Annotated in this window: 48 protein-coding genes (1 of these 48 running past the window's edge); 24 read left to right on the forward strand and 24 right to left on the reverse strand. The window is 72.0% G+C overall.

Annotation, left to right across the window (positions count from 1 at the left end):
• Positions 1–1,693: extracellular catalytic domain type 1 short-chain-length polyhydroxyalkanoate depolymerase (locus tag Aph01nite_RS41450; protein WP_239161737.1), on the reverse strand; the 1,693-nt coding region annotated here is incomplete at its 3' end.
• A gap of 137 nt (positions 1,694–1,830) precedes the next feature.
• Positions 1,831–2,868 carry a LacI family DNA-binding transcriptional regulator gene (locus tag Aph01nite_RS16215; protein WP_239161738.1) on the reverse strand — a complete coding sequence of 346 codons (1,038 nt, stop codon included), beginning with the start codon at positions 2,866–2,868 and terminating at the stop codon, positions 1,831–1,833.
• A 124-nt stretch (positions 2,869–2,992) separates the two neighbouring features.
• Between Aph01nite_RS16215 and Aph01nite_RS16220 the strand changes: the two genes are divergently transcribed.
• From Aph01nite_RS16220 to Aph01nite_RS16230, 3 genes are read left to right on the forward strand one after another with little or no spacing between them, the layout of a single operon-like run.
• Positions 2,993–4,237 carry an ROK family transcriptional regulator gene (locus Aph01nite_RS16220; RefSeq protein ID WP_204041715.1) on the forward strand — a complete coding sequence of 415 codons (1,245 nt, stop codon included), beginning with the start codon at positions 2,993–2,995 and terminating at the stop codon, positions 4,235–4,237.
• Positions 4,234–5,493: a family 4 glycosyl hydrolase gene (locus Aph01nite_RS16225; protein WP_204041716.1), complete on the forward strand. Its 1,260-nt coding sequence runs from the start codon at positions 4,234–4,236 to the stop codon at positions 5,491–5,493. The genes Aph01nite_RS16220 and Aph01nite_RS16225 overlap by 4 nt, the downstream gene beginning before the upstream one ends.
• On the forward strand, positions 5,490–6,470 hold the full coding sequence (locus Aph01nite_RS16230) for an N-acetylglucosamine kinase (RefSeq protein ID WP_204041717.1): 981 nt from the start codon (positions 5,490–5,492) through the stop codon (positions 6,468–6,470). Before Aph01nite_RS16225 ends, Aph01nite_RS16230 begins: the two co-directional genes overlap by 4 nt.
• A gap of 91 nt (positions 6,471–6,561) precedes the next feature.
• Here the strand turns inward: Aph01nite_RS16230 and Aph01nite_RS16235 are convergent, their stop codons facing one another.
• Complete coding sequence (locus Aph01nite_RS16235; protein WP_204041718.1) at positions 6,562–7,008, reverse strand: Lrp/AsnC family transcriptional regulator; 447 nt, start codon at positions 7,006–7,008, stop codon at positions 6,562–6,564.
• Between the two features lie 147 nt (positions 7,009–7,155).
• Positions 7,156–7,773, reverse strand: a complete 618-nt coding sequence (locus Aph01nite_RS16240; RefSeq protein ID WP_204041719.1) for a hypothetical protein — start codon at positions 7,771–7,773, stop codon at positions 7,156–7,158.
• 130 nt (positions 7,774–7,903) lie between these two features.
• Between Aph01nite_RS16240 and Aph01nite_RS16245 the strand changes: the two genes are divergently transcribed.
• Complete coding sequence (locus tag Aph01nite_RS16245) at positions 7,904–8,818, forward strand: NAD(P)H-binding protein (RefSeq protein WP_204041720.1); 915 nt, start codon at positions 7,904–7,906, stop codon at positions 8,816–8,818.
• Between the two features lie 58 nt (positions 8,819–8,876).
• Here the strand turns inward: Aph01nite_RS16245 and Aph01nite_RS42150 are convergent, their stop codons facing one another.
• The gene (locus Aph01nite_RS42150) at positions 8,877–10,451 is read right to left on the reverse strand and encodes a fibronectin type III domain-containing protein (RefSeq protein ID WP_275419241.1); all 1,575 of its coding nucleotides are present in this window, start codon (positions 10,449–10,451) and stop codon (positions 8,877–8,879) included.
• Between the two features lie 304 nt (positions 10,452–10,755).
• Between Aph01nite_RS42150 and Aph01nite_RS16255 the strand changes: the two genes are divergently transcribed.
• Both Aph01nite_RS16255 and Aph01nite_RS16260 read left to right on the forward strand, forming a co-directional pair.
• The gene (locus Aph01nite_RS16255; RefSeq protein WP_204041722.1) at positions 10,756–12,168 is read left to right on the forward strand and encodes an RICIN domain-containing protein; all 1,413 of its coding nucleotides are present in this window, start codon (positions 10,756–10,758) and stop codon (positions 12,166–12,168) included.
• Between the two features lie 210 nt (positions 12,169–12,378).
• The gene (locus tag Aph01nite_RS16260; RefSeq protein ID WP_204041723.1) at positions 12,379–13,629 is read left to right on the forward strand and encodes an MFS transporter; all 1,251 of its coding nucleotides are present in this window, start codon (positions 12,379–12,381) and stop codon (positions 13,627–13,629) included.
• Positions 13,630–13,772: 143 nt separating this feature from the next.
• Here the strand turns inward: Aph01nite_RS16260 and Aph01nite_RS16265 are convergent, their stop codons facing one another.
• The gene (locus Aph01nite_RS16265) at positions 13,773–14,876 is read right to left on the reverse strand and encodes a hypothetical protein (protein WP_204041724.1); all 1,104 of its coding nucleotides are present in this window, start codon (positions 14,874–14,876) and stop codon (positions 13,773–13,775) included.
• Positions 14,877–15,338: 462 nt separating this feature from the next.
• Between Aph01nite_RS16265 and Aph01nite_RS16270 the strand changes: the two genes are divergently transcribed.
• Positions 15,339–16,526: an MFS transporter gene (locus Aph01nite_RS16270; protein ID WP_204041725.1), complete on the forward strand. Its 1,188-nt coding sequence runs from the start codon at positions 15,339–15,341 to the stop codon at positions 16,524–16,526.
• A 6-nt stretch (positions 16,527–16,532) separates the two neighbouring features.
• On the opposite strand, the gene Aph01nite_RS16275 is transcribed toward Aph01nite_RS16270, so the two are convergent.
• On the reverse strand, positions 16,533–17,567 hold the full coding sequence (locus Aph01nite_RS16275) for a cobalamin-independent methionine synthase II family protein (RefSeq protein ID WP_204041726.1): 1,035 nt from the start codon (positions 17,565–17,567) through the stop codon (positions 16,533–16,535).
• Positions 17,568–17,718: 151 nt separating this feature from the next.
• Here Aph01nite_RS16275 and Aph01nite_RS16280 point away from each other — a divergent pair, with 151 nt between their 5' ends.
• The 5 genes from Aph01nite_RS16280 to Aph01nite_RS16300 all read left to right on the forward strand — a co-directional run bounded on the left by Aph01nite_RS16280 (position 17,719) and on the right by Aph01nite_RS16300 (position 22,085).
• Complete coding sequence (locus tag Aph01nite_RS16280) at positions 17,719–17,856, forward strand: hypothetical protein (protein WP_204041727.1); 138 nt, start codon at positions 17,719–17,721, stop codon at positions 17,854–17,856.
• A 136-nt stretch (positions 17,857–17,992) separates the two neighbouring features.
• A complete protein-coding gene (locus Aph01nite_RS16285) occupies positions 17,993–18,589 on the forward strand; it encodes an LGFP repeat-containing protein (RefSeq protein ID WP_204041728.1) in 597 nt (198 codons plus the stop codon).
• Positions 18,590–18,622: 33 nt separating this feature from the next.
• Complete coding sequence (locus Aph01nite_RS16290) at positions 18,623–19,210, forward strand: LGFP repeat-containing protein (RefSeq protein WP_204041729.1); 588 nt, start codon at positions 18,623–18,625, stop codon at positions 19,208–19,210.
• Positions 19,211–19,308: 98 nt separating this feature from the next.
• Entirely contained in the window at positions 19,309–20,853 is a 1,545-nt protein-coding gene (locus Aph01nite_RS16295) for a S8 family peptidase (RefSeq protein WP_204041730.1), read from the forward strand.
• A 14-nt stretch (positions 20,854–20,867) separates the two neighbouring features.
• A complete protein-coding gene (locus tag Aph01nite_RS16300) occupies positions 20,868–22,085 on the forward strand; it encodes an alpha/beta fold hydrolase (protein WP_204041731.1) in 1,218 nt (405 codons plus the stop codon).
• 7 nt (positions 22,086–22,092) lie between these two features.
• On the opposite strand, the gene Aph01nite_RS16305 is transcribed toward Aph01nite_RS16300, so the two are convergent.
• Entirely contained in the window at positions 22,093–26,067 is a 3,975-nt protein-coding gene (locus Aph01nite_RS16305; RefSeq protein ID WP_204041732.1) for a CHAT domain-containing protein, read from the reverse strand.
• A gap of 143 nt (positions 26,068–26,210) precedes the next feature.
• Between Aph01nite_RS16305 and Aph01nite_RS16310 the strand changes: the two genes are divergently transcribed.
• From Aph01nite_RS16310 to xynA, 6 genes are all read left to right on the forward strand, one after another.
• Entirely contained in the window at positions 26,211–26,900 is a 690-nt protein-coding gene (locus Aph01nite_RS16310; RefSeq protein WP_204041733.1) for a hypothetical protein, read from the forward strand.
• A 125-nt stretch (positions 26,901–27,025) separates the two neighbouring features.
• Positions 27,026–27,592: a DUF1707 SHOCT-like domain-containing protein gene (locus tag Aph01nite_RS16315; protein ID WP_204041734.1), complete on the forward strand. Its 567-nt coding sequence runs from the start codon at positions 27,026–27,028 to the stop codon at positions 27,590–27,592.
• A gap of 189 nt (positions 27,593–27,781) precedes the next feature.
• Positions 27,782–28,585, forward strand: a complete 804-nt coding sequence (locus Aph01nite_RS16320) for an SDR family oxidoreductase (RefSeq protein WP_204041735.1) — start codon at positions 27,782–27,784, stop codon at positions 28,583–28,585.
• A gap of 50 nt (positions 28,586–28,635) precedes the next feature.
• On the forward strand, positions 28,636–29,538 hold the full coding sequence (locus tag Aph01nite_RS16325) for an aldo/keto reductase (RefSeq protein ID WP_275419242.1): 903 nt from the start codon (positions 28,636–28,638) through the stop codon (positions 29,536–29,538).
• A 15-nt stretch (positions 29,539–29,553) separates the two neighbouring features.
• Positions 29,554–30,627 carry a Gfo/Idh/MocA family protein gene (locus tag Aph01nite_RS16330; protein ID WP_204041737.1) on the forward strand — a complete coding sequence of 358 codons (1,074 nt, stop codon included), beginning with the start codon at positions 29,554–29,556 and terminating at the stop codon, positions 30,625–30,627.
• A gap of 388 nt (positions 30,628–31,015) precedes the next feature.
• Positions 31,016–32,026, forward strand: a complete 1,011-nt coding sequence (xynA, locus tag Aph01nite_RS16335) for an endo-1,4-beta-xylanase XynA (protein WP_204041738.1) — start codon at positions 31,016–31,018, stop codon at positions 32,024–32,026.
• A 78-nt stretch (positions 32,027–32,104) separates the two neighbouring features.
• Here xynA and Aph01nite_RS16340 read toward each other — a convergent pair whose 3' ends face one another.
• The 13 genes from Aph01nite_RS16340 to Aph01nite_RS16400 form a co-directional block, all read right to left on the reverse strand.
• The gene (locus tag Aph01nite_RS16340; protein ID WP_204041739.1) at positions 32,105–32,401 is read right to left on the reverse strand and encodes a hypothetical protein; all 297 of its coding nucleotides are present in this window, start codon (positions 32,399–32,401) and stop codon (positions 32,105–32,107) included.
• Positions 32,402–32,808: 407 nt separating this feature from the next.
• On the reverse strand, positions 32,809–33,147 hold the full coding sequence (locus Aph01nite_RS16345) for a histone-like nucleoid-structuring protein Lsr2 (RefSeq protein ID WP_204041740.1): 339 nt from the start codon (positions 33,145–33,147) through the stop codon (positions 32,809–32,811).
• 164 nt (positions 33,148–33,311) lie between these two features.
• A complete protein-coding gene (locus Aph01nite_RS16350) occupies positions 33,312–34,379 on the reverse strand; it encodes a serine hydrolase domain-containing protein (protein WP_204041741.1) in 1,068 nt (355 codons plus the stop codon).
• Between the two features lie 6 nt (positions 34,380–34,385).
• Positions 34,386–35,285, reverse strand: coding sequence for an N-acetylmuramic acid 6-phosphate etherase (gene murQ, locus Aph01nite_RS16355; RefSeq protein ID WP_204041742.1), 900 nt, complete (start codon positions 35,283–35,285; stop codon positions 34,386–34,388).
• Positions 35,282–36,157, reverse strand: a complete 876-nt coding sequence (locus Aph01nite_RS16360; RefSeq protein ID WP_204041743.1) for a GNAT family N-acetyltransferase — start codon at positions 36,155–36,157, stop codon at positions 35,282–35,284. The genes murQ and Aph01nite_RS16360 overlap by 4 nt, the downstream gene beginning before the upstream one ends.
• Positions 36,154–37,161: an ABC transporter ATP-binding protein gene (locus tag Aph01nite_RS16365; protein WP_204041744.1), complete on the reverse strand. Its 1,008-nt coding sequence runs from the start codon at positions 37,159–37,161 to the stop codon at positions 36,154–36,156. The genes Aph01nite_RS16360 and Aph01nite_RS16365 overlap by 4 nt, the downstream gene beginning before the upstream one ends.
• The gene (locus Aph01nite_RS16370; protein WP_204041745.1) at positions 37,158–38,168 is read right to left on the reverse strand and encodes an ABC transporter ATP-binding protein; all 1,011 of its coding nucleotides are present in this window, start codon (positions 38,166–38,168) and stop codon (positions 37,158–37,160) included. Before Aph01nite_RS16370 ends, Aph01nite_RS16365 begins: the two co-directional genes overlap by 4 nt.
• A 5-nt stretch (positions 38,169–38,173) precedes the next feature.
• Positions 38,174–39,079: an ABC transporter permease gene (locus Aph01nite_RS16375; RefSeq protein ID WP_204041746.1), complete on the reverse strand. Its 906-nt coding sequence runs from the start codon at positions 39,077–39,079 to the stop codon at positions 38,174–38,176.
• Complete coding sequence (locus tag Aph01nite_RS16380) at positions 39,076–40,080, reverse strand: ABC transporter permease (RefSeq protein WP_204041747.1); 1,005 nt, start codon at positions 40,078–40,080, stop codon at positions 39,076–39,078. The genes Aph01nite_RS16375 and Aph01nite_RS16380 overlap by 4 nt, the downstream gene beginning before the upstream one ends.
• Positions 40,077–41,858: an ABC transporter substrate-binding protein gene (locus Aph01nite_RS16385; RefSeq protein ID WP_204041748.1), complete on the reverse strand. Its 1,782-nt coding sequence runs from the start codon at positions 41,856–41,858 to the stop codon at positions 40,077–40,079. The genes Aph01nite_RS16380 and Aph01nite_RS16385 overlap by 4 nt, the downstream gene beginning before the upstream one ends.
• 110 nt (positions 41,859–41,968) lie before the next feature.
• Positions 41,969–42,847, reverse strand: coding sequence for a MurR/RpiR family transcriptional regulator (locus Aph01nite_RS16390; protein ID WP_204041749.1), 879 nt, complete (start codon positions 42,845–42,847; stop codon positions 41,969–41,971).
• 50 nt (positions 42,848–42,897) lie between these two features.
• Entirely contained in the window at positions 42,898–44,370 is a 1,473-nt protein-coding gene (locus Aph01nite_RS16395) for a glycoside hydrolase family 3 protein (RefSeq protein ID WP_307836780.1), read from the reverse strand.
• On the reverse strand, positions 44,360–45,289 hold the full coding sequence (locus tag Aph01nite_RS16400) for an N-acetylglucosamine kinase (protein WP_239161739.1): 930 nt from the start codon (positions 45,287–45,289) through the stop codon (positions 44,360–44,362). The genes Aph01nite_RS16395 and Aph01nite_RS16400 overlap by 11 nt, the downstream gene beginning before the upstream one ends.
• 116 nt (positions 45,290–45,405) lie before the next feature.
• On the opposite strand from Aph01nite_RS16400, the gene Aph01nite_RS42155 reads away from it, so the two are divergent.
• A complete protein-coding gene (locus Aph01nite_RS42155) occupies positions 45,406–47,607 on the forward strand; it encodes a hypothetical protein (protein ID WP_204041750.1) in 2,202 nt (733 codons plus the stop codon).
• Positions 47,608–47,747: 140 nt separating this feature from the next.
• Positions 47,748–48,167, forward strand: coding sequence for a hypothetical protein (locus tag Aph01nite_RS16410; protein ID WP_204041751.1), 420 nt, complete (start codon positions 47,748–47,750; stop codon positions 48,165–48,167).
• A gap of 68 nt (positions 48,168–48,235) precedes the next feature.
• On the opposite strand, the gene Aph01nite_RS16415 is transcribed toward Aph01nite_RS16410, so the two are convergent.
• Both Aph01nite_RS16415 and Aph01nite_RS16420 read right to left on the reverse strand, forming a co-directional pair.
• Positions 48,236–48,658 (reverse strand): MaoC family dehydratase, encoded by a 423-nt coding sequence (locus Aph01nite_RS16415; RefSeq protein ID WP_204041752.1) that lies wholly within the window; start codon positions 48,656–48,658, stop codon positions 48,236–48,238.
• Positions 48,655–49,890, reverse strand: coding sequence for an MFS transporter (locus tag Aph01nite_RS16420; protein WP_204041753.1), 1,236 nt, complete (start codon positions 49,888–49,890; stop codon positions 48,655–48,657). The genes Aph01nite_RS16415 and Aph01nite_RS16420 overlap by 4 nt, the downstream gene beginning before the upstream one ends.
• Positions 49,891–50,102: 212 nt before the next feature.
• On the opposite strand from Aph01nite_RS16420, the gene Aph01nite_RS42160 reads away from it, so the two are divergent.
• Positions 50,103–53,573, forward strand: coding sequence for an ATP-binding protein (locus Aph01nite_RS42160; protein WP_204041754.1), 3,471 nt, complete (start codon positions 50,103–50,105; stop codon positions 53,571–53,573).
• Between the two features lies 1 nt (position 53,574).
• Here the strand turns inward: Aph01nite_RS42160 and Aph01nite_RS16430 are convergent, their stop codons facing one another.
• Positions 53,575–54,690: an LLM class flavin-dependent oxidoreductase gene (locus Aph01nite_RS16430; RefSeq protein ID WP_204041755.1), complete on the reverse strand. Its 1,116-nt coding sequence runs from the start codon at positions 54,688–54,690 to the stop codon at positions 53,575–53,577.
• A 131-nt stretch (positions 54,691–54,821) separates the two neighbouring features.
• Here Aph01nite_RS16430 and Aph01nite_RS16435 point away from each other — a divergent pair, with 131 nt between their 5' ends.
• The 3 genes in view from Aph01nite_RS16435 to Aph01nite_RS16445 are tightly spaced (at most 34 nt apart) and all read left to right on the forward strand, a layout consistent with a single transcriptional unit that may run on beyond the window.
• Positions 54,822–55,391 (forward strand): OsmC family protein, encoded by a 570-nt coding sequence (locus Aph01nite_RS16435; RefSeq protein WP_204041756.1) that lies wholly within the window; start codon positions 54,822–54,824, stop codon positions 55,389–55,391.
• Between the two features lie 24 nt (positions 55,392–55,415).
• The gene (locus tag Aph01nite_RS16440; RefSeq protein WP_204041757.1) at positions 55,416–56,726 is read left to right on the forward strand and encodes an NAD(P)-binding domain-containing protein; all 1,311 of its coding nucleotides are present in this window, start codon (positions 55,416–55,418) and stop codon (positions 56,724–56,726) included.
• A gap of 34 nt (positions 56,727–56,760) precedes the next feature.
• A protein-coding gene (locus Aph01nite_RS16445; RefSeq protein ID WP_204041758.1) for an NAD(P)/FAD-dependent oxidoreductase crosses the window boundary here: on the forward strand, positions 56,761–57,671 show its 5' portion. 274 nt of this gene lie beyond the right edge of the window; only the first 911 of its 1,185 coding nucleotides appear in the window; it begins with the start codon at positions 56,761–56,763; its stop codon lies beyond the right edge, outside the window.

The raw sequence follows: 57,671 nt of genomic DNA on the forward strand, positions 1-57,671 counted from the left end.
GGGTGTTCCAGGAACCGGTGACGGTGTGGCCGGCCGGAAGCGTGAACGTGATCGTCCAGGAGGTGATCGCGGACGTGCCCGCCGTCACCGTGACCGGCTGAATCACGTACCCGTTGCCCCACGTGGTCTGCGTGGTGGCCACGACGGTGCAGGCGCCGCCGGTCCCGCCGCCAGTGGTGGTGAAGGTCACCAGCGAGGAGTTGCCCGACAGGTTCCCGGCTCCGTCGCGGGCCCGGACGTAGACCTGGTACTGCGTGTTCGCGGTCAGACCGGTCAGCGTGATCGAGTTGGTGGTCGGCGAACCGAGCAGCGGGTCCGTGGTGCCCTGCTCGCGGTAGACGTTGTAGCCGGCCAGGCCGGAGCCGCCGCTGTCGGTGGACGCGGTCCAGGTCAGCGTCGCGCCGGAGGAGGTGACGCCGGAGGCGGTAGGCGTACCGGGCGTGGTCGGAGGCGTCGTGTCGGTGCCGCCGCCGGTCTGGGTGGTGAAGGTCACCAGCTGCGAGTTGCCGGACAGGTTCCCGGCTCCGTCGCGGGCCCGGACGTAGACCTGGTACTGGGTGTTGGCGGTCAGACCGGTCAGGGTGATCGAGTTGGTCGAGGTCGTGCCCAGCTGCGGGTCGGTGGTGCCCTGCTCGCGGTAGACGTTGTAGCCGGCCAGGCCGGAGCCGCCGGTGTCGGTGGACGCGCTCCACGAGATCGTCGCCCCCGAGGCGGTCACGCCGGACGCGGTCGGGGCGCCCGGCGTGCTCGGCGGGGTCGTGTCGCCGGTCGGCGTGCCGTTGAGGCCGAAGAACTGGATCGCCAGCGCCGCCTGGCCGCTGAGCGGCAGGTTGTGGCCGGTATTGGCGATGCTGTACGCGTCGACCTTCAGGTTGCCGCCGCTGTCTCGGTACTGGGTCCTGGTCCAGTTCGGCTGCGGCGTCGTGGTGGAGGACGGCGTCTGGCTGAGGCCGTGCACGTTCGTCCACTGCTTGATCTGCTCGTTGAAGTTCGGGTACGCGAGGGTGGTGTCCTGGGTGCCGTGCCAGATCTGCATGATCGGCCGGGCCCCCGTGTATCCGGGGAAGGCGTTGCGCACCATGTCGCCCCACTGCTGCGCCGTCATGATCCGGTTGCCGCCGGAGCACTGGCTGTTCCACATCGAGCCGTCGGTGGTGGCGAAGCAGCCGAACGGCACGCCCATGAACGCCGCCCCGCCCTTGAACACGTCCGGGTACGCGCCGATCAGCACGTTCGTCATCATGCCGCCCGAGGAGGCCCCGGTGACGTAGACGCGGTTGGCGTCGCCGTTGCGGTTCTGGACGGCCCAGCGGACCATCGACACGATGCTCAGCGAGTCGCTGCCGCCGTTGTGGGTGAGGGTCTGGGGTGAGGACACGTCGAAGCAGCTGCCGCTGCGGGTCGCCGTGGGGTAGATCACCATGAAGCCGTACTGGTCGGCCAGGGAGGCGAACTGGGTGCCCGAGTAGAAGGCCTGGCCGGAGCCGGTGCAGTAGTGCACGGCCACCAGGATGGCCGGGTTCGCCGGAGCGTTGTCGGGCACATAGATGTGCATACGCAGGTTGCTGGGGTTCGTCCCGAATCCGGTGACCTCGACCAGTGACGCCGCCGAGGCCGGCCGGGCGAACACCAGGCCGGCGACGACCATCAGCATCGCCACGGCCGCGCGCGCGACGCCTTTCACCTTCGTCATTCCCTCTCCTTAGAAACGTTTCGCAGATAGCAGCGATCGCATTCGGCGGAAAGGTAGGCCGGGCGCGTGAACCGGTCAAGCGCTTGGCCACGCCGGCGGGACGCGCCGCTGGCCGGAGCGGGCGGGGGGAGAAAGTTTCAGGCCGGAGGGGCCGTGCTCTCGCGCACCACGAGGGTCGTGGCGAGCTCCACCCTGGTCTGCGCGGGCGGCTGCCCCGAGGCCAGGCCGACCGCCAGTTCCGCGGCGGCGGCGCCCATGTCGCTCAGCGGCTGGCGCACGGTGGTCAGCGGCGGCCCGCACCAGCGGGTGAACTCCAGGTCGTCGAAGCCGACCACGCTGAGATCCTGCGGCACCCGCAGGCCGGCCCGCCGGGCGGCCTCGAACACGCCGAGGGCCTGGAGGTCGTTGCCCGCGAAGATCGCGGTGGGCCGGTCGGGCAGGGCGAGCAGCTCGGCGCCCCTGGCCAGGCCGTCCTCGAAGGCGAACGCGCCGTCCCTGACCAGCGCGGGGTCGGCGGGCATGCCGGCCGCGTCCATGGCGGCCCGGTAGCCGTCGAGCCTGGCCCGGGAGCAGAGGAAGCCGAGCGGGCCGCTGATCTTGGCGATCCTGCGGTGGCCGAGGTCGAGCAGGTGGCGGGTGGCGGCCACGCCGCCGCTCCAGTTGGTCGCCCCCACCGAGGGAATGGCGTGGCCGGGGTCGCCGGTCGGGTCCAGGGCGACCAGCGGGATGGCGCTGGTGGCCAGCAGGCCCTGCTGCTGCGGGGTGAACCCGGCGTAGACCGCGATGACCGCGGTCGGGCGGCGGGACAGCACCTGCTCGATCCAGCCGCGCCCGGGAGCCAGGCGGCCGCGCATCTCGCTGAAGCCGACGGCCAGCTCGTGCTCGCGCGCCACCGACTCGACGCCGCGCATGATCTCGATGGCCAGATGGCTCTCCAGCACCGAGAAGACCACTTCCAGGATGGAGGCCGGGCCGACGGCGTCGGGACGGCGGTAGCCGTGCTCCCGCAGCAGCTCCTCGACCCTCCGCCGGGTGTCCAGGGCCACCCCGGCCCTGCCGTTGATCACTTTGGAGACCGTCGGCGCGGACACGCCCGCCAGCCTTGCGATGGTGGCGACCGTCATCTCGCCCCGACGACGCCCGCGCTGCCGCGCCTCCGGGTCCGTCGCCGTCACGCGCGAAGTTTACATGGGTCACAAGTGGGTTGCGGCGCTTGACTGGTTCGGAAAGTTTCTTTACTTTCTTGGAGCGGTTAGGAAGCTTTCCTAACCGATACGTGGCGCGGGAGAGGATGTCCAGGTGAACCAGCTGGTGCCCGGCACGCCCAGCCTGCTGCGGGCCATCAACGACAGGCACGCGCTGCAGGTGCTGCTCGACCGGGGGCCGCTGACCCGGCCCGAGCTGGGCGCGCTCACCGGACTGTCCAAACCCACCGCCTCCCAGCTGCTGGCCCGGCTGCAGGAGGCCGGGCTGGTCGTGCTCGACGGCATCCGCGAAGGGCTGCCGGGCCGTACAGCCGAGTTGTACCGCATCAACGCCGCGGCCGCGCACGTGGCCGCCCTGGACGTGACCCCGGCGGGCATCGACGTCGCCGTCGCCGACCTGGCCGGCACGGTGGTCGCCGAGCACCGGCTGCCCACTCCCGGGCGGGGGGCCGCAGGAGCCGGGGAGTCCGGCGAGAAGGGTGTGGTGGCGAAGGTCCGGGCCGCGCTCGCGGGGGCCGGTCCGGACCTGCCGCCGCCGCACCGCGTCGTGATCGGCATCCAGGGCGCGATCGACCCGGGCACCGGCCGGCTCGGGTACGCGGCGCACATCCCCGGCTGGCACATCCCCGACCTGCTCGGCGCGCTCCGCGACGGCGTCGGGGTGCCCGTGGACGTGGAGAACGACGTCAACCTGGTGGCCCTGGCCGAGCAGGCGCACGGCACCGCGCGCGGGCACCGCGACTTCGTGCTGCTGTGGGCCGACGCCGGCATCGGCTCCGCGCTGGTGCTGGGCGGGCGGCTGCACCGGGGCGCCACCGGCGGCGCGGGCGAGGTCGGCTACATGCCCACGGTGGGCGCGCCCACAGTCCGCGAGGTGGGCCGCCGCGCCGACCACGGCTTCCAGGCGCTCTCCGGCGGCCCGGCCGTGCTGCGGGTGCTGCGCGAGCACGGCCTGCGCGGCGCCACCCCGGCCGTGGCCGTACGGCACGCCGTCCGGGCGGCCGAGGGCGGCGGCAAGCTCGCGCCCGCCGCGCAGGAGGCGCTGCGCGAGGTGGCGGCCCGGCTGGCGATGGGCCTAGCGGCGGTGACCGCGGTCGTGGACCCCGAGCTGATCGTGCTGTCCGGCGGCGTGCTGCTGGCCGGCGGCGAGACGCTGCGCGGGCTGCTGGAACGCGAACTGCACGCGCTCTGCCTGCCCCGGCCGCCGCTGCGGCTCTCCACGGTGGCGGGCAACCCCGTCCTCGCCGGCGGGCTGCACCTGGCGCTGGACACGGTGCGCGACGAGGTCTTCAGTTCGACGAAGGTTGTTTCGGTTCTTCCTACAGGAGCACAAGGGTGAAACTCGCCGTGGTCGGGGGCGGCTCGACGTACACGCCGGAGCTGATCGACGGGTTCGCGCGGCTGCGCGGCGAACTGCCGCTCACCGAGGTCGCGCTGGTCGACCCGGACGAGGGCAGGCTGGCGCTGATCGCTGGGATGTCCCGGCGCATGCTGGCCAGGGCCGGGCATCCGGCGCGGGTGACCACCTGGACGGACGTGGCCGCGGGCGTGGCCGGGGCCGGGGCGGTGCTGCTGCAGCTGCGCGTCGGCGGGCAGGCCGCCAGGAACGTGGACGAGACGCTGCCGCTGGAGTGCGGCTGCGTCGGGCAGGAGACGACCGGCGCGGGCGGCCTGGCCAAGGCGCTGCGCACCGTGCCGGTGGTGCTGGACATCGCCGCCCGGGTGCGCGAGCACGCGCCGGACGCGTGGATCGTCGACTTCACCAACCCGGTCGGCATCGTCACCAAGGCGCTGCTGGACGAGGGCCACCGGGCGATCGGCCTGTGCAACGTGGCCATCGGGTTCCAGCGCAGGTTCGCCCAGCGGCTCGGCGTTGACCCGGCCAGGATCTCGCTCGGGCACGTCGGACTGAACCACCTGACCTGGGAGCGCAGCGTCCTGCTGGACGGCGAGGAGGTGCTGCCCCGGCTGATCGAGGAACACGCCGACGGGATCGCCGGCGAGATCGGGCTGCCCGCCTGGGTGGTCCGGGAGCTCGGCGTGGTGCCCTCCTACTACCTGCGTTTCTTCTACGAGCACGACGCCGTGGTGGCGGAGCAGAAGGCCAAGCCGTCCCGGGCGGCCGAGGTCAAGGCCATGGAGGACGCGCTGCTGGAGATCTACGCCGACCCGGCCGCGGACACCAAGCCGGAGCTGCTGAACAAGCGCGGCGGGGCGTACTACTCCGAGGCGGCGGTGGCGCTGATCGCGTCGCTGGCAGGCGACCGGGGCGACGTCCAGGTGGTGAACACCCGCAACGGCGGCACGCTGCCGTTCCTGGACGACGACGCCGTCATCGAGGTCCCGGCCGTCGTCGGCGCGCACGGCGCGACCCCGCTGCCGGTGGCGCCGGTGGAGCCGCTGTTCCGGGGGCTGATCGGCAACGTCTCCGCGTACGAGGAACTGGCCCTGGCCGCGGCGCGGCACGGCGGCGCGGCACGGGTGCGGGACGCGCTGCTGGCGCACCCGCTGATCGGGCAGGCCACGCTCTCCGCCGGCCTGGCCGACCGGCTGATCGCGGCCAACCGGGCCTTCCTGCCGTGGGCGGACCGGTGAGGACGTTACTGGCCGTCGACGGCGGCAACAGCAAGACGGACGTGTGCCTGGTCGCCGAGGACGGGACCGTGCTGGCCACCGGCCGGGGGGCGGGCTTCGAGCCGCAGAGCGCCGGGGTGCCCGCCGCCATCGACGTGATCGGCGAGATCGTCGGGCGGATGCTGCCGGGCGCGCGGGCGCCGTACGCCGACCACATCGCCGCCTACGTGGCGGGGGCCGACCTGCCGATCGAGGAGGAGCGGCTGCGGGCCGAGATCCTCGGGCGCGGCTACAGCGGCAGCGTCGTGGTGGGGAACGACACCTTCGCCCTGCTCCGTTCGGGTTCGTCCGCGCCGTGGGGGGCCGCCGTGGTGTGCGGGGCGGGCATCAACGCCGTCGCCGTCGCCCCCGACGGGCGGGTCGCCCGCTTCCCCGCCCTCGGCCGGCTCAGCGGCGACTGGGGCGGCGGGTACGGCCTGGCCGAGGAGGCCCTCTGGCACGCCGCCCGGGCGGAGGACGGGCGCGGGCCCGCCACCGGCCTGGCCGCGGCGGTCCGGGAGGTCTTCGGCACCCGCACGGTGGAGGAGGCGGTGGTCGCCTTCCATTTCGGCGAGCTGCCCCTGGCCCGGCTGCACGAACTGGTCGAGCCGCTGCTGGCCGTCGCCGCCGCCGGCGACCCGGTCTCCCGCTCGGTGGTGGAGCGCCTGGCCGAGGAGGTCACCCTGCTCGGCACGGTCGCCATGCGCCGGGTCGGCCTGCTCGACTCCCCGTGCGAGGTCGTGCTCGGCGGCGGCGTCCTCACGGCGCGCGACCCGCTGCTCTCCGGCCTGATCGAATCCGGCTACGCGGCGGCCGCGCCGCACGCCGTGCTGATCGTCACCGAGCTTCCGCCGATCGTGGGGGCCGCCCTGCACGGCCTCGACCACCTCCAGGCGCCGCCCGAGGCGCTCGCCCGGCTGCGCGGGCACTTCCAGCACGCCCCCGCGGGTCACGCCTGAAACGGGCCGCGCCCCTTCCCCTTGGGCGCGGCCCTGCTTTCGCGGCGACGGCCCTTTCGGGGCGCGCCAGCCTTTCAGGAGGCAATGGCCTTCATGGGGCGATGGCCGGAGGCCGGTGGTCGTAGGGAGTGCTCAGGACCACGGTGGTCCGGGTGGAGACGTTCGCGGCGGCCCGGATCTGGTTGAGCAGATCCTCCAGGGCGAGCGGGGAGGCCACCCGGACCTTGAGAATGTAACTTTCCTCGCCGGCCACGCTGTGGCACGACTCGATGGCGGTCAGATGGCTCAGCCGCTCCGGCGCGTCGTCGGCCGCCGCCGGGTCGATCGGCTTGATCGAGATGAAGGCGGTCAGCGGCAGCCCGATCTCGTCGTAGTCGATCAGAGCCGCGTATCCGCGCAGGACGCCGCGTTTCTCCAGGCGGCGCACCCGCTGGTGCACCGCGGAGACGGAGAGCCCGGTCTCCTTGGCCAGGTCGGTGAAGCTCATCCGCCCGTCGGCGGCCAGCAGCGTCACAATGCGGCGATCGATCTCCTCCACCGGCAAAAGGTACCGCCGCCGTGACCTCTCCCGGACACGGAAGTGGTCACGGCCTGATTCCATCGGCCCCCGGGCAGAACGGGCTCAGCCGGCTCAGTCGGCTCAGACGCCTCAATCAGCTCAGCCGGCTCAGCCGGCTCAGCCGGCTCAGTCGGCGATGAAGCTCACCGTGGCGACCTCGTAGCCCCTGGCCTTGGAGCCGCGCACGTGCATGACGACCGCGCCGCCCTCGTACGAGTACGCGCACGCGTAACCCCCGGTCTCCTTGCTGCAGCCCTGGTAGAAGTGGGTCACGCCGTTGGGGTCGTACTTGACCTGGAAGCGGGTGTTCACGGCCGTCTGGGTGGCGACCTCCAGGGCCCGCCGCCGGTCGCCGAGGACGTACGACCGGTGGAAGTGCTTGGTCACGGTCGCCGGGGACGCGAAGCGCGAGCGGTAGACGCGGGTCACCTTGCCGCCGGTCACGACCATGCCGAGGCCGTTCAGGTCACCGGGCACGTTCACGCTGGTGTGCTTGAACCGGCAGTAGTTGCCTTTGCAGCCGGCGAACTGGTCGGGCGCCTTGAAGCTGTACGCGAAGATGCTCTTCACCGCTCCCGGCGAGGCGACCTTGGCCGCCGCCACCTTGTCGTTCTTCAGCCAGGCGTTGAACAGCTTCTTCGCCACCGTGGCGGGAGGGGCGGCCTGCGCGGAGGCCGTCGCCGGAACCATCAGCACGGCGCCCGCCGCGACTGCGGCCCCGCCGAGAACAATTCGCTTGATCATGCCCAGAAGGTAGCGGTACGCGCTTGCACATGAGTTGACCGTGACTATCACCTGGATCGCGGACACTCTGGGCACGCTCCTCAATATCGGTCGAAAATATCGGTCGAAATGGCGATCGGAGGAGGGACGGATGCCCGAGGAGAGGCCGATCCTGGTCACCGGCGCCGCCGGGAGCATCGGCGGCGTGGGCCGTACCGTCGTCGAACTGCTCCGGCGGGACTCGCTGCCGGTCCGCGCGCTCGTACGCCGCGAGGACGACCGGGCCGAGGCGCTGCGGGCCATGGGCGCGGAGGTCGTGGTCGGCGACCTCACCCGCGCCCCCGACGTCGTCCGGGCGATCGACGGCTGCCGCCGCGTCTACTTCGGCATGAGCGTCTCCGCCGACTACCTGGCGGCGACGCTCACCACCGCCACGGCCGCCCGCCACTGCGGCGACCTCGACGTGTTCGTGAACATGTCCCAGATGACCGTCTCGCAGATGGGCCTGGGCAGCACCGGCGAGTCCGAGCACCAGCGCCACCACTGGCTCGCCGAGCAGGCGCTCAACTGGTCCGGCCTGCCCGTCATCCACGTGCGCCCCACCGTCTTCATGGAGAATCCGCTCTTCATGACCCTCGCCGCCGCCTCCATCCGGAAGGACGGCACCATCCGCCTCCCCTTCGGCTCGGGCCGTACCTCCCCCGTCGCCGCCCACGACGTGGCCGAATCGATCGCCGCCATCCTGCGCGCCCCCACCCCCCACACCGGCGCCGTCTACGAACTCACCGGCCCCGCCTCCCGCGACCTCACCGCCATGGCCGCCGAACTCTCCGACCTCCTCCACCGCCCCATCACCTACACCCCGCTCCCCCTCGCCGAATGGGCCGACCGCTACCTCCGCCCCCTCGGCTTCCCCCCGCACGTGTACGACCACGTCTTCACCATGGCCCGCCTCCACTCCGAGAACCGCTACGACCGCATCACCGCCGACATCGAACTCCTCACCGGCAAACCCGCCTCCGACCTCCGCCAATTCCTCCATCTCCACCCAGAACTCACCTGCTGAAAAGCCGCCGGGCGGGCTCCCGGTGCCACCTGGGAACCGCCCGGCGGGGATCAAGGAATCAGGGGGTGGTGCAGGTGTAGGAGGTGGGGAGGGAGGTGTTGCCGTTGGGGCGGCCGGCCTGGAAGCCGAAGGAGGTGCTGGTGCCGGCGGCGAGGTTGCCGTTGTGGCCGACGTTCCTGGCGGTGACGGTCTGGCCGCTCTGGGTGAAGGTGGCGTTCCAGGAGCCGGTGATGGTGTGGCCGGACGGGAGGGTGAAGGTTACCGTCCAGGAGGTTATCGCGGAGGATCCGGCCGTGACGGTGACCGGCTGGATCACGTAGCCGTTGCCCCACTGGCTCTGGGTGGTGCCGGTGACGGTGCAGGCGCCGCCGGTTCCGCCGCCGGAGGTGGTGAAGGTGCCGAGCGGGGAGTTGCCGGACAGGTTGCCGGCGTTGTCACGGGCTCGCACGTACACCTGGTAGGCGGTGCCGGCGGTCAGGCCGGTGAGGGTGAGGCTGGTGCCGGTGGTCTGGCCGAGCAGCGGGTCGGTGGCGCCCTGTTCGCGGTAGACGTTGTAGCCGGCCAGGCCGGAGCAGCCGGAGTCGGTGGAGGCGGACCAGGTGAGGGTCACGCCGCTGGAGGTCACACCGGACGCGGTCGGGGCGCCCGGGGTGCTGGGTGGCGTGGTGTCGGTGCAGGTGCCCTGCTGGGTGGTGAAGGTGACCAGGCCGGAGTTGGCGGACAGGTTGCCGGCGGCGTCCCTGGACCGTACGTAGACCTGGTACTGGGTGTTGGGGGTCAGGCCGGTGAGGACGGCGCTGTTGGTCGCCGGGGTGGCCAGCAGGGGGTCGGTGGAGCCCTGCTCGCGGTAGACGTTGTAGCCGGCCACTCCGCCGGTGCCGCCGGTGGAGGCGGTCCAGTTGAGGGTCGCGCCGGTCGCGGTCACGTTGGAGGCGACGGGCGTGCCGGGCGTGCTCGGCGGGGTGGTGTCGCCGCCGCCTACCAGCGGGGCGAGCACCGGGTACCACGCGTTGGACATCTTCTGGTCGCCGGCGGCGTTGGGGTGCACGCCGTCGTAGGTGTCGGTGGCGGTGTTGAAGCCGGTCCAGTGGTCGACCACGGTGATCGGCGAGGCGGCGGTGGTCTTGCCCGCCGCCCAGGACGGGATGGCGTTGTTGAAGTCGATCACGCGCTGCGGGCAGGGGCCGCAGGCGCTGGACGCCATCGGGATGATCTTCGCGACCAGGATCTTCATGTTCGGGTTGTTGGCCCGCATCTGGTCGACGAGCTTGCTGAACGCGGTGAGGATGGTCGCGGGCGCGATGTTGCTCCACACGTCGTTGGTGCCGAAGTGCATCATCACGACGTCTGGGTTGGTGGCCGACAGCCAGCCGGGCAGCTGGTTGGCGTTGGCGACGTTGGTGGCGAGGAACCCGCCGTGGCCTTCGTTCTCCCCGTCGTACGGCGCTCCGCAGCCCTGCGGGCCGAGCGTGCCGACGAAGTCGACGTTGGTGAGGCCGTTGCTCTGCAGGCGGTTCCAGAGCAGGGCCCGCCAGCAGCCCGGGGAACCGGTGATCGAGTCACCCAGCGGCATGACCCGTACGGGGGCCGCCTGGGCGGGGGACGAGAAGCCGAAGACGACCGTCCCCACCATGGTTAGCAAAATCGTGAGTAACGTGCTGACTTTCCGGCGCATGCGCACTCCTCTGATCGGCTCAGGCGATGCTAGGAGCCGGGCGTTCGGCCGGGCATGCCACGGCCATGGCCCGATGACGGCCACCTGCGGCTTCGCCGATACGGAAATGTAATTTTCGTCATTTCGGCCGAACGCTGTCGGACATAACCCCCGCTGAGCGCCCTTTCCGCGCGATGGCGACGATCTTCCCTGTTGCGGCTCGCGGATTCCGGCCGTAACTTCCGGGTGCCTTCCGCTGGGACGACGACGGAAAGGGAGTCCCATGTCGAGGATCGTGGCAATCGTGGCGGCGCTGGCGCTGATCCTGGCGGGGACCCCGGCGATGGCGGCGGCGGTGACCGTCCCCGTCGGAGCCCAGTTCACCGACACCTCGGGCGCGCTCGTGCACGCGCACGGCGGCGGCGTGCTGAAGGTCGGCGCGCACTACTACTGGTTCGGCGAGAACCGCAACGCCAACGGCACCTTCCGCTACGTCTCGGTGTACCGCTCGACGGACCTGCGCACGTGGGAGTTCCGCAACAACGTGCTCACCCAGTCCAGCGCGGCCGAACTCCAGGTCGCCAACATCGAACGGCCGAAGGTCATCTACAACGCGAGCACCGGCCAGTACGTGATGTGGATGCACAAGGAGAACGGCAGCGACTACGGCGAGGCGCGGGCGGCCGTGGCGGTGTCGGCCACCGTGGACGGCAACTACACCTACCTCGGCAGCTTCCGCCCGCTCGGGCACATGTCCCGGGACATCACGGCCTTCGTCGACACGGACGGCACCGGCTACATGATCTCCGCGGCCGACGAGAACTTCGACCTGCACATCTACCGGCTGACCCCCGACTACCGGTCCGTCGCCGCGCTGGTCCGGATGTGGGACGGCGACCACCGCGAGGCGCCCGCCCTGTTCAAACGCAACGGCGTCTACTTCCTGCTCACCTCCGGCGCCACCGGCTGGCAGCCCAACCAGGCCAGGTACGCCACCGCCACCAGCGTCACCGGCCCCTGGAGCGCCTGGCAGAACGCCGGCGACGGCCTCACGTTCGGCTCCCAGTCCACGTTCGTGCTGCCCATCCAGGGCACCCAGACCACCTCGTACCTGTACATGGGCGACCGCTGGGCGGGAGCCTGGGGCGGCCCGGTCAACGACTCCCGCTACGTCTGGCTGCCGATCAGCTTCCCCAGCGCCACCACGATGAGCCTGTCCAACGCCCGCCAGCTGACCGTGGACACGGCCACCGGCACCCTGTCGGCGACCGGCTCCGGGTTCGACCGCCTGACCGTACGGCATTCGGGGAAATGCCTGGACGTGCGCAACCAGTCGACCGCCAACAGCGGCGCCGTCGTGCAGTACGCGTGCAACGGCGGCAACAACCAGCAGTGGCGGATCCAGTCGATCAGCAGCGGCTACGTCCAGGTGATCGCCCGGCACTCCGGGAAGTGCCTGGACGTGAACAGCGCGAGCACCGCCGACTACGCCACGATCCTCCAGTACACCTGCGGCTCGGGCGCCAACCAGCAGTGGACGCTCCAGGACGCGGGCGGCGGATACCTGCGCCTGGCGGCCCGCCACTCGGGCCGCTGCCTGGACCTGCCCAGCAGCTCCACCGCCGACAACGTGCAGTTCCAGCAGTACGCCTGCCACTCCGGCAACCAGCAGCAGGTCAGCAGGACCGCGCTCTAAATCCGCTTGCTCCTCGTTTCGCCGGTGGTTAATCTCGTCGCGACCTCATGGAAGGAGCGCACCGATGACCGTGACTCGGCAGTGCCTCTCCTTCGGCATGGGGGAATTCCGCGCATCGTCCTGACCGATTCCCGCGCTGACCGATTCACCTGATCGTTCTCCCCTGCCGGCGGTTTCCGTCCGTCCCTTCCTGAGCAACGGAGTTCGATCTTGCGTGCCCATGTCACGTATCTCGTCATTCGCGGGGTCTCGGCCTTCGCCTTCACCACCTCGTTCACCCTCAGCCTGGTCTACCAGGTCCAGGCCGCCGGGCTCGGCCCGCTGGAGCTCGTCCTCGTCGGCACGACCCTGGAACTGGTCTGTTTCACGGCGCAGGTGCCGACCGGCGTACTCGCCGACCTTTACAGCAGGAAGTGGTCGGTCATCATCGGCTATGTTCTGCTCGGTTTCGGCATGACATTGGAGGGCCTGGTGCCCTCCTTCGGCGTCATTCTGGCCGCCAGCGCCGTCATGGGCGTCGGCTTCACCTTCGTCGACGGCGCCCAGGAGGCGTGGGCCGTGGACGAGCTGGGGCAGGAGCGCGCTCCGGCCGTGCTCGTCCGGGGCGGCCAGGTCGGGCAGGCGGCGACGGTGGCGGGCATCGGGGTCAGCGTTGCGCTGGGCAGCCTGAGCCTCTTCCTGCCGCTGGTCGTGGCCGGCGTGATCCTGCTGCTGTTCGGCCCGGTCCTCGCCGTGCTGATGCGGGAGCACGGTTTCCGCCCGGTCCCGCCGGATGAGCGGGGTTCGTGGGCGTCGATGCGCCGCCAGGCCGCGACCGCCGTACGGACCAGCCGCGCCGATCCGGCGCTGCTCTGCCTGCTGGCCGCGCTGCTCGGCGCGGCGCTGGCCAGCGAGGGCATCGACCGGCTCTCCCCCGCCCACTTCCTCACCGGGCCCGGGTTTCCGGCGGCGGCCACGCCCGTGATCTGGTTCGGCGCGCTGTCGGCCGCCGCGATGGCCGGGGCGATCGCCTGCACCGAGCTGGTCCGCCGCACCGTCGACCTCGCCGACGCGGTCAGGGTGGCCAGGACCCTGGCGGCGCTGCAGGCCGCGTGCGCCGGGGCGGCGCTGGTGTTCGCGCTGGCCGGCGACTTCTGGCTTGCCGCGTTCGCGTCGGTCTGCGTCGGCATGACCCGGCAGGCGGCCCACCCGCTGATCGCCGCCTGGCTGTCCCAGCGCACCGAGCCGGCCACCCGCGCCACCGTCTACTCACTGATCGGCCAGGTGGACGCCACCGGCCAGCTCGCGGGCGGCCCGCCCATCGGGCTGCTCGCCGAACGGGTCTCCATCCGGGCCGCGCTCGTCCTGGTGGCCTGCCTGCTCACGGCTCCCGTCGTGTTCCTGATCGCCATGGCCCGGCGGTCCCGAAAACTTTGGGACTCCAACTTCGGCCCGTACGAGGATGACCGTTTGACCCATTGACCAAATCGCCAAGTAGCACCTACGTTTCAAAGGCGAAAACTCTCGGATTATCTCCGAAAGTTTCGTCCCCACATGTGGAGGCGCCGGCGGATCGGCGCCCGCCGGCGTCTCCATTCAGCTACCGCACGACTGCCAGAACCCCCCTAGAACTGGGATGTGTAGGTCACCAGGGACTGGCGGTCCACCCGGGTCGTGGCGTTCCAGCAGGACACGTTGCGCACGAAGGCCTGGCTGCCGCTCGTGACCCACGTCGCCTGCAGGTTGCAGTACTCGGGACCGGACCCGAACGCCGTCGCCTGCACGTGGTCGCGGAGGACGCCCACCCTCGGGAAGATGACCATCCGCAGCCCCGGAACGCCCGCGGTCTGCACCGTGTTGACCCCGGCCTGCGAGTTGTAGTTGATCCCCACCGGCACGGGCGCGTACGGACCGGGGTTGGCCGGGTTGACGTCGAACGTGTACGCGAAGTTCTTCGGCGGGATGGCTCCGCCGGTGATCGCCCGCTCCCGCTGGTACGTCAGGTTCCAGCCGGTGTTGAACGGGGTGTTGACCCCGTCGTGACAGCGCACCTGCACGGTCTGCGCGACGGCGCCGGGCGACCAGGCGCCCACCTTGCAGCGGGCGGGAGCGCCCGGGTTCACCGAGGTCACCTGCAGGTTGCCCGCCGGAGCCGGCGCGCCCAGGCCGTTCAGGGTGACCGTCCAGACGCCGACCCCGGTGGGCACCACGGTGTTCGCGCCCAGCACCGAGTTGTAGGAGGCCGTGATCGCCGCGCCGTTGTAGGCGACGTAGCCGAACCCGTGCGTGCCGGCGGGGAGGGGCCCGCTGCTCGTCTCGTACATGACGGTGAAGGGCACGAAGCCGGGCACGCCGCCGAACCGGTAGCACCGCACGGTGACGAGCTCGTCGACGCCGACCGGCGTCCAGGCCTCGACCTGGCACCAGGCGGCCGTGTTCACGACCGCCGTGACGTGCACGACGCCGCCGCCGCTCGCGATCTGCGGGAACCGCACGAACGTCTGGCCGACCACGCCGGGCGTGACGCTGACGTTGAACCCGGCCGGCCAGCTGCCCGCCTGGTGGTTCGGGTCCGGGATCCCCGACGGGATGTCGACGAGCGCGAACCCCCACCGGTTCGGCACGGCCGCCTGCGCGGGAGCGGTCAGCGTGGCCAGGCCGGTCAGCACGAGGAGGGCCGAGACCAGGGTGACGAGAATCCTGCGGAGGGTTAATCGGATTTGCGACATCACGCATCCTCACTACTCGGGGAATCGGCCGGTGCGGGCCGCTGTGCCGTTCATAAGCTGGAAATCATCCGTTGAGAAGACTCATTTCACGCACTGACCGCCAACCCGGCTGTCAAGGGCCGGTGACATGCGAATTCGAGTTACTCGCCCTTTCGTTCACCGAACCATTCATCGGCCCCGTCGGCGATTGCGTGCCGCCGCTTCCCTTAAGGGGTCTGACCCGGGCGTCCACATGCTGGACAATTGGCCGCGCCCGGCTCCCGGGCCCCGCGTGGAAATGTATTTCGCCGCACTCGCCGGGCCTGCGGAAAGATCTCCGCCACCCCATATTCATCGAACTCCGCGACCGGTTTTCGGCCGCCCTTATCCCATACGGCCGCGACGAATCCCCGGCTTTTCGATACGGTTCTGTGAGCCAGGTCAGCCAGCAGCCCCCATTTCGATGCCGGGGAAGGAAACACCGTGGGACACGGCCTGCGTACGGCCCGGATCGGCACGACTCTGACCTTCGTCCTCGCGGGGATCTTCTCCGGCACCGTGGCCGTGCGGATGCCCGCGCTGGCCGGGAAGCTGGACCTGTCCGAGGGCCGGCTGGGGATGGCCCTGCTGGCCTGCGGCGTGGGGGCCCTGGTGAGCATGCAGGCGGCCCGGCCCCTGATGCGGCGGCTGGGCAGCAAGGGCATCCTGACCGCCACCGGGCCGAGCTGCGGGGCGGCGCTGGCGCTGGTGGGCGTGGCGCCGTCGTACCCGATGCTGCTGGCCGCCATGAGCGTGTTCGGGGTCGCGTTCGGCCTGCTCGACGTGGCCATGAACGCCCAGGGCTCCGCCGTGGAGGCCCGGTACGGCCGCCCGCTGCTGAGCGGCATGCACGCGGGCTGGTGTTTCGGCGCGATCGTCTCGGGCCTGGCCGGATTCGCGGCGATCCGGCTCGGGCTGACCTTCACGCCGCACCTGGCCGGGGTCGGCGTGGCGGGCATTCCGGCGGCGCTCGCCCTCGTCCCCACCTTCCTGGCCGACCCGCCCGCGCGCGAGGATCGCACGGGGTCCCGGCGCGGCCTGCCCCGGGTCGTCTACCTGCTCGGGATCGTCGTCTTCGCGGCGTTCACCGTGGAGGGCATGGTCGCCGACTGGAACGGCCTCTACCTGCGCGACATCCTCGGCGCGCCCGAGTCGGTGGCCGCCCTCGGCTACCCGCTGTTCGTGACCGGCATGCTCCTGGGCCGCCTGGCCGGGGACCGGCTCCGCGCCCGCTTCGGGGTCCGCGCGCACCTGACCGTCAGCGGCCTGGCCACGGCGGCCGCGTTCACGGTGGTCGTGACGGCTCCGGCCGCCGGACTGGTGATGCCGGTGCTGCTGGTGGCCGGGCTGGCGATCGCCCCGGTCATCCCGTTCGCGCTCTCCCTCGCCGGCGGCGCGGACCCCGCCCAGTCGGGCCCGGCCATCGCGCAGACGGCGGCGATCGGCTACGCGGGCCTGCTGCTCGGCCCGGTGATCATCGGCTTCCTGGCGGACGCGACCTCGCTGCGGGTGGCGATGGCGGTCGGCCTGGTGCTCGGGGCCGTCATCGCGGGCGTGTCCCGGTCGCTGCCCCGGGACACGCCGGCGCGTGCCGTGCGTGCGGTGGTGCGGCAGTCGGCGGCGGGCCGCTGACCTGAGTCAGCCCAGTTCCGCGCGGACGATACGCGCCGCTTCGGTCATGGCCTGGAGTTTGGCGAAGGCGCGGTCGCGCGGAAGGTACTTCATTCCGCAGTCCGGGGCGATCTGGAGCCGGTCGGGGGCGTGGAACTCCAGCGCCCGGCGGATCCGGTTCGCGATGGACTCGGCGGATTCGACCTCGGGGTCGCCCAGGTCGACGACGCCGAGGATGACGCCCTTGCCGGGGATCTGCTTGAGCAGGGCGAGGTCGAGGTCGGGCTGGGCCGTCTCGATGGCGATCAGGTCGGCGGCGCAGTCGTTGAGCTCGGCCAGGAACGGGTAGCCCGGCGGCCTCTCGTGCACGATCGCCGCGTAGCCGAAGCAGGTGTGCAGGGCGACCGTCCCGGACAGGCCGCCGACGGCGCGGTTGATGGCCTCGACGCCGTACTCGCGGGCGGCCTCCGGCCGGGCCTGCAGGTACGGCTCGTCCAGCTGGACGATGTCGGCCCCGGCGGCGAACAGATCCACCACCTCGGCCCGTACGGCTTCCGCCAGCGCCAGCGCCAGGGAGCGGCGCTCGCCGTAGAAGTCGTCCTGCGCCTGCTGGGCCATCGTGAAGGGACCCGGCAGGGTGATCTTGACGGGCAGGTCGGTGTTGCGGCGGAGGAACTCCAGGTCGCCGACCTCGACGGGCCGGGTGCGGTGGATGGGGCCGACCGCGCGGGGCACCGGGTTGGGGTGGCCGGTCCTGTCGATGGCCGTGCCGGGGTTCTCGACGTCCATGCCGGCCAGCGCGGTGGCGAACCGGTTCGAGTAGCTCTCCCTGCGGACCTCCCCGTCGGTGATGATCTCGATCCCGGCCCGTTCCATGTCCCGGATCGCGATGACCGTGGCGTCGTCCTGCGCCTCGGCCAGGAACTCCTCGGGAACGCGCCAGATCTCCTTCGCCCGGATCCGCGGCGGCAGCCGGCTGCCGAGCATCTCCCTGTTCACCAGCCATTCGGGCTGCGGGTAACTGCCGACCACCGTCGTCACCAGAGCGCCATCCGTCACCATGTGCTACCTCCCGCACCCGAGCCTGCCCGTCCTCCGCGATCTCGGCAAGGTCTGACTTATCGGAAAAAACGAGCTCTGGGACACCAGGTGGAACTGAATGGCACGCCTTCGGAGTAGTGCGGGGAAAAGCAGGGCTCCAAGGGGGATGGTCATGAAAGGTCCCGGCAGGCAGACGGACAGGGGGAAGGGCAGGCTCTTCCACCGGCACGAGTGGCGCGAGGTCGAGCGGATCGGCAACGTCGTCACCAGCCGGTGCCGGTGCGGGAAGAGCAAGACCCGGGTCATGTGAGCGCGAGCCGTGCCCGGCCGGGTCCACGCCGGCCGGGCCTCCGGCGTTCGTCAAGCGGCTCTCAAGCGGCCGAAGTCCGGTTGAAAGTGGTCCGCCGTACACATGAGTCACCACCTCATGTGAAGGGATCACTCCAATGCGTAGCACCTCCCGCGCCCTGCTCGGCCTCGCCGCGACCGCCGCCACCTTCACCGCGGCCTTCTCCGTGGCACTCACCGGCCCCGCCGCCGCGGCGGCGTGCGACCCCGCGCTGGTGGCCCCCCAGGGCAGCCTCATCGGCGGCATGTGGCGCTCCAACGGCGGCGAGAACAGCGTGTACGGCTGCCCCGCCACCAAGGAGTTCGGCTACGCCGACAAGGCCGGCTCCTGGCAGCGCTTCGCCAACGGCAAGATCGTCTGGTCGCCCGGCCTGGGCAACGGCACCCTGGTCCGCGTCTTCGCCAAGGGCAACACCATCGTCTTCAAGTGGAGCGGCCTCGGACGCGACTGGGACTTCTTCAACGTGCGGTGGAGCAAGGACGGCGGCAGCGCCACCCAGGTGCGGGTGGGCCGGCTGACCCCGTGGAGCGGCCAGTACCTGATGTCCCCGTACGTCAAGGACGGCATCGGCACCACGACCAACGGCCACGAGATCAACAAGTTCGCGTTCATCGTGCAGGGCTGCGACCGCGGCACCTTCGGCTCCGACTGCGGACCGTGGAGCATCCCCACCTCCATCAGCCTCGCCCACTGACCCTCACCCGAGATATCCGGAAAAGGACCCCCGATGTTCTCCCCGCGCGCCCTGCTCGCCGCCGCCGCGACGGCTACCGCCCTCGCCCTCCTCGTCCCCGCCCCCGCGCAGGCCGCCACCTGTGACCCCGCCCTGATCGCCCCGGAAGGCAGCCTCATCGGCGGCCTGTGGCGCTCCAACGGCGGCGAGACCAGCGTGTACGGCTGTCCGGTCACCCGGGAGTACAACTACGCCAGCGTCAAGGGCTCCTACCAGCGCTTCGCCAACGGCAAGATCGTCTGGTCGCCCAACCTCGGCGGCGGCGCCCTGCTGCGCGTCTTCCCGAAAGGCCGCAACGTCGTCTTCAAGTGGAGCGGACTCGGCCGGGACTGGGACTTCTTCAACGTGCGCTGGGTCGTGGACGCCCACCTGGGCAACGGCACCCAGCAGGTGAAGGTCGCCCGTACCACCCCGTGGAGCGGCTCGTTCGTCCTGCCGAAGAACGCGCCCCGCGAGTACGACAACACCTCCAGCCACGGCCGTACGACTGACGTGTGGCGGTTCCAGGTGCAGGGCTGCGACCGCGGCACCTTCAGCTCCGACTGCGGCCCCTGGAGCATCACCACCAGCTTCGAGGTCTGACCCCAGGGTTCCCGGCCAGGGTTTTCCCTAGGCCGACGACCGATCCGGATCCGCTCCCCCGCGCCTAACGTGGACGGCCACAGGCGCGGAGGTGACATATGAGCAGGCCGGACGGTCCCGGCGGGGAGGAACAGGAGATTCCCCGCGAGTACGGCGCGGGCACCGCGGAGACCGCCCACCGCGAGCACGTCCCCGCCGCCCCGAGCCTGATGGCCGACTCGATCATCTCCCGCCCCCTGATGGAGCGCATGGCCGAGGCGGAAGGCCGCCAGCTGGGCGTGGTGATCGAACTGCGCACCTCGCACCCGGGCGGCGTGCAGGGCGCCTACGACCAGGTCAACGCGCTGATCGAGGAGGTCGCCGGGCGGCAGGCCCGGCCCGTCGGCTCGTACCTGGCGGTGGCGCTGACCGCCGACGAGATCCGCGAGCTGGTCGACCGGGACATGGCCACCGGCCGGAACGCCGCGCAGCCCGGCCTGGCGCTGCCGGGCGCGCCCCGCTGGTCCATCCACCGGCTCTGGCCCAACTTCGAGGTCAGCGCGCTCACCCACCGCAGCGTCATCACCACCAAGTGCGCCGCCGCGCACCGCACCTTCGAGGCCTCCGGCGAGGACATCGTCTGGGCGGTGCTCGACTCGGGCATCGCCCCGCACCCCCACTTCGACCTGCACCGCAACCTGACCGAGCTGCCCGGCGTGCGGCACCGCAGCTTCGTGCCCGGCAAGACCCACGCCGAAGCCCTCCTCGACGAGTACGGCCACGGCACCCACGTGGCCGGCATCCTCGCCGGCGAGTCCGTGGGCGACCACACCAAGCCGCTCGTCGCCGCCGCCTGGTTCCAGGACGAGCGCAGCGCCGTGTCCGGGCAGCTGGACGTGCGGCGGCTGGAGGTGGAGTCGTTCCGCGGCATGGCGCCCCGCTGCCGCCTGCTGTCCTGCAAGGTACTCAGGGACGACGGCACCGGCGACGTCACCGCCGTGCTGCAGGCGCTGCAGTACATCAGCGACCTGAACGCGGGCGGGCGCGACCTCAAGGTGCACGGCGTCAACCTGTCGGTCGGCTACCCGTTCGACCCCAGCTGGTTCGGCGCCGGGCTCAGCCCCGTCTGTCGCGAGGTGGACCTGCTGGTGCGCAGCGGCGTCGTCGTCGTGGTCGCGGCCGGCAACACCGGCTACGGCTTCGCCCAGGACACCCGCAGCCGCGCCGTACGACTCGGGCTGGACATGACCATCAACGACCCCGGCAACTCCGACCTGGCCATCACGGTCGGCTCGACGTCCTGCCGCCCGCACGTGAGCGGGGTGTCGTACTTCTCCTCGAAGGGGCCGACCGGGGACGGGCGGCCCAAGCCCGACCTGGTCGCGCCGGGCGAGCGCATCGTCAGCGCGGGCGCGGGGGCGCTGCTGCGGCGGGCCACCGGCACGGTCCCCGACGCCATGTTCGTGGAGGATTCGGGCACGTCGATGGCCGCGCCGCACGTGTCCGGGGTCATCGCGGGCTTCCTGTCGGTGCACCGCGAGTTCATCGGCCGTCCCCGCGAGGTCAAGGAGACGCTGATGCGCTCGGCCATCGACCTGGGCCGGGACCGGTCGTTCCAGGGCGCGGGGCTGGTCGACGCCATGCGCGCCATCCAGCTGGTCTGAGGAGGGAGAGAGCGGTGCGATTCCCGTACGCGAAGGTGCAGTTCCGCTCCGGCGGAGAACCCCACGACCCGGCCGAGCGGCAGCGGGCGATCGACCTGGTCCGGGCGCCGGGCGTGACGGACGTCCTGGTGCTCTCGCACGGCTGGAACAACGACATGGCAGCGGCCGAGGATCTGTACGAGAAGCTGGCCGCGAGCCTGGACTCGGTGCCGCGCCCGGCGGGCATGCGGCTGGTCGTGATCGGGGTGCTGTGGCCCTCGGTGCGGTGGGCCGCGGACGGCATGCTCGCGGGCGGCGGCCTGGCCGTGGAGGGCGGCGCGGAACTGCTCCGGGCGGAGATCGCCGAGACGGTGACCGATCCGGAGCGTGCCGCGGCCCTCGACGCGCTGGTGTCCGATCTCGGCACCGCCGAGGCGCAGGAGCGTTTCCTGGAGCTGCTCCGTGAGGCGCTGCCCGCGTCCGCTCCGGAGGACGAGGAGCCGCCGCCGTCGCTGCTGACCGTGGGCGACGCGGCGACCGCCTTCGCGCTGGCCGCCGAGCCGCTACCGCTGGCACTCCTGCCGGAGGATCCCGGCGGCGCGGCCGGGCTGCCGTCGTTCGGGGACGTGTTCAACGCGGGGCGGCTGCTGCTGAACACGACGACGTACTTCACGATGAAGGAGCGGGCCGGGACGGTCGGGGGGACCGGGGTGGCCCGGCTGCTCAACGAGCTGGCCACCGTGGCGCCCGGGGTGCGGCGGCATCTGGCCGGGCACTCGTTCGGCGCCCGGCTGGTGATCGCGGCGGCGCAGCGGCACGCGCCGGTGCATTCGATCACGCTGCTGCAGGGGGCGTTCAGTCACTTCGCGCTGGCCACGGACTTTGAGGGGTCGAAGGACGGGCTCTTCCAGAATGTGCTGTCGCCTGGGCGGCTGGCGGGTCCGATGCTGATCACGCACAGCGCGCGGGATCTGGCGGTCGGGCTGGCGTACGCGATCATCTCCCGGCTGGCGCGGCAGAACGCGTCGGGAGTCGGGGGTCCGGACGATGCGTACGGGGGGATCGGGCGTAACGGGGCGTTGCGTACGCCGCAGGTGGCCGCGCCGCCGGACGAGCTGCTGGAGGTCGGCGGGACGTACGAGTTCAGGCCGGGGCGGGTCTACAACCTGCGGTCGGATCCCTTCGTCGTCAACCATGGAGCGGTGACCGGGCGTGAGGTGGCCCACGCGATGGTGCAGGCGATGACGGTCTGACGTTCCGTCATCCGTGGTGGGTGAAGGCGGCCCAGATCGCGAGTGCGGCCAGGTTCTCGGGCTGGTCGCGGACGTCGGGGGCGAGGGTGTCGAGGAGGGTGCGGTCGCCGTGCAGCATCCAGAGCTGGGCCAGGCGCAGAGCCTCCGCCGGATGACCGGTTTCGCCCAGGTAATGATGAAAAATCGTCATCATGACGCCGGTGCGCCAGTCGTCGTCGATCGTCCAGCGGGAGCCGACCACGTCCGCGGCTCCGGCGGCGATGAGGGCGGTCGAGAGCGTGAGCGCCTCGTCGTAGTCCTTGTCGGACAGGTCCGTCAGGCAGGCCGACAGCACGACCAGCGAGCCGGGGGCGGTGGCTTCGCGCAGGATGCGGCGGACGGGGAGTTCGCCGTCGGCCAGCAGGAGATGGGACAGGGCGGAGGACGCGCCGGACGCGCCGTGGCCGGCGTAGTGGAGCACGGGAGCGGTCTTCAGGGCGGCCAGGACGGCTGACGCGGTCGCTGGAACGACGGCCGGGGCAGGGCCCGCGGAGCCGGCGGCGCTCGCGGGATCCGCGCCGACGGCAGTCCCGCTGGGGGCAGTCCTCGCGGGGGCAGTGCTCGCGGGAGCAGCGTCCGTGGAAACAGCGCCCACGAGAGCAGTCCCGCTGGAGGGGGCGCTCGCAGAGCCAGAGTCCGTGGAATCTGCGCCCACGGGAGCAGTCCCGCTGAAGGGAGCGCTCGCGGGAGCAGCGTCCGTGGAAACAGCGCCCACGGGAGCAGTCCCGCTGAAGGGAGCGCTCGCGGGGGCAGTCCCGCTGGAGGTAGTGCTCGCGGGGACGGTGCCCTTGATTCCGCCTGGTTCGCGCCGCCAGCGGCCGAGGCGGAGCGCGTCCGGGTAGCTGGTCCGCCGGATGCGCTCACACTCCCAGCGGCCCCACGGCAAGGCGGCCCCCGCAGGATCAGCGACGATCACGACGGGCTCGCCGCCAGCCGTCTGCCCAGCTGACGCGCCGGGCGGATCGCGGGGCGCTTCCAGTCGATCGGCTGACACATCGACAACGCGGGCGAACTCGCCGGGCTGACCGCTGGACCTACCCGGCCGGCCGACGACCCCACCGGACCGATCGGCCGACTCTTCGAGCGGATGGGCAGCCCCGCCGGACGCCCTCGTCGCCTGGGCGGTCGTGCCGCGCCGGCGGGTGACCGTGCCGAGTTGGCGGGCGGAGGCGGCGTAGGAGATGAGGGCTTGTTCGCAGGCGTAGTGACCGTTCCAGTGGGCGGCGTGCCAGGGGACGGCGCCGGCCGGGCCCCAGGGGATGAGGACCAGCCTAGGTGGGTTGTGGTCGGTGTGGAGGCCGTGGAGTAGGGGGGCGATGACGTGGTCGCCTGCCCAGTTGGAGACGGTTTCCAGGGCTTGTTCCCAGGTCTGGCGGGCCTGAGTGGAGTCGCGGTCGGCTCGGAGGGCGCGTTCGGCGGTGGTGAAGGCGTGGATGGGGGTGCCTGGGCGGGTGTCCAGGCCGGGGATGGCGATCTGGGTGACTTCGCCGGTCTGGTGGATCAGGACGGCGCGGCCGGTGCCGTACTCGGAGAGGGGGAGGAGGTGGATGAGGGCGTCCCAGCCGCCGGTGCGCAGGCGGGCGGCCACCTCGGACGCGCCGGGGGCGGAGAGAAGGCGGTTCTCGCCGGGGGTGTCGCGTAGTGCGCGTAGGGCTTGGGCCCGGAGGGAGCTTGGGACGTCGACGCCGAGTGTGCCGGGGCCGGAGGCGAGGGCGGCGTCCCACTGGCCGGCCAGGTCCGCGGCGCCTGCCGCGCGGAGGAGTTCCGCAGTCTCCGTGACGAGGGTGGCGGCGTGCAGGACGAGTCCTCGCCCCAGTTCGAGTGCCTGTACGGCGGCTTCGTCGTCGCCGTCGGCCAGTGCCCAGGAGGCGACTTCGACGGCGATCACGGCTGCCTCGGTGGACATGGGCAGCGAGCGTTCTGCGCCGCTTTGCAGGAGGAGGTCGCCGAGCCGTACGCGGAGGGATTCCAGGCCGGCGGCCACCGAGCCGGGTTGGTCGCCGCATCGGCGGTCGGCGCGGCGGCGGCGGGAGCGGCCGAGGTTGATGAGGACGCGTCCGGCCCAGCGCGCGCCCGGTTCCGCTCTGGCGCGCGCGGCGGCTCGTTCCAGCAGTTCGACGGACTCGTCGCGGTCTCGGCGGCCGCCGTCCCAGCCCCGGTACATCAGCGCCATGCCGAGCAGGCCGTCCACCGGCAGGTGCGAGAGGAGGTGATTGTCCGGAAGTGTCATGGCCCGCCGGAGCAGGTCGATGCCCTCGTCCATGGCCTGTTCGTCGCCGGCCAGGCCGCGTCCCACGTGTACGACGCCGTGCTGGGCGGCGTCCAGCCGGTGGCCCGGCCGTCCGCCCTCCGCCGGGTGCGTCATCGGAGGCGGCTCCAGCAGGCGGGCCGAGGTCAGATCGCCGTCCAGGGCGTCGGCGAAGGCCTCGATCATCGTGATCAGCTTGGCGTGCGCCTCGGTCTGCACGGCCGGGCCAAGATCGCGGATCGCGTCCCTGGTGGCGTCGGGATCCTGCGTCAGGATGGCCCGGTGCACGCGGACGAGACCGCGCATGGCGGCCACCATCGAGCGGTACTCCTCGTCCTCGGCGCGTGGCGAGCGCTCCAGCAGATCGCAGCAGCGCTCCGCCCGGTCCAGGAACTCCAGCGCGTTGGTCGCCACGTATCGCTCGATGAACAACGGCATGGCGGCCACACAAAGCATCTCGACATGCTCGACGTCGAGATCTCCGACGGCAGCTTCACCGGAGGCGGCTTGATCGGATGCGGCAGAGCCCGAGGCGGCTTCACCCGAGCCGGTCAACGCAGAGACAGCATCGTGCGAGACAGCTGGGCCGGAGGCAGCTTCACCGGAAGCGGCTTGATCGGACGCGGCAGAGCCCGAGGCGGCTTCACCCGAGCCGGTCAACGCAGAGACAACATCGTGCGAGACAGCTGGGCCGGAAGCGGCTTCGCTGGAGGCGGTTGAACCGGAGGCGGTTGAACCGGAGGCGTAGGCGGACGGGGTGGTGGTGGCTTTGTCGATGAGGGCGGCTAGGTGGTGGGCGGCGGTGGTGAGGTGGGAGCGGTTGTTTTCGGTGTAGGCGCGGGCCGCCTCGAGTGTGGCGAGGGTGAGGGGGTCCTGGCCGGGGCCGAGGGCGGCGATCAGGCGGGGGAAGTCGGCGGGGACCTTGTCCTGGAGGTTGCCGCTGACCATCGAGAACAGGGCCAGGACCATGGGCTCGCGGGTCGGATGTGGGGTTTCGAGGAGTTCGGTGAGGAGGCCGAGGGCTTCGCCGAGAGTCTGGCCGGCGGTGGCGGACTGGCGTACGGCGGCGAGGGCGCGGGCCAGGGGCAGCGCGACGAGCGGGCGGCCGGGATGCGGGACGGGTAGTTGTTCCAGGGCTCGGCGTAAAACCTGCGGACCGGGTTCGGTGGTGCGGGCGGCGGCGTCGAGCACCGCGCGCACGGCGGCGAGGCGGTGCCCGTCTTCCGGGTCCATCGGCCGGGCGCTTTCGGTGACGTCGGCCGCGTCCGCCGCTGCCCCGGTGAGCAGGCTCATCGTGGCGTACGTGAGCTGCGTCTCGATGTCCTCCGGCGCGAGGACGGCCGCCCGGCGCAGGTGCGAGATGCCACGTTCGACGGCGTCGGGGAGGGTCTTCCCCGGGGCCGCACCCATCAGCGCGGCGACGGCGAACTCGGTGCTGGTGCCGTCCAGCAGGAGTTCGGCGGAGAAGCGATGCGTCCTGGCGAGCAGGGACACCAGCTCGTCGTGCCGCCCGCCGGTCATGGTCAGGCAGTCCTCCAGGTCGCGTACCACGAAGGTCACGGCACCGAAGTCCGCCTCGGCGGCGGCGCGGGCCAGGAGCAGACGCGCCCGGTGGAGGATCAGCTCGATGCGGTCGGGATCACGCGGGGACATGCGGTCGATCAGCTCGTTGACGCGGGGCAGATCGTCTGTCATGGCCCGTCCGATCGACTTGAGCTGACTCCAGGTTCATGCCAGGTTCATTCTGAACGCTACTCACCGATTATGTGGCGGAGAATATGGGCGAGACTCCATCATCTGATGCCGTTCCCTACGACACCCCCGCGCAGCCTGGCCTCATGAGACTCCTCCTGCGGCTCATCGCCATCCCGGGCCTGACCCTCGCCCTCGCGCTCACCGCCTGCTCGTCCGACTCCGGCAGCTCCAGCTCCGGCTCGGACACCGTCGCCACCGACACGAACACCGACACGAGCGACACGACGAACACCGACACCGGCTCGGACACGTCCGACACCTCGGATTCGTCCGACACCACTGACACCGAAGACACCACGGACACTGAAGACACGACGGACACCGAAGACAGCTCAGACGTTACGGATAGCGACGACTCGGATGTCTCGTTCCCCCTGTACGTCGGCGCGACCGGCCTCCAGTCGTTCACGCAGACCGCCGGCCAGCCCCAGTGGCAGGCCGCCCAGCAGAACCGCGCCGCCAACGGCAGCTTCCGCTTCGACGAGGATGGCACGTTCCACTACGAGACCGTGGACGTCAGGACCGACCTGATGCCGGTGACCGGCTCGTACCAGATGGATGGCGGGATCATCTCGTTCTCGGGGTCGTCGTCGTACCAGACCGAGGTGGCCAGCGGCTCCCTGGAGGTGACCGGCACGTACGACATCGACGGCGGCACCATCGCCATGTCGTACATCACCTCCAGCGGCATGGCCGCCAACGTCAACGACACCCAGTTCGCCACCTCCGGTCTCGCCTCCTGGGAGGCGACCCTGGACGTCGCCGTCCGCTGACCGCCATGGAACGCTCCCGGATCGATGTGTCGAACAAGTGCGATTTCTCAAACCTCCCGACATAAGCCGCCACTGCCGAATCCCGGGAACCGCCATTCCCGCGCTCCAGGGAATAACCTGATCTCGTGACTGAGCGAAGCTCCAGTGAGATCCACGGGGATCTGCGCGCCTCGGACGCGGACCGCGAGGCGGTGTCGGAACGACTACGAGTGGCCGCCGGCGAGGGCCGGATCACGCTGGACGAGCTCGACGAACGGCTGGAGGCCGTGTACGCCGCCAGGACGTACGCCGAGCTCGACGCCCTTATCCTGGATCTCCCGCGGGGCCGTCCGCTGCTCCCCGACGCCGAGGCGCTGGTGCTGGAGACCCGGTCGGGGACGATCAGGCAGGTGGGCCGCTGGGTCGTACCCGAGCGGATCACGGCGAAGGTGACGATGGGCACGATCACCATCGACTTCACCGAGGCCGTGTGCCATCACCGTGAGGTGCGGCTGGAGGGCACCTGCGGCTCCGGAAAGATCATCCTCATCGTGCCGCGCGGCTGGGTCGCCGTCGTCGACGGCATGGTCACCGGCATGGGCCACGTGATCAACAAGGCGAGCGGCGCCACCGACACGGACGTGCTGACGACGCTGCGGCTGAGCGGCAAGGTCGGCATGGGCCGCATCCAGGTCAAGTACCCGGGGCGCTGACAGCTCCGCCGAACAGGGCAGACCCGGAACTGGCCGAGGCCCATCTCCGCCGACGACATCCTGTCCGTGGACGCCGCCGGGATGACGCCCTCGCTGCCGGCCTTGACCCCTCGGCCCGAATGTCACATTTCTCCGCCACGAATCGTCCTAGCAGGAAAACAACCGGCTGGACGATCTGGAGATACGACAATGACCTCCCCCATTCTGGTCACCGGCGGCACGGGCACCCTCGGGCGTCAGCTCGTACCACGCCTGAGAGCGGCGGGCAGCGAGGTGCGCGTGCTCAGCCGCCGCGCCCACGCGCCCGAGGACGGCGTCGAGTACGTGACCGGCGACCTGATCACCGGCGCGGGGATCGACGACGCCGTGGCCGGAGCCGAGACCATCGTGCACTGCGCGGGCAGCGGCAAGGACGACGAGAAGGAGACCCGCACCCTGGTCCGCGCGGCGTCCCGGGCGGGCGCCCGCCACCTGGTGTTCATCTCCGTCGTCGGCGCCGACCGCGTCCCCGTCGTCGGCCGGGCGGACCGCACCATGTTCGGCTACTTCGCCGCCAAACGCGCCGCCGAGGACGTGATCGCCACCTCCGGCGTCCCGTGGACGACTCTGCGCGCCAGCCAGTTCCACGACCTGCTCTTCACGGCGGCCCGGCAGCTGGCGAAACTGCCGATCGTCCCCGCGCCGGCCGGCTTCCGCTTCCAGCCGGTCGAGACCGCCGAGGTGGCCGCCCGCCTGGCCGAACTCACCCTCGCGGAACCCGCCGGCCTCGTCCCCGACATGGCCGGCCCCCGCGTGTACGCCACGACGGACCTCATCCGCGGCTACCTCCGCGCCACGCACCGCCGCCGCCCGATCATCCCGATCAGGCTCCCCGGCCAGGCCGCCCGCGCCTTCCGCGAGGGCGCCAACCTGGCCCCCGCGTACGCGACCGGCAAACGAACCTGGGAGGACTTCCTGGCCGAGCACGCTGGGGAAAACGGAAACCAGAGGTGATGATAGAACCAATGTGACGATTGAGGGCGTTTACCAGGAAGGCGGGGGCTATGCGGACAAGTCCGCTTGGGGGTACGGGCTTGTCGGTGACACCCCTGTGTGCCGGAACGAGCATGCTGGCGCGCGCGGAGCAGCCCGTCGCGACGATGCTGGAGGTGTTCGACGGGGACATCACCTTCGTCGACACCTCGAACGAGTACCCGGACAGCGAGCTTCGCATCGGCGAGGCGCTCCGGGCCAGGGGCGGGCTGCCGGAGGGATTCGTCCTGGCCACCAAGGTCGACCCTGACCCGGTGAGCGGGGACTTCTCCGGCGACCGGGTACGCGCGTCGGCGGAGGAGAGCCTGACCAGGCTGGGCCTGGACCGCCTGCCGCTGCTCTACTTCCACGACCCGGAGCGCATCGGCTTCGAGGAGGGCATGGCCCCCGGCGGCGCGGTGGAAGCGCTGGTCGCGCTCCGCGAGGAAGGCGTCGTGGACCATGTCGGCGTGGCCGGCGGACCGGTCGGGCTGCTGCGCCGCTACGTCGCCACCGGGGCGTTCGAGGCCGTGATCACCCACAACCGGTACACGCTGGTGGACCGTTCGGCGGAGCCGCTGCTGGCCGAAGCGGCGGAGCGGGGCATCGCCGTCGTGAACGGCGCGCCGTACGGCGGCGGCATGCTGGTCAAAGGCCCCGACGCGCACCCCGACTACGGCTACCGCCCCGCCGGCGAGGAGACCCGTAACCGCGTACGCGCCATGCGGCGGATATGCGAGGAGCACGGGGTTCCGCTCGCGGCGGCGGCCCTGCAGTTCTCGCTGCGGGAACCCCGGATCGCGTCCACGATCGTCGGCATCACCGCGCCCGGACGCGTCGCGCAGACCCTGGAACTGGCCGGATGGCCGATCCCCGACGAGATGTGGGACCAGCTCGAACCGCTCGCGGCGCCACGTGAGGACTGGCTCAACTAGCAGGAGGGAAGCATCATGCGCGCACGGTTCGGGATAGTCGGCACCGGGTGGCGTTCGGAGTTCTTCGTACGACTGGCCAGGCAGCTGCCCGAACGCCTGTCCGTGTCGGGCGTCGTGACCCGGTCGGCCGAGCGCGCCGCCGAGGTCGAGGCCACGTGGGGAGTCCCGGCGTTCCGCTCGATCGGGGACCTGCTCGCGGCGGAGCGCCCGGAGTTCGTCATCCCGTCGGTCCCCTGGCCGGTCACCCCCGAGGTCACCAGGGAACTGGTCGGATACGGCGTCCCCGTACTGGCCGAGACGCCACCGGCCGCCGACCTGGAGGGGCTGCGCGATCTGTGGGACGCGGTCGGCGCCAGCGGCCTGGTGCAGGTGGCCGAGCAGTACCTGCACATGCCGGGCCACGCGGCGCGGCTGGCGCTGGCCCGCGAAGGCGTCATCGGCCAGGTGACGTCCGTGCAGGTGTCGTCCACGCATCTCTACCACGCCGTGTCGATGATCAGGCACCTGCTCGGGGCCGGCTTCCAGGAGGCCGTGGTCACCGCCCGGTCCTTCACCGCGCCGCTGGTGGACCCGCTGTCCAAGGACGGCTGGACGGGCGACGCCACGCCGAAGCCGGCCGCCACCACGATCGCCACCCTGGAGTTCGAGGCGGGCGTGGGGCTGTACGACTTCACCGACAACCAGTGGTGGAACCCGCTGCGCGGACGGCGGATCGTCGTCCGCGGGTCGAACGGGGAGATGGTGGACGACCGTGTCGTGCGCATGGCCGACCCGCGCACGCCGGTGGAGTCGCACCTCATCCGGCGGCAGACCGGGATCGACCTGAACCTGGAGGGCTTCGACCTGGACCACATCAGCTTCGACGGCCGGGTGGTCTACCGCAACGAGTACCAGGGCGCGCGGTTCTCCGAGGACGACCTGGCCGTGGTCAGCCTGCTGTGCCAGATGACGGCCTGGTGCCGGGGCGAGGCCGCGGCACCCTATCCCCTGGCCGACGGCTGCCAGGACCACTTGATCAGCCTGGCCATCGGTGCGGCGCTGCGCTCCGGGACCACCGTCGCCACGGGCCGGGAAGCCTGGGCCGGGTAGGACGCAACACGACCGAAAGTACTCCGAAATTTTCGGGATAACTTAACGCTCCCTAACCGACCGCAAGACACTTTCATCGGCCATCGTCAGGCTTGGTCATACAGGCGAGGGCTCCTACCTGGCGGAACACCTCCGCGAAAAGCGCTTAACGAGATCAAATTACCGAAATGTTTCCCAGTGTTACCGAAAGTTGTTGACAGTCTCACGGAGCCAGCACATACTTTCGCCAACCTGGTCCGCCGATAGTCGGCCGCACGGCGCCCACCCGCCACGTCGTGCGAAAACCGATGCCCGGCGGGCGTCACCCTGTGTCACCGATTGCTCCCGTCGGGTCGTATCGCGCTGCCCGGCCGCCCTCGGCCGGCTTTCACGGTGAGGAAGCACGTACATGAACGACTCCCCCGCCCCTCCCACGCGTCGCGGACGCACCAGGCTGTTCATGGGCATCGCCTGGACGTCCGCACTGATCCTGGTCACCTTGATGCCCGGTGTCGCCCACGCGGCCGTGACCACGAACCAGACCGGCACGAACAACGGCTACTTCTACTCGTTCTGGACCGACAGCCAGGGCACGGTCTCCATGGAACTGGGGTCCGGCGGCAACTACAGCACCCAGTGGAGCAACACCGGCAACTTCGTCGCCGGCAAGGGCTGGAGCACCGGCGGCCGCAGGAGTGTCAGCTACTCGGGCAGCTTCAACCCCTCGGGCAACGCGTACCTGACCCTGTACGGATGGACGCGCAACCCCCTGATCGAGTACTACATCGTCGACAACTGGGGCACCTACCGGCCCACCGGGACGTTCCGGGGCACGGTCACCAGTGACGGCGGCACGTACGACATCTACCAGACGACCCGCACCAACGCCCCCTCCATCGAGGGCACCCGGACCTTCCAGCAGTACTGGAGCGTCCGGCAGTCGAAGAAGACCGGCGGAACCATCACATCCGGCAACCACTTCGACGCCTGGGCCAGCAGGGGCATGAACCTGGGCAGCCACGACTACATGATCCTCGCCACCGAGGGCTACCAGAGCAGCGGCAACTCCAACATCACCATCGGCGGCACCGGTGGCGGTGGCGGAGGCGGCGGTGGTGGCGGAGGCGGTGGTGGCGGCGGCGGTGGCGGCGGCGGTAGCTGCACCGCGACGCGCTCCGCGGGCCAGCAGTGGAGCGACCGCTACAACCTCAACGTCTCGGTCTCCGGCGCCAGCACCTGGACCGTGACCGTGAACGTGCCGTCGCCCGCCAGGGTCCTGTCCACCTGGAACGTCAACGCCAGCTACCCCAGCCAGCAGCAGCTGGTCGCCCGCTCCAACGGCAGCGGCAACAACTGGGGCATGACCATCCAGCACAACGGCAACTGGACCTGGCCGTCGGTCTCCTGCACCGCAGGCTGACCCGGATACCGGGGACACCACACCTGTGGCGCGGCGGCCCGTGTCCGCCGCGCCACACCGTTGCCCGGAACATCCGCCTCAGGCCACGGGCAGCCACACGTCGCCGTCACCCGCCGTACGGGTGAGATGGAACTTCCAGCAGCCCGCCTTGGGGAAGACGAATCCCGTCCCCCACTCCTCGCCCGGACGTTCCCAGTTCGAGTCGCCGTGCTCCTCGGGACCCCACTTGAGCTGGGCCGCCGTACCGTCGGGAAGGGTAGCCGCCACGGTCAGCGGGCCGCTTCCCGTCATCCGCCAGACGATCTTCACTTCCTTGCCGGCCGGGAACGGCGACGGGGCGAACAGCAGCGCCCACAACTCGACTCCCCGTGCCACACCCTGGACCTCGGGCATCCCGATCTTCGACGGGGTCGGCGGCGCGCATGTCCCTTCGGCACTCGGATCAACACTCGGATCAACACTCGGAGAAGCTTGCGCCGGGGACGCGGCGGCGGGCGTCCCCGGCGCGGAGTCCGGTGCGCAGGCGGCGGCCAAGCAGGCCGCGAGCAAGAGGGGAGTCAACCTGGACGGGCGTCCCGCGAATCGCATCATTCCCGTATTACTCCGCATACCGAGCCAGCGTTCCACGCCCCGCCACGGCCGGAGAGCGCGAGGTGAGTCCGGGAAACCGAAGAGCTCGGCGCGGACATCAATGTCGAAATCTCGGCCGAATCGCCCCGAACCTCACGCTTATTGGCTCACGTCGCCCAAATCACCGCAACAGCCAATAGGCCCGGCGTCGGCTAGTGGGCCGCCGTGTACGCTTCGATGACGGTGGCGGCGATCCTGCCGCGCTCGCTCACCGGAAGGTTGTTGGCCCTGGCCCATTCCCTGATGTCCTGGGACTTCTCCCGGCTCAGCTTGCCCTGGCCGACGCCCACCCGCCGCCCGCGGACCTGCCGCCCCTGACGGAGCAGCCGCCCGTTGGCGATGTAGGGCGCCAGGAATTTCTCCAGCTTGTCCCTGTTCTCCTGACTGAGGTCGATCTCAAAGGTGTCCTTGCCCCACCCGAACTGATAGGTGGTGGCACCCGCAGTGCCGTCCAGGTCATCAGTGACCTGCTCAACGATGCGCTTGGTCATGATCCGCTCCACTTGCTGTGCGATATATGCAATACCCTAACGGCCCAACCGGGCTGACCAAAAATCCCCGGAGCATTCTCTCGCCTAATCATGAAATCGTGACAAAAGCCCCCATCACGCTCTCCAAGATGTGCGGACGAGAAAGCCGCCAGAAGGCCGCCTGATCAGGAGACCGCGCGCGGCGGCGGCAGTCCGCCGGGCAGCCGATCGCCGGCCGCGGCGGCGACGGCGTTCCTCAGGTCGCGGATGCCGGCCCTGCCCCGGTACGGGTGCACGTTGTTGGTCAGCAGCACGACCGTCAGGCCCCGGCCCGGATCCACCAGCAGGGACGTGCCCGTGAACCCGGTGTGGCCACGCGCGTCCGGCAGCGGCCCGGACAGCGCCGGGTCGCCGATCCGTACGCCGAGGCCCTGCCGGAACTCCGCGCCGATCACGCCCTGGTCGCGCATCATCTCGGCGACCGCGCGCGCCGGGAGGACTCCCGCGCCCCCGGTGCGCAGCATCTCCCCGAAGCGCAGCAGGTCCGCCGCCGTGCCGAACAGCCCGGCGTGCCCGGCGACGCCGCCGAGCGCGTACGCGGTCTCGTCGTGCACCTCGCCCCGTACGCAGCCGCCCCGGCCGGCCTTGTACTCGGTGGCGGCGATCCTCGGCAGCAGCCCGGGACCGGGCCGGTACATCGTGTCGGCGAGCCCGAGCGGCCCGGTGACCCGGTCGCGGACGAGCACGTCGAGCGGGGCCCCGCCCGCGATCTCGGCCACCCGCCCCAGCGTGATCATGCCGACGTCCGAGTACGTGTACGCGATGCCGGCGGGCGTGGACGAGGGCGTGGAGAGGATCAGATCCCACCGGGCCCGGCCCGGCGGAGCCGTACCGACGCGGCGGCCGGGAGGCAGACCGGCGGTGTGGGTGAGCAGGTGCCTGACCGTCACCGCGGGCCGGTCGGCGTAGTGCGCCGGCAGCCAGGTCGCGACCGGGTCGTCGAGGCCGAGGCGACGGTCCTCGGCCAGGGACAGCACGACCACCGTGGTGAACAGCTTGGTGACCGAGGCCAGGTCGAAGACGGTGTCCAGCCCGGCGGCGGGACGCTCGGGCGCGAGCGTCTCCGCCGCGTCCGTGTACCGGACGAGTTCGCCCGCCGCCACGGCGGCCACGGTCACCCCGTCCACCGCGACCATGGCGACGGCCGCCGACGCCACTCCCGGCACGGCCGCCCCGAGCAGGTCATCCAGCATGCGGCGTCACGCGTTCAGCGCGGTGTCCAGGCGTTCGCCCGACGCGGCCAGCAGGGCGCGGGCCCCGCCCGCCGTCACCTTGCGTTCGATCATGACGACGGCGGTCTTCAGCTCCAGTCCCGCCGCCTCCAGGGCGGCCCTGGCGTCGGGCAGTCCCGCGCCGGTGATGTCGCTGACGATGCGGGCGGCCCGGTCGGCCAGCTTGGAGTTGGTCGCGGCCATCTCCACCATGTGGTTCCCGTACGTGCGCCCGGTTCTGATCATCACGATCGTGGAGATCATGTTGAGGACCAGCTTCTGGGCGGTGCCCGCCTTGAGGCGGGTGGAGCCGGTGACGATCTCGGGGCCGACGACGACCTCGATGGCGTGGTCGGCGGCGGCGGCGAGCGGCGTGCCGGTGTTGCAGCAGACGCCGCCCGTGAGCGCGCCGGCGCGGCGGGCCTCGGTCACGGCGGTGACGACGAAGGGGGCCCGGCCGCTGGCGGAGATGCCGATGACCGAGTCGCGCGGGCCGACGGCCTCGGCCCGGACCACGGCCGCTCCGGCGCCGGCGTCGTCCTCGGCGCCCTCGACGGACCGGACGAGCGCCTCCTCGCCGCCGGCGATGATGCCGCGTACCAGCCCGGGGTCGGTGCCGAAGGTGGGCGGGCACTCGGAGGCGTCAAGCACGGCCAGCCGCCCGGACGTGCCGGCGCCGACGTACAGGAGCCGCCCGCCGTCGGCCATCCGGGCGGCGATCGCGTCGACGGCGGCGGAGATCGCCGGGATGGCGGCGGCCACCGCGCCGGGCACGGCCGCGTCGGCCGCGTTCATGCGGCGGGCGATCTCCTCGGTGGGGAGCGTGTCGATCCGGCTGTTGCGGGGGTCGCTCTGCTCGGTGACCAGCGCGCCTAGCGATTCGGTCATGACACCTCCTGGTGGGCGCCGAGGGCGCGGCGGTAGAGCCAGAAGACCCGCTCGACCCTGGCCCCGACCGCCTTGGCGTAGAAGTGGATGGGATCGACCCAGCCGACCTGGGCGGTCGCCAGGCCGGCGGCGGCCTGCTCGGCCAGGCAGCGGCGCAGCAGGACCCGGCCGACGCCGAGCCCCCGGCCCGCCTCGGCGGTGCCCATGGGGCCGAACCAGAGGGGCCGCGAGCCCCAGGACGCGAACGCGATGATCCGCCCGTCGCGGGTGGCGTAGTGGCAGCCGGCCGCCTGCTCGGCCTCCCACGCCCAGCCGCCGTGCCATTCCCGCCGGACGAACTCGGCCACCTCGGCGCGCTCCCCCGGCGGGGCGGCGTGCACCGTGATGCCCTTGCCGGCGAGGGCGGCCTCGTCGGCGCCGGAGGAGAAGTCGCGGGACAGGTCCACGGTCATGTTGCAGGCGATGTCGTACCGCTCGTAGCCGAGGCTGCGGGCCAGACACAGGGCCGGGGTGTAGCGCACGTCGATGCCGGGCCAGGCGTAGCAGGGCGGGTTGGCAGCGAAGCTTGCCGTCTCGGCGCCCTCGGCGCGCAGCCAATCCTCGGCGGCCCCGACCAGCGCCCGGCCCAGACCCCGTTCCCGGGCGGCCGGACGCACGGCGAGCAGGTCCAGGTGCCCGGCGGCGGCCTGCCGGTCGGAGATCGAGGCGAACACGACGCCGTCGAGGTCCGGGGTGGCGAGAGCCGTCCACCTGCGCCCCGGCGGGGGCGCGGCCAGCCGGGCCACCAGCGCCTCCGCGGCGTCGGCGTCCAGGGTGAGCGCGTCGCGGGCCAGGTCGCCCGCCGCGCGCGGGTCCGCGAGGGTTTCGATCATGCGCAGGCCTCCACGGGGATGACGCTACGCGGCCGCGGGTGGAAACACGCGTGTTCCTGCGGCGTGCCGCCGCCGTTGCCGAGCGACGGCCGCTCCGCCTCGCACTCGTCGGTGCGGAACGGGCATCTGCGGGCGAACAGGCAGCCGGTGTCCACGTGCCGCTCGTCCAGGGCCTCGGTGGGCTCGACCCGCTCCGCGCCCGGCCGCTCGACCCCGCGCAGCACCGGGATCGCCGACAGCAGCGCCTGCGTGTACGGATGCACCGGCGCCGAGATGACGGTCTCGGTCGGCCCGCGCTCCACGACCTGGCCCCGGTAGATGACGTAGAGCTCGCCGTCCTCGCCGATGTACCTGGCGGTGGCGATGTCGTGGGTGATGAACAGCACGCTGACGCCCAGCCGCTCGCGCAGGTCCTTGAGCAGGGCCAGGATGCCCAGGCGCAGCGACACGTCGATCATCGACACGGACTCGTCGGCGACCAGCATCTCCGGGTCCACGGTCAGCGCCCGCGCGATGACGACACGCTGCCGCATGCCGCCGGACAGCTGGTGCGGGTAGCGCGGGAGCACGTACCCGGGGTCGATGCCCACCAGGGTCAGCAGCTCGCGCGCCCGCTCCTCCGCCCACGCCTTCGACCGGCCCGTCTGCCGGGCGCGCAGGGCCAGCGGCGCGTGCAGCGTCTGGTAGATCGTCCGGGTGGGGTTGAGCGCCGAGTACGGATCCTGGTGGATGAGCTGGATCCGGCGGAAATGCGCCTGCCGCTGCCGGTGGCGCAGCCCCGACATGGGCGTGCCGTCGATGACGATCTCGCCGGAGTCGCAGGTCTCCAGGCCGGCGACGATCCGCCCGAGCGTGGTCTTCCCGCAGCCGGACTCGCCGATGAACGTGACGGCCCCGCCCTTCTTGACGTCGAAGTCGACGCCGCGCAGGGCCTGGACGTCGCGCCCGCCGAGGATGTGGCCGCGCTGCTTGTAGGTCTTGGTGATGCCGGTGCCGGTGATCACGCGTACTCCTTGCGCCGGGGCGGGGACACCTGGTGGCCGACCGCGTGGCAGGCCACGGTGCGCTCGCCGCGGGTGACGGGGGCGGGGTCCACGGTGTCGCAGACGTCCATGCGCAGCGGGCAGCGCTCCCGGAACACGCAGCCCTCACGGGGCATGGTGCCCAGGGTGGGCGGCCGTCCGGGCAGCGCCCTGGCCTCGTCGATGTCGCCGGACAGCCGGGGGATGGCCCGGATCAGGCCCTGCGTGTACGGATGCTGCGGCGCCCCGAGCACCTCCGTGGTGGGTCCGTGCTCGACCACGCGGCCGCCGTACATGACGGCGAGGCTGTCGGTGACCTCGGCGGCGACGCCCATGTCGTGGGTGATGATCAGCGTGGTCAGGCCGCGCTCGTGGTGCACGTCGCGGACGATCCGCAGGATGGTGGCCTGGGTGATCATGTCGAGTGCGGTGGTGGGCTCGTCCAGGACGACCAGGTGGGCGTTGAGCACGAGCGCGAGCATGATGCCGACCCGCTGCCGCATGCCGCCGGACAGCTCGTGCTGGTGGGAGTCGAGCACCCGGGCGCCGTCCAGGCCCATCCGGCCGAGCAGTTCCCTGGCGTCGCGCACCAGGGCCTGGAGGTCGGCCACGTCGTGGGAGCGGCCCAGGTCGAGGAGCTGCTTGCCGACCGTCTTGAGCGGGTTGAGGGAGTTCTGCGCGGCCTGGAAGACGTACCCGACCTTGCGGCCGCGGACCTGGCGCAGGTCCTCGCCGTCCAGTTTGACGACGTCGCCGAGGCCGTCGATCTCGACGCTGCCCTCCTTGATCCTGCCGGGTGGCTGGACCGCGTTGAGCAGGGACAGCGCGAGGGTGGACTTGCCCGAGCCGGATTCGCCGACGATGCCGGTGATGGTGCCGGGCGCGAGCGTGAGGCCGACCCCGGCGAGGGCGGGCAGTTCACCGGCGGGCGTCTTGTAGACGACCGTGAGGTCGCGGACGCGGACGCCGGGCGCGAATGATTCGGTCATCTGCCCTACTCCTCACGCAGCCGTGGGTTGAAGATCTCGTCCATCGCGTCGACGACGAGCACGATGCCCAGCGTCAGCAGCAGGATCGCCAGCAGCGGCGCCAGCAGGTACGGCAGCGCCGCCGCGCTCGTCAGCGCCCCGCCGCCGAACACCGCCAGGTTGAGCATCACGCCCCAGTTGTTGGCGTCGAACGGCAGCACGCCCAGGAAGAACAGCCCGACCTGCGCGTAGATGGCCCCGGTGACGGCGATGAGCATGTTCATCGCGATGTAGGGGGCCATGCTGGGCAGCAGTTCCCTGCCGATGATGTGCCGGGTCGGCAGGCCGAGTCCCCTGGCCGCCTCGATGAAGCCGCGTTCGCGCAGGGACAGGGTCTGGGAGCGGACCGCGCGGGCGATGCCGCCCCAGCCGAGCACGCCGAGGACCACGCCCATCTCGATCGGGCTGGTGAACTTCCACACGGTGGACAGCACCAGCAGCAGCGGCAGCCCGGGGATGGTCAGCTGCAGGTCGGTGAGGCGCATGAGCACGGTGTCCCAGCGCCCCCGGTGGAAGCCGGCGAGCAGGCCGATGGTGGTGCCGAGGGCGACCGTGATGACGGCCGTGGCCAGGCCGGCCAGCAGGACGTACCGCGTGCCGGTGACGACGAGGGCGAGCACGTCGGTGCCCTCGAAGTCGGTGCCGAAGGGGTGGGCCCAGCTGGGCGCGGCGTACAGGGCGTTGTCGTCGCGCGGCAGCGGGTTCGGGTAGAGCAGCGGCCCGGCGACGCCCAGGAAGGCGAACAGGCCGACGATGGCGACGCCGGCCATCCGGCTGGGCTTGCGCCGCAGCACGCGCGCCACGCCGCGCCAGAAGTTGCGGCGCGGGCTGACCGGGGCGGGGAGCACCTGCGGTGCCTGGGTCACGGTCATGCGGCGCCTCCCGCCCGGACCCGGGGATCGATCACGGCGTAGAGCAGGTCGGCCGCGATGTTGGCCACCACGATCGCCACGGTGATCACCAGGAAGGTGCCGCCCATCAGCGCGTAGTCGCGCGCGCCGATGCTGTTGACCAGCAGCAGGCCGAGCCCCGGATAGTTGAAGATCGTCTCGATGAAGATGGCGCCGCCGAAGAGCATGCCGAGCGACAGCGCCAGGATCGTGAACAGCGGCAGGATCGCGTTGCGCGCGATGTAGCGGAACAGCACGCCGCGTTTGAGGCCGCGCAGTTCGGCGGCGAGGATGAAGTCGTCGCCGAGCACGGTGGCCACGCTCGACTTCATCGCCAGGATCCAGCCGCCGTAGCTGGCCAGCGCGTACGTGAGCACGGGCAGGGTGGCGTGCTGCACCAGCGAGGCGATGTACGGCGCGTTGAACCCCGGATCGAACTCGATGTCCACCGGGCCGCCCGCGGGCAGGATCGGCCACAGCGTGGTGAAGATGGCCGTGACCAGCAGCCCGATCACGTACTGCGGCACGCCGTGCAGCAGCGAGCCCGAGATGGCGAGCGCGTCGCCGAGCCTGCCGGAGCGCTTGATCGCCGCGTAGACGCCGAGGGTCACGCCGAGCAGGAAGCTGAGCAGCGTGCCGCCGAGCACGGGCAGGACGGTCCATTTGGCCGCCGACCCGATGAGCGTGGCCACGCCGGTGCCCGGGGTGCTGAGCGACTGGCCCAGGTCGAAGTGGATCAGGCCGTTCAGGTAGTCGGTGTACTGGCTCCACAGGCTGCCGGTGGGCAGGAAGCCGTACAGCGCGGCGGTGGCGCGTTCGGCCTGGTCGGGGGCCATGCCCTGTTCGATCAGCTTCTCGTACTGCCCGCGGACGGGGTCGCCGGGGATGTTGCGGATGATCAGGAAGCTGATGGTGGTGACCACCCAGATCATGGCTGTCCCGCGGGCCAGATGGCCCGAGAGGCGCCGTGCGACGGTGTTCATCGGCCTGCCTTCTTGATCATCCCGAGTTGCATCCACACCCCCGCCGGGAGCCGCAGCACGTCACTGTCGGTGCGCGGCCAGCCGGTGTAGCGGGTGGTGCTGACGAACTGGGTGTTGACGTAGTCGTAGAGCTGGATGACGGGCAGCTGCTCGTTGGTGAGCTTCGCGAGCGTGCCGACGATGCGCCGCTGCTCGTCCGGGCCGGCCACGTTGAGCCGGTTGGTGAGCGCGCCCGGGTTCACCCCGCCGACGGTCTCGGGGCCGCCCATCCAGTTGCCCTGCGTGCCCGGCGGCACCCGGGTGAGCCGGCCGGCCAGGAGCTGCCACCCGTTGGCCGACCCGTAGATCCGCTGGTAGATGTTGTACGGCGAGGGCCCGAGCGCCATCAGCCAGAACCCGATGTCGTAGTTCCCCGCCGCCAGCTCGTCCAGGTAGAGCGTGTAGTCCGCCGCCGTGAGCACGGCCGCGTCGACGCCGTAGTCGTTGAGCTGGCTGGTGATGGCCTTGGCGGCGGCGACCCAGTCGGAGAACGACGCCGGCACGTGGATCTCCACCCGCCACGGCGTGCCGTCCGGCTTCAGCCACCTCCCGTCCTTCTTGGTCATCCCGGCGGCCTCCAGCTCCTTGGCCGCCTTCGCCGGATCCACCCGGTACGGGTCCAGCCCGGCCATCCCGTCCCCGCCCAGCCAGGACTTGGCCGACGCGGCGTGGATGCCGGTGGTCGTCTGCGCGGGCGTGCCCGCCTCTGGCGAGGCCACCTTGGTGACCTGGGCCCGGTTGATCAGGTACGCCAGCGCCCTGCGCACGTGCACGTTGTCGTACGGCTTGCGCGTCTGGTTGAAGGCGAGCGAGACCGCGACCGGCGAGAAGCCCTTGACCACCTCGTTGCCGTCGGTCTGGCGGATGCGGTTGAGCACCCCGCTCGGCGTGGCCGTGAAGGGCGCGCTGTCCAGCGTGCCGGCGATCAGGTAGTTCCAGATCTGCTGGTTGCCCGTGTAGTTGAGCACCTTGACCCGCTCGGGCGCGATGTTGCGGCTGGCGAAGAAGTGCTTGTTGCGCACCAGCAGCGCCTCGCCCGGGTTGACCCGCTCCAGCACGAACGGGCCGGCCGAGACGTCCTCGGCGGGGGCGAAGGAGATGACCTTCTGCGCCAGCCCGGTGACCTGGGCCTTGGCCTTCTCGGCCTCGGGCCCGGTCCCCCTGGCCGTCTTCAGCGTGGTCCAGAAGCCGGGGGGCAGCAGCTTGCCGAAGACGTGCGCGGGCACGACGACCGTGGACAGGACGTTGCGGAGGAACAGGTTGCTCTTGCTGGCGCCCTGCGTGACCTTGAGGGTCTTGGCGTCCACCACGCGCACGTCGGCCGCCGAGCCCGCCGCCTTGGGGTCCACCGCGTAGGCGGTGCCGCCCTGCGTGTAGGCGAGGCCGATGGAGGTGCGCACGTCCTCGCTGGTCACGGGCTTGCCGTCGGACCATTTGGCGTCCGGCTGGAGGTGGATCACGACCTCCCCCTGGTCGGGGGTGGCGGACCAGCTTGCGGCGAGGCCGGGGTAGAACCGGTTGCGGTCGACAGGGTCGTTCTTGGGCCACGCCAGCGTCATCGCGTCGTAGCCCAGGAACGTGTTGCCCTGCGGGTTGAACGGGTTGATCGGCGCGGTGGCGTCGATCTGCTTGGCGCCGTCGACGGTGGTGTAGACGCCTGAGCCGGCGGAACTACCGACGCCGCACGCGGTGGCGGTAGCGATCAGCGACATGGCCGCGATCGCCGCGAGTCGTCTCATGAACTACTCCATGGTTGCCGGTTGCCAGGACGATACGGGCGGCGGGCACGCAGCGTCAATAATTTTCGTCCGCATCGGCCGTTATGGAGGAATTCTTTACCTAGGGGCCTCTAGCTGCGGATACGTCTTCCACCGTACCTGTCCAACGCACCCTTCGTGACCCGCAGAGCGGCCTCGGAGGTCTCGAAGGTGCGCTGGGCGACGCCGACGAAGATGCAGTCGACGATCAGCAGCTGGCTGATGCGGCTGGCGAGCGCGCCCGGCCGGAAGGCGGTTTCGCGGCCCGCCGAGACCAGCACGTGGGCGGCCAGTCCGGCCAGTGTGGAGCGGGGGTTGTTCGTGATGGCGACCGTGGTCGCGCCGGCCTCGCGGGCGGTCCTGACCGGCTCCACGACGTCGGCGGTCTCGCCCGTGCAGCTGACCCCGACCCAGACGTCCGCGGGCTCGGCCAGCGCCGCGGCCGTCAGGGCCAGGTGCACGTCCGTGAACGGGTGCCCGGCGATGCCGATGCGCATCAGCTTCTGCGCCATGTCCGCCGCCACCAGGCCGGACGCGCCCACTCCGGCCACGCTGACCCGCCGGGCGCCGGTCAGGGCGGCGACGACGGCGTTCAGCCGCTCGGGGGCGAGCTGGGCGGCGGTGTCGGCGAGCGCGTCGGCCTCCGCCCTGGCGACCTTCGCGATCACGTCGGCGAGCGGGTCGCCGGGGGCCAGGTCGCCCGGCACCAGCCGGTCCTGCTCGCCCCGCCCCGACGCCGCCGCCAGCGCCAGCCGCAGCTCGGAGTAGCCGGAGAAGCCCAGCGCGCGGGCGGTGCGCACGATGGTGGCCTGGCTGGTGCCGGACGCCGCGCTCAGCTCGGTGATCGTGCTCCTGGCGACCACCGCGGGATCGTCGAGGATCAGCCGGGCGATGGACCGCGCCGACGGGGTCAGCGACGGCAGCACGGCGCGCACGCTCGCCACCAGGTTCGCGGCCGTGGGTCCGCTCATGGGGGTCTCTTCTCTGTACGGGGGGACGGTGCGGGGGGTCTTCACGGAGGTCAACTGGTGAGCCATCGGGCGGCGGCACGCGCCGACACGCGGGAGTTCCCGTGGGTGGCCAGGTACACCGCCCCCGCGGGCGGCCCCGGCAGGCCCATCTCCACGACGACCGCGTCCGGCCTAGCCCGTACGGCCTCGTCCAGCAGGTCCCGGATCCAGGCGTAGCGGGCGGCGTCCTGCACGACGACCACCACCGGCCGGCCGTGGTCGCCCAGGTCGGGCAGCGGCTCGCCGGCCCTGACGGAGATCCCGCGGGTGCCCGGCAGCAGCTCGGCGAGGGCTCCGGCGAAGCCCGGCGGCGCGACGGCGTCCACCGCCTGGCTGGTCCGCGCCGACATCTCCACGACCAGCGGAGCCCGGACCAGCACGGGCCTGGCCGCGCCCGCCGCGATCGTCACCCGCAGCCCCGCTTCGGCGGCCGTCAGGCCCAGGTCGTCCTCGGGGTCGTCCGCGGGGTCGGCCGCGGCGGCGGCCCTGGCGGGCGCCTGCCCGGCGTGCCACTCCACCAGGGACCGCACCCGGCCCGCCGCCTCCGCCAGCCGTTCCTCCGGCAGGCGTCCTTCGCGTACGGCGGACACGATGGCGTCCCGGAGCGCGTACACGCTGGACCCGTCGGGCGCGGAGACGCCCGCGCAGACGGCGTCGGCCCCGGCCAGCAGGGCGCGGACGGCGATCTCGCCCGGCTCGTGGTAGGCGGCGACGGCCCGCATCTCGATCGCGTCGGTCACCACCATCCCCCGGTAGCCCAGCTCCTCCCTGAGCAGCCCGGTCAGCACGGTACGGCTCAGCGTCGCGGGCACCTCGTCGAGCGCGGGCACGAGCAGATGCCCGCACATGATCGCCTGTACGCCGGCCCGGATGGCGGCCCGGAACGGCGGCAGATCCCGCTCTTCGAGGACCTCCCGCGACACGTTCACGGTGGGCAGCGCCAGGTGGGAGTCGGTCACCGTGTCGCCGTGCCCCGGAAAGTGTTTGGCGCACGCCGCCACCCCCGCGCCTTGCAGGCCGCGGATCCAGGCCTCGGTGTGCCGGGCCGCCAGGTGGGGGTCGGGTCCGAAGGACCGTACGCCGATGACGGGGTTGTCCGGGTTGGCGTTGACGTCGGCCACGGGCGCGTAGTCGAGGGTGATCCCGGCGCCGGCGAGCAGGCGGCCGATCCGGCGGGCCACCCTGGTGGTCACCCCGACGTCGTCGGCCACGCCGAGCGCCCGGTTGCCGGGCCACGAACTGCCGGTCCGCGCCTCCAGCCGGGTGACGGCCCCGCCCTCCTCGTCCACCGCGACGATGACGCCGGGGCTCTCCCCGCGGATCGCGGCCACCAGGCCGGCCGCCTGGCCGTGGCCGGCGAGGTTGCGGGCGAACAGGACGACTCCGCCCAGGCCGTCCGCGAGGGCCCGGCGCAGCCAGTCGGGCGGCTCGGTGCCGTCGAAGCCCGGCTGCAGAACGCTCATCGCCATCCGCTCAAGACTCACGGACGCTCCCGATCACACGCCGGTGCAGTTCGGCCGAGGGGAAGGCGGCGCGCAGGGCGAGGGCGGCGGCCCCGGCCGCGCCGTCGCGGGACGGGATCGGCCGGACCTCCTCGCCGATCTGCTCCCGCACCAGGCGGGCCAGCTCGGTCGGCTGGGTCAGCAGGGAACCGGCCAGGACCAGCGGTCCCTCGCCGGGGCCGAGCGCGCGTGCCGTGGCGGTCAGCCGTCGCGCGGCGTCGCCCAGAATGGCGGAGGCGACCGGATCACCCTCGCGGGCCGACGCGTCCACGAGCGGCGCGAAGCCGGCGAGCCAGGCCGGCCCCGACTCGGCCACCCGGGCGTACACGGTGGAAACGATCTCCCCCGCCGTCCTCCCGAGCGGTTCCAGCCGTTCAACCAGCGAGGTCGCCTCCCCTCGCCCGTCCAGCGCCTTCAACACTGCCTGTACGGCCTGATTCCCGATCCACACGCCCGATCCTTCGTCGCCGACCAGCCAGCCATGACCGTCCGCGACCCGCACCACGCCCCAGTCCTCGATCCGCGCCGCGACCGCGCCCGTCCCCGCGATCAGAACCGAGCCGTCGGGCTCCGCCGTGGCACCGGCGAACGCCACCAGCACATCCGCCACGACCGAAGGCCGTCCGGACAGCCCGGCCGACCGCCACGCCTCCCCGGCCAGCCGCCCGGTCCGCTCGGCCCCCGACCCGGCCAGGCCGAAGACCCCGCCGACGACCCGCGCCGGATCAAGCCCGTCCAGCGCGGCATGAAGCGCCGCGAGCAGGTTGGCGGCCGGATCGGCGACCGAATTCACATTCGTCCCGCCCGCGAGCCCGCGCCCCGCCACCTCTCCCGTCTCACTGACGACGACGCACCGCGTACTGGTGCCCCCGCCGTCCACCCCGATGATCAAAGCCGTCACAGCCGCTCCCCGTGCAGATACATTCCAAAAATCTACAAGAGCCTGAAGATTTCCTACAACGGGACCCCCCGTCCAGGCGCGTTGTACTTTGCTCTGGTGAAGACAGGCACGCACTGATGCCGGCCGTCGCGTGGGTCCGGCTCGGCGGTCCCGGCGAGGTCACGTGGGCGCGGGCGGGCGACGCCGCCACCATCGCCGTCGGCACCGCCGGCCGCCATCTCTTCCTGCGCCGCCGTACGGCCGCCGGGTGGCGGTGGGAACGCCTCGGCGTCCCGCCGGGCACCGGAGAGGTACGCGACACCGCGCTGATCTCCATCGACGGGTCCGACGGCCTCGTGCCGGTCGTGGTCGGCGGCGACGTGAAAGTCTGGCTGCACCAGCCGGGCACGGCGGCCACCCCGTGGACCGCCCTCTCGGGACCAGCCCCGGACGCGGACATGTCGGACTTCAACGAGTGCGGGGACATCGCCGCCGGCGCCATCCGCCGGAGTTCCGGGCTCAGGCACACGCTCGTGGTCAGCAGTCCGTCGGGGAGGCCGTGGTTACGCCAGGGCGTCGAACCGGACGACGTCTGGTTCCGCATCGCCGCGGAGTCCGACTTCATCGTCTGGGGGCTCGCGACGGCTTTCGCGTCCGTCGCGCCGGGATCGCCGCCGCTGCCGCACATCTTCGCCATCGGCAGCGACCGCGACACGTTCGAGTTCAAGTTCCAGGTCGCCGTACCGGAGAACTCGCTCTGGACGTGGTTCGATCCGGTCGATCCGGTTCCCGGGTTCGTGCCCGGGGTGACGGCGACCACCTTCCGGGACGCGGATGGGCGGCTCCAGGCGTGCGCCGTACCTTCCTCGGAGTTCACCGCGGACATTCTGATCGGCTCCGGCCGGCACTGGGAGTTGATCGATCTCGGGCAGCCGCCGGGTCCGGGCGACTCCGGCTTCGTCCTATCGGCCGTGGTCGCGGCCAAGGGCGCCGACCCCGCGCCCGGCGAACCCGTCGTCATGGTCCGGGCCGGTGACCACATGTGGACCCGTACCCTGACCGGCGGCTGGCGGGACCTCGGCAGCCCGTCGCCCGGTGTCGCCGTCGACCCGGCCTCCGCGGTCGAGATCGGCACGGCCGACGGTGAGGCACGCGTGCTGACCGCGGCCCTCTCCCGCGACGCCGACCTGTGGACGGTCGAGTCCGGCGCCCAGGACGCCCGGTGGGAATCCCACGGCCTCCCCTGCTCCGTGACCTCGATCGTCGGCGCCTACCACGACTCCCCCGACGAGGACTCCTCGTCCCTCCCGGTCGCGGTCCCCGTCCTCGACGAGCACGGCGCGCTCTGGAGCGGCCGCGTGCTCGGACGCCCCGACGCCGGCTTCAGCAATCCCGGCGACGGCTTCATCGACCCGGGCGACTTCTGGACCTTCCACGGCCGCCCCGCCCCGGACGTCACCAGCACCGCGGGCATCGGCATCTTCGCCTTACCCAAGGGCACGCCGCCCGGCGGCACCTGGATATTCACGATCGGCAGCGACGGTCACCTCTGGGCCAGGACCTCCGGCGGGAACGGCTGGGCCTGGGTCGACCACGGCGCCCCCACCGGCGGATCGGTCAAAGCGGGCGTCCCGCCGATCTCCGTCAGGCACCCGCCCTCCGCCTTCCCCATGGTCCACGTACTCGCCGACGACGGACGCCTCTGGATGCGCTCCTTCTCCGGCGACACCTGGATCTGGACCGACCGCGGCGCACCCCCCGGCCAGCTCATCTTCTCCGTGATCGGCGCGACCCCCGTCAGATCCACCGCCGGCCTCATCGGCCGTTTCGCCCTCGCCGCCGCCATCACCGGCGACGGCCACCTCTGGATCAACCTCCACGACGGCACCGACTCCACCTGGACCGACCTGGGCACCCCCAGCCCGGCCGAGAAGCTCGTCGCCGGCATCGGCGTCTCCACCGTCGCCCTCCCCGACCCCGGCGTCACCGTGGACATCGTGGCCGTCGGCTCCCCCAGCGGCCAGGTCTGGTCCCACCGCTGGTCCACCACCGGCACCTCCCGGTGGACCCCCCACGGCCGGCCCGGCGACGCCCGCATCCACGCCGCCCTGGGCACCCTCCAGGACCCCGCCGACCCCGCCGCCACCCTCATCCCGGTCGTCGGCAACGACCGCCAGATCTCCCTGACCTCCTCAACCGGCACCCCCTGGTCCCGCCTCGACCCCCCACCCTCCGCCACCACCATCCTCAGCGGCAGAATCCACAACCTCCTCCACGGCCTTCCGTGCATTCTCGCCCTGGACAACAACCGCCGCCTCCACGTGACGCCGCTCCATTAACGCGAAATCGCCCCACCGCTTGCACACAACTTAATTGTCGCTTGCAGAATTCCTGAGGCCTGCTGGGTTCCAATTCTCGGAACGGAAAGGAACGCCATAGCTAATAAAGCAGGCAAACAGAAAAGAAAAGGATCTACATCATGAGCAAGCGACGCATTGTGACCGGGCTGCTGGTCGCGGGGGCCATGGCGGGTGTGTTCGGCGCGGGCGCCGGGACGGCGAACGCGGCCGCGCCCGGGTACGCGCAGCTTTCGATCGTCAAGTCGGGCAGCCAGTGGCTGGTGACCGTCTCCGGCCAGGCGCCGACGGGCAGCGCGGGCAACTACAGCTTCAGCCTGTACGGCAGCGACGAGTGGTTCGACGAGCACATCTACTGGGGCGGCCGGTACTCGCGCGGCACCACCGACGCCAACGGGTACTACTCCATCTCGGTGAAGGTGTCCGGTTCCACGCTGAACGAGGACTGGGGCGGCGACGAGGTGTACGCCAAGGTCACCCACATGTCCTACAACGGCAAGACCCCGGTGCTCCGGTCCAACACGGTCCGCGGCTCGTACTGAGCGTATTGAATATCGCACCGATATGGCCGCCCTCGAAAGGGCGGCCATATTCGCGTTTCCGGGGACGGTTATTCGAGCGCGGTCGTGTAGCAGACCGCCGTGCCGTCCAGGACGAGGGTGCCGTCCTGGCGGATCACCGTGGTGCGGAGTTTGGTGACGGGTTTGTCGAGGCGTACCTCGACCACCTCGACCGCGCCGGTGATCTCGTCGCCGGGGCGTACGGGGGCGAGGAAGTTCCAGTTGACGTTGAGGAAGACGCTGCCGGGACCGGGCAGCCGCTCGGCGACGACGGCGTTGAGGATGGCGGTGGTGATCCCGCCCTGGACGATGATCTCGCCGAAGCGGGAGGCCGCGGCGGCCTTCTCGTCGTAGTGCAGGGGGTTGCGGTCGCCGCTGAGCCGGGTGAACAGCTCGATGTCGGCGGCCTCCACCACGCGGGTGAGCTCGGCGCGCTGGCCCGGCCTGGGAGCGCCGTTGGTCCACACGGTCATGGATGCACCTTTGTCCTTCCTGTCGCTGCGGGGTGAGCGGGGGTCATGTGCCGCTGGAGCCGTACCATCGCGATCGCGCCGGCGAGGGGGCCGATGCCGAGCACGGCGACGGCGGCGCGCCAGCCGGCGGCCTCGGCGAGCAGCGGGGTCAGCTGGATGGTGAGCACGGTCAGCAGGAAACCGGCCGCCGTCTGGGTGGTGAGGGCGGTGCCGACGTAGCGGGGGTCGGCGACCTCGCTGACGCAGGCGGAGAAGAGGCCGGAGTCCGCGATCACGGACGCGCCCCAGACGATCAGGACGGCGGTGACCAGCAGGGGGTGGCCGCCGAAGACGAGTGCGGCCAGCAGGCAGCAGGTGCCGCTGGTCACCATGGCCAGCGCGGCGAGCCGGGCCCGGCCGACGCGGTCGCCGAGCCGTCCGGCGAGCAGGCATCCGGCCACGCCGGCCACGCCGATCGCCAGGAAGGCGGTCACGCCGGGCGGCAGCGCTTCCGCGTCGCCTTGGCGGGCCGCCTGGCCTGCGGCGATGTACGCGGGGAGCCAGGTCCAGACGGCGTACAGCTCCCACATGTGCCCGAGGTAGCCGAGGTTGGCCAGGCGGGGGCCGCGGTCCCGGAAGAGGGCGACGATGTAGCGCGGGGCGAAGGGCGGAGCCGGGGCGGCGTACGGGCCGGGCCGTACCGTCCGGGCGGCGAGCAGGGCGCCGGCCACGGCCAGCGCGCACGAGACGTACAGGACGGACCGCCAGGGCAGGTCGGCGACGCCGGTGATGAGCTGCGGCAGCGAACTGCCGAGCGTGAGCGCGCCGACCAGGGCGCCGAGGGCGAAGCCGCGGCCACGGTCGAACCAGGAGGCCATGAGTTTCAGGCCGGGCGGGTAGACGCCGGCCAGGGCGACGCCGGTGGCGAAGCGCAGCGGCACGGCCGTGGCCAGGCCGTCGGCGAAGGCGGCGACGCAGGCGGTCGTGGCCGCGCCGGCCAGCGCGGACCCGGCGACGAGCCGGTGGGCGGGGACGCGGTCGGGCAGGCTGAACACGGCGGCGAGGACCGCGCCGGTCACGAAGCCGAGCTGCACCGACGCCGTGAGCCAGGTGGCCTCGCCCTGGCTGATGCCCCACTCGCCGCGCAGGGCGGGGACGACGGCGGAGGCGGAGAACCAGGTGGCCATCGCCAGCACCTGGACGGCGGCGATCAGCGCGAGCTGCGTACGGGCGGGCCCTTCCAGCCGCGTCACGGCGGCGGCCGGAGTCCGCGGAACGTCGGCACCCGTGTCGCCATGATCCGATCCTCGCAAAACGGTTAAGCGAGGCCAGACGCCCCACATTCCGCCAAAGAATAGCCCTCACCCGGTTGCCATCGGGTTGCCGCACAAGCGCGGGTTTTCTGTGGTGATTTGCTACTCTCAGCATGGCGGAACGCCAGGCGGCCGCCACCCGGAGGCAGGAAGTGACGCCCGTCAGAGTGCGCCTGCTCGGCCCGGTCGACGTGACCGTGGACGGGGCTCCCCAGCCTGTCCCGGGACTGCGGCGCAAGGCCGTGCTCGCGATCCTGGCCCTGCGGCAGGGCGAGGTGGTCAACGCCGACCGGCTGATCGAGATCGTGTGGGACGGCCGGCCCCCGGCCACCGCCATGAACACCCTGCAGAGCCACGTGTCCTACCTGCGGCGCGCGCTGGGCCGGCCGGGCGCGATCGTGGCCAGGCCGCCCGGTTACATGCTCGACCTCGGCGAGGACGCCACCGACGTGCGCCTGGCCGAACGCCTCATCGAGCAGGCGCGCGCCGCCGCCGACCCCGCCGCACGGGTGGACCTCCTGGACCGCGCCCTGGAGCTGTGGCGCGGCCCGCCCCTCGCCGACGTCGGCGACCTGCCCTGGTTCGGCGACGAGGCGGAACGCCTGGAACGCGTACGCCGGCTGGCCGAGCAGGCGCGGGTGGAGGCCAGGCTGGCCCTCGGCGGGCACCTGCGCCTGGTGCCGGAGCTGGAGGGCCTGACCGAGCGGCACCCGTTCGACGAGGACCTGAACGGCCTGCTCATGCTGGCCCTCTACCGCAGCGGACGGCAGGCGGACGCCCTCGCGGCGTTCCAGCGGCTGCGGACCCGGCTGCGGGAGGAGCTCGGCATCGACCCGGGCGTCCCGCTGCGCGAGCTGGAGTCGGCCATCCTGCGCCAGGACCCCGCCCTCGACCACGCCCCGGCCGTCGCCGCCGAGCACGCCCCGGGGCCGTCGCTGGTGGAGCGGTCCGCCGAGGCGGAGCTCATCGACCGCGCCCTCGACCGGGCGGCGCGCCGGAAAGCCGGCAGCGTCCTGATCTTCGAGGGCCCCGGCGGCATCGGCAAGACCAGCATGCTGGAGTACGCGCGCGGCCGGGCCGACCTGCTCGGCTTCACCACGACCTCCGCGCGCGGCAGCGAGCTGGAGTTCGAGTACGCCTGGGGCTGCGTCCGCCAGCTCTTCGAACGTTTCGCCGGCTCCGCCGCCCCGGCCGCGTCGGCGTTCCTCCGCTGGCCGGACGCCGAGGACGCCCCGCGCGGCGAGTACCCGATCATCAACACGCTGTTCTGGCTGGCCAGCGACCTGGCCTCGCGCAGCCCGCTGCTGATCGTCCTCGACGACCTGCACTGGGCCGACCCCTCGTCCGTACGGTTCCTGGCGTACCTGGCGGCCCGGCTGGACGATCTGCCCGTGGTCGCGATGGTGGCGCTGCGGCCGGGGACGGAGCAGGTGGAGCAGGTGGTCTCGGTGCTGGCGGGGCTGCCGCACTCGGTGACGCGTACGCTGCCGCCGCTCACCCCGGCGGGGTCGGCGGAACTGCTATCGGAGGTGCTCGACGGCGGCGCGGAGGAGGAGCTCGTCGCGCGGTGCCACGAGGCGGCCCGCGGCAACCCCTTCCTGCTGCGCGAACTCGGCCGGGAGCTGGCCGCGCGGGAGCAGGGCGACCCCCGGCCGGAGAGTTCGCCCAGCATCGCGCGGTTCGTGGCCAGGCAGCTGCGGCACCTGCCGCCGGCCGCCACGGGCGTCGCGCACGCCCTCGGAGTGCTCGGCGACGACGTCGGCAGCGGCGAGCTGGCGCAGGTCACGCGTACCTCCCAGCAGGAGGTGCTGGACCTGCTGTCCGCCCTGGTCGCCGGCGAGCTGGTGACCGCGCGGGGCACGCCGCCGCGGTTCTCGTTCGGGCACCCGCTGATCCGGGCGGCCGTGTACGACGGCATCCCCCCGGGCACCCGGGCCGAACTGCACCTGCGCGCCGCCGGCGTGGCCGGGCGGGACCAGGACCCGGTCAAGGCCGCCACCCAGCTGTTACGGGTGCCGCCGGGGATGGGCGGCCAGGACACGGTCGCAATCCTGAACCGGGCGACCGACCTCAGCCTGGCCAGCGGTTCCGCCACCGGCGCGGCCGCCTTCCTGCGGCGCACCCTTCAGGAGGACCTCGGCGAGCGGCGGGTTCAGGTGCTGACCCGGCTCGGCATGACCGAGGCCCTGGTGGACATGGCGCAGGCGATCGAGCACCTCTCGCACGCGCTCGCCCTGGAACCCGACCCCGAGGAACGTGCCAGGATCGCCTACATCCTGGCCTCCACCCAGTGGCTGGTCGGGCGGCCCCGGGAGGCCGCGCTGGTGTGCCAGGCGGCGCTGGAACGGGAGCGCGGGATCTCCGTCGGAACGCGGCAGGCGCTGCAGGCCTGCATCGGCATGGTCGCCACCGGCACCCGCCACGGCGGGGACCTGGTCGCGCTGCACGGCTCCTTCAGCGGCCAGCGGCCCGACTCCTCGCTGGGCGGACTGCTGTTCGAGGCGAGCCTGGCGCTCCGCGAGATGTTCCGGAACGAGCGGGCGTCGGCCGAGCGGCGGGCGCTGCGGGTTATCTCCGACGACCACGTGACCGGGGAGGCGCTGGCCGAGCCCATGCTGACCTGCGCCTGGTACGTGCTGGTCGCCTGCGACAACCCCCGGCTGCTGCCGACCGTGGAGGCGATGCTCGACCACAGCCGCAGGACCGGGTCGCTGCGGAGCGCGGCGCCGGGGTACACCTACCGCGCCGCGTACATGCTCTCGCGCGGGCACCTGGAGGAGGCGGTCCGGGACGGGTGGCTGGCGTGGGAGGTGTCCAAGAACGGCGGCGTGGACGTGGGGCTGTCGTTCATCAGCGACTGGCTGATCCCGGCGCTGGTCGCCCGCGGCGAGATCGGCGCGGCGCAGTCCGTCCTCGACCAGGTCAGGACCGCGCACGGGGCCGGTGTCAGCCGGGCCATCTACGCCAGCGGCGAGATCGCGCTGCTCATGGCGCAGGGGCACACGCAGCGCGCGTACGAGACGGCGCTGGCCACCCGGGACGAATGCCGGACGCTGGGCATGGTCAACCCGGTGGTGCCCGACTGGCTGGCCCAGCTCGTCCGCTGCCTGCTCCTGCTCGGCCGGCCCGAGGAGGCCCGCGCCGCCGCCCAGGACCTGTACGCCGCCGCCCAGACCTGGGGCACCCCCCGCGCCACCGGCCGCGCCCTCCGCATCATGGCCGCCACCGAGTCCGGCCCCCGCGCCCTCGACCTCCTCACCGAATCGGTACGCCTCCTGGAGGACACCGACATCCGCCTCGAACACGCCATTTCCCGGTACGCCCTGGGCGAGGCCCTGCGCCACGAGGGACGCCTCCCCGACGCCCAGGCCGAACTGCGCACGGCCATCGACCTGGCCCGTTTCTGCGGCGCCCGCCCGCTCCAGCACCGCGCGACGACCAGCCTGGCCATGGCGGGCGGCCACGCCGGGCCTCCGGCGGACCTGACCCTCACGCCGACCGAGCAGCGCATCGCGGACCTGTCCGCCGACGGCCGCTCCGACCGGGAGATCGCGGAGGTCCTCTACCTGAGCGTCAGCGCCGTACGCGACCACCGCGAGGCCGTCACACGCAAACGCGGGTGAGTCACCGGGCCAGCTGGCCGATGACCTGCTCGCCGAACAGGCCGATGGTGTCGAGCATGCGGCCGTGGTCCACGGCTCCCGCGCACGCGACGAAGACGACATGGCCGACGCCGTGCTCGTCCCCGAGGGCGGCGACCCGCTCCCCGACCTCGTCGGGCGTGCCGAGCAGCATGGCCCCGCTGTCGACCAGCTCGTCCAGCGTGCCGGCCCCGCCGAGCCAGTCCCGCACGTACGGCATGGCCTGCCGGCCGGTCTTCCGCGCCTCCTCGTGGGTGGCCCCCACGGCGAGCAGCCGGCGGAGGGCGACGCCGCCGCCCGGCCGCCAGCGGTTGAGGTAGACGTTGCGCCCGTGGCGTACCGCGGCCTGGCTGTAGGTGTCGCAGACCTGCCGGATGCGGCCCGGTTCGGTGGCCGACGTGACGAGCGTGCTGCCCACCCGGGCCGCCCACTCGACGTCGCGGCCGCCGGTCATCATGGTGAACAGCGGCGGGTGCGGCGCCTGCAGGGGCTTGGGCACGGTGCCGACGCGGGTGATCCGGCCGCCGTCCACGCCGGCGCCGAGCCGGTCGGAGATCGGGTGCGGCCAGGTGATCCCCGGCGTCGGGACCTGGATGTACCTGCCGTCATAGGACCAGAGTTCCTCGGTCCAGGACAGCCGCATCACCTCGAACCACTCCTCGAACAGGCTGCGCTCGTCGGCGACGGGGCCGCCGAGCACGCCCCGGGACCTGGTCCCGTGGCCGAGGCTGAAGCCCACGTCCAGCCGGCCGCCGGTGAGATGGTCGGCGACCGCGATGTCCTCGGCCAGCCGCAGCGGGTTCCACAGCGGCAGGGCCAGCCCCAGCTGGCCGAGGCGCAGGCGGGTGGTGTGCTGGGCCAGGTAGACGTTGACCAGCAGCGGGTTGGGGCTCACCTCGTAGCCCTCCACCTCGAAATGCTGCTCGCCGAGCATCAGCGAGGTCCAGCCGGTCAGGTCCGCGGCGACCGCCTGCTCCCGCAGCTCGGCCACGGCCGTGTTGTACGGCTGCGGCTCCAGGCCGAGCAGCCCGGTCCCCAGCCGGTCGGCCGGTCCGACCGTCATCGGATACAGCAACGAGAACTTCATGCCGCCATTCATGACGCCATGGTGGCGGGCGGGCCTGAAGCTCCCCTGACACGCCGCTGAAACGCGGGCGCGGCAACCCGGCGGCAACAGGGCCTGTCTATCCATGTCACAACAGAGCCCATTTCCCTGAGGAGATCGCTGACATGAGCACCGCCTCCCCCGTGGCCGCCCGCAACGGCGTCGACGTACCCACCCTGTTCGCCACCATCGACGCCGTGCGCGCCCAGCCCGAGCTGGCCAAGTTCCAGTTCAGGGCCACCAACACGTGGGTCAGCGGCACCCACAACCGCTCGTCCATCCAGGGCTTCTTCGGCGCCGGCCAGGAGGACGCCAGCCGTACCGAGCCGTTCGCGTACGACGCCGACCACCCGGCCGTGCTGGTCGGCACCGGCAACGGGCCCACGCCCGTGGAGTTCCTGCTGCACGCGATCGCCGCGTGCCTGACCGCCGGCGTGGCCAACATCGCCTCCGCCCGCGGCATCACCCTCACCCGGCTGGAGTCCACGGTCGAGGGCGACATCGACCTGAACGGCATCCTCGGCCTGTCGGAGGAGACCAGGAACGGCTACGAGCAGATCCGGGTGACCTTCACCATCGAGGGCGACGCGTCGCCGGAGCGGCTGCGCGACCTCGTCGAGCGGTCCCGGGCCAGGTCGGCCGTCTACGACGTGCTGACCAACGGCGTCCCGGTGTCCATCGACGTCAGCGCCTGAAACCTGGTCCGGGGGGGATCCGTCATGACCGCTCGCCGCGCCGCCACGCGCGTGGACACCGTCGTCGTCGGCGCCGGGCACGCCGGCCTCGCCGTCAGCAGACTGCTGTCCGAGGCGGGCCGGGACCACGTGGTGGTGGAGCGCGGCCGGGTGGGCCACTCGTGGCGTACGCAGCGGTGGGACTCCCTCCGGCTGCTCACCCCCGCCTGGCTGACCCGCCTGCCGGGCTACCGGCACGGCTGGCCCGACGAGGACGCGTACCCGGCCGCCGCGGACGTGGTCGCCTGCCTGGCCCGGTACGCGGCCCTGTCGTCGGCGCCCGTACACGAGCAGACCACCGTGCTGTCGGTGCGGCCGGGCGGCGACCGGTGGCTGGTGGTCTGCGACAACGCCGAATGGAACGCCCGCCACGTGGTCATCGCCAGCGGGCACAGCACCCGGCCCGTCCCGCCCGCGTTCGCGGCCCGCGCGGCGCTCGGCGTCCAGCAGTTGAACCCGCTGGTCTATCGCAGTCCGTCGGCGGTCGCGCCGGGGCGGGTCCTGGTCGTCGGCGCGTCCGCGTCCGGGGTCCAGATCGCCGACGAGCTGGCGGCGGCCGGACGGGAGGTCACTCTCGCGGTCGGCCGGCATCGGCGGGTGCCGCGCCGGTACCGCGGCCGGGACATCCTCTGGTGGCTGGACCGGGCCGGGCAGCTGGATCGCGCGATCGAGCAGATGCCGGACCCGGCGGCGGCCAGGAACGAGCCGTCCTTGCAGCTCACCGGCTGCTTGGGCGGCCGGGCGGTGGATCTGGCCGCGCTGGCCGAGCGGGGGATCAGGCTGACGGGCCGGGTCCTGGACGTGGACGGCGCCACGGTCCACCTGGCCGCCGACCTGCCGGCGACCGTGGCCGACGCCGACCGCCGCATGCACCGCCTCCTCCACCGGCTCGACGCCTTCGCCGCGAGCCCCGAGATGGCCCGGCTGGACGCGCTCGCCGCCGGTTCCGGGGTGGATCGGCGGGACGCCTTCGAGGCCGGGATCGGCTCCGCGGAGCGGCCCCCGCCAGTGCCGCTCCCGGCTCGTCCGCCGGGGCGGCTGGACCTGCGCGCGGAAGGGTTCGGCGCGATCGTCTGGGCCACCGGGTTCCGGGGCGATTACACGTACCTGCACGTGCCGGGACTGGTGCGGGGCGGGCAGCTGCGGCAGCACCGCGGCGCCACTCCGGCGCCCGGGCTGTTCGTCATCGGCCAGCGGTTCGCGCGCAGCCGCCGGTCCGGCTTCATCGACGGCGCGCGTCTGGACGCCGCCGAGATCGTCGCCGCCGTCGTGGGCCAGCCGCTCGCCGTCGGCTGACGCACGGAGATTCGCATGTACCGAGGAGGTCCGCATGTACTGCCCCATCCGGTATGACGCCGTGGTCGTCGGCGCCCGTTGCGCGGGAGCGGCCACGGCGATGCTGCTCGCCCGCGCGGGCCTGCGGGTGCTGGTCGTCGACCGGGCGGGACCCGGCACCGACACGCTGTCCACGCACGCCCTGATGCGCGGCGGTGTGCTCCAGTTGGCCAAGTGGGGACTGCTCGAAGACGTGATCATGGCGGGCACTCCGGCGATCACCCGCACGGCCTTCGACTACGGCGTCCTGTCCGCCGACATCGCCATCCGCTCCTCACCCGGCGTCCCAGCCCTGTACGCGCCCCGCCGGACCGTCCTGGACGCCCTGCTCCTCCGCCACGCCGCCGAGGCGGGCGCCGACGTCGCGCTCGGCGTGGACGTGACCGGGGTCCGCCGGGACCGGCACGGCCGGGTGTGCGGCGTCACCGGCCGGGAGCGGCGGCGCGCCTTCGACGCGTACGCGCCGATCGTCATCGGCGCCGACGGGGTGCGCTCCACCGTCGCCAAGGCGGTCGCGGCACCGGTGACCAGGCGCGGCCTGGGCGCGGGAGCGCTCTGGTACACACACGTGACCGGTCTCCCCAACGAGGGCTACCGCTGGTTCTACCGCCCGGGCGCGACCGCCGGCCTCATCCCCACCAACGCCGGCGCCACCTGCGTGTTCGCCGGCATGCCCGCCGCCCGCTTCGGCGAATCCCGCCGCTCGACCCCCCGCCAGGCCCTCGCCGACGCCTTCGCCCGCGCCGCCCCGAACGCCGCCACCGAACTCCGCGCCGCCGTCCCCGCCGGCCCCGTACGCGGCTGGCCGGGCCTCCTCAACTTCACCCGCCAGGCGTACGGCCCCGGCTGGGCCCTGGTCGGCGACGCCGGCTACTTCAAGGACCCCCTCGGCACCCACGGCATCAC

Origin of the sequence: Acrocarpospora phusangensis, assembly GCF_016862995.1 — a bacterium.
GTDB classification, from domain to species: domain Bacteria; phylum Actinomycetota; class Actinomycetes; order Streptosporangiales; family Streptosporangiaceae; genus Acrocarpospora; species Acrocarpospora phusangensis.

Coding starts and splice junctions, on each gene's coding strand:
- Aph01nite_RS16290 (WP_204041729.1), top strand. CDS start 18,623: ATGTTCTCCCCGCGCGCCCTGCTCGCCGCCGCCGCGACGGCTACCGCC.
- Aph01nite_RS16430 (WP_204041755.1), bottom strand. CDS start 54,690: ATGAATGGCGGCATGAAGTTCTCGTTGCTGTATCCGATGACGGTCGGA.
- Aph01nite_RS16360 (WP_204041743.1), bottom strand. CDS start 36,157: ATGATCGAAACCCTCGCGGACCCGCGCGCGGCGGGCGACCTGGCCCGC.
- Aph01nite_RS16440 (WP_204041757.1), top strand. CDS start 55,416: ATGACCGCTCGCCGCGCCGCCACGCGCGTGGACACCGTCGTCGTCGGC.
- Aph01nite_RS16375 (WP_204041746.1), bottom strand. CDS start 39,079: ATGACCGTGACCCAGGCACCGCAGGTGCTCCCCGCCCCGGTCAGCCCG.
- xynA (WP_204041738.1), top strand. CDS start 31,016: ATGAACGACTCCCCCGCCCCTCCCACGCGTCGCGGACGCACCAGGCTG.
- Aph01nite_RS16325 (WP_275419242.1), top strand. CDS start 28,636: ATGCGGACAAGTCCGCTTGGGGGTACGGGCTTGTCGGTGACACCCCTG.
- Aph01nite_RS16385 (WP_204041748.1), bottom strand. CDS start 41,858: ATGAGACGACTCGCGGCGATCGCGGCCATGTCGCTGATCGCTACCGCC.
- Aph01nite_RS16255 (WP_204041722.1), top strand. CDS start 10,756: ATGTCGAGGATCGTGGCAATCGTGGCGGCGCTGGCGCTGATCCTGGCG.
- Aph01nite_RS16280 (WP_204041727.1), top strand. CDS start 17,719: ATGAAAGGTCCCGGCAGGCAGACGGACAGGGGGAAGGGCAGGCTCTTC.
- Aph01nite_RS16370 (WP_204041745.1), bottom strand. CDS start 38,168: ATGACCGAATCATTCGCGCCCGGCGTCCGCGTCCGCGACCTCACGGTC.
- murQ (WP_204041742.1), bottom strand. CDS start 35,285: ATGACCGAATCGCTAGGCGCGCTGGTCACCGAGCAGAGCGACCCCCGC.
- Aph01nite_RS16410 (WP_204041751.1), top strand. CDS start 47,748: ATGAGCAAGCGACGCATTGTGACCGGGCTGCTGGTCGCGGGGGCCATG.
- Aph01nite_RS16390 (WP_204041749.1), bottom strand. CDS start 42,847: ATGAGCGGACCCACGGCCGCGAACCTGGTGGCGAGCGTGCGCGCCGTG.
- Aph01nite_RS16310 (WP_204041733.1), top strand. CDS start 26,211: ATGAGACTCCTCCTGCGGCTCATCGCCATCCCGGGCCTGACCCTCGCC.
- Aph01nite_RS16245 (WP_204041720.1), top strand. CDS start 7,904: ATGCCCGAGGAGAGGCCGATCCTGGTCACCGGCGCCGCCGGGAGCATC.
- Aph01nite_RS16330 (WP_204041737.1), top strand. CDS start 29,554: ATGCGCGCACGGTTCGGGATAGTCGGCACCGGGTGGCGTTCGGAGTTC.
- Aph01nite_RS16295 (WP_204041730.1), top strand. CDS start 19,309: ATGAGCAGGCCGGACGGTCCCGGCGGGGAGGAACAGGAGATTCCCCGC.
- Aph01nite_RS16240 (WP_204041719.1), bottom strand. CDS start 7,773: ATGATCAAGCGAATTGTTCTCGGCGGGGCCGCAGTCGCGGCGGGCGCC.
- Aph01nite_RS16265 (WP_204041724.1), bottom strand. CDS start 14,876: ATGTCGCAAATCCGATTAACCCTCCGCAGGATTCTCGTCACCCTGGTC.
- Aph01nite_RS16380 (WP_204041747.1), bottom strand. CDS start 40,080: ATGAACACCGTCGCACGGCGCCTCTCGGGCCATCTGGCCCGCGGGACA.
- Aph01nite_RS16345 (WP_204041740.1), bottom strand. CDS start 33,147: ATGACCAAGCGCATCGTTGAGCAGGTCACTGATGACCTGGACGGCACT.
- Aph01nite_RS42150 (WP_275419241.1), bottom strand. CDS start 10,451: ATGGTGGGGACGGTCGTCTTCGGCTTCTCGTCCCCCGCCCAGGCGGCC.
- Aph01nite_RS16415 (WP_204041752.1), bottom strand. CDS start 48,658: ATGACCGTGTGGACCAACGGCGCTCCCAGGCCGGGCCAGCGCGCCGAG.
- Aph01nite_RS16350 (WP_204041741.1), bottom strand. CDS start 34,379: ATGCTGGATGACCTGCTCGGGGCGGCCGTGCCGGGAGTGGCGTCGGCG.
- Aph01nite_RS42155 (WP_204041750.1), top strand. CDS start 45,406: ATGCCGGCCGTCGCGTGGGTCCGGCTCGGCGGTCCCGGCGAGGTCACG.
- Aph01nite_RS16285 (WP_204041728.1), top strand. CDS start 17,993: ATGCGTAGCACCTCCCGCGCCCTGCTCGGCCTCGCCGCGACCGCCGCC.
- Aph01nite_RS16305 (WP_204041732.1), bottom strand. CDS start 26,067: ATGACAGACGATCTGCCCCGCGTCAACGAGCTGATCGACCGCATGTCC.
- Aph01nite_RS16275 (WP_204041726.1), bottom strand. CDS start 17,567: ATGGTGACGGATGGCGCTCTGGTGACGACGGTGGTCGGCAGTTACCCG.
- Aph01nite_RS16435 (WP_204041756.1), top strand. CDS start 54,822: ATGAGCACCGCCTCCCCCGTGGCCGCCCGCAACGGCGTCGACGTACCC.
- Aph01nite_RS16320 (WP_204041735.1), top strand. CDS start 27,782: ATGACCTCCCCCATTCTGGTCACCGGCGGCACGGGCACCCTCGGGCGT.